We start from the raw sequence: 57,671 nt of genomic DNA on the forward strand, positions 1-57,671 counted from the left end.
TGGTGCTGACCCATGGCCATGAAGATCATTTGGGGGCTGTCGCCTATTTGTGGCCAAGGCTGCGCTGTCCGGTTTATGCGACGCCCTTTACGGCGGCCTTGCTCCGCCGCAAGCTTGCCGAGGCGGGCCTTGAAGGCGAGGTGCCGCTTCACGAAATTTCTCTGAACGGAAACGTGGTCCTGCCTCCCTTCGATGTGACCTACGTGACCCTGACCCACTCGATCCCCGAGCCGAACGCGCTCGCCATCCGCACCCCCCTCGGCCTCGTTTTGCACAGTGGCGATTGGAAGCTGGATCCGGACCCTTTGATCGGCGCACCGACGGACGAAACCGCCTTGCGGCTTTTGGGAGAGGAGGGGGTGCTTGCGATGACGAACGATTCGACGAACGTCTTCGTCGAAGGTACGTCCGGGTCGGAAGGAGAACTTGTAGGGCAGCTTTCGGAATTGATCGGATCTTTTTCCAATCGCGTCGCTGTTGCGTGTTTTGCAACGAATCTGGCGCGTCTGAAATCGATATGTGCCGCAGCAAAGGCAAATGGCCGCGCTGTGGCGCTTGCTGGCCGCTCGCTTTGGCGGGTGAACGATATTGCGCGTGAAACGGGCCTGTTTGAGGACTTGCCGCCCTTTCTTGACGATGAAGCTGCGGCCCACATGCCGAAGGATCAAGTCGTGATTATCTGCACCGGCTCTCAAGGGGAGCCGCGCGCCGCCCTCTCCCGGATCGTGAGAGGCGGGCATCGGCATATCTGCCTTGAGGCGGGCGACGCCGTTATCTTCTCCTCGCGAGTTATTCCGGGAAACGAGAAGGCTATCGCCAGCCTTCAGAACGAATTGGTTCGCAATGGGGTCGAGGTCGTAACGGCAGAGGATCACGATGTGCACGTTTCCGGCCACCCGGCGCGTGACGAGCTTCGGGAAATGTATGGGTGGGTGCGGCCGCGCTTCGCCATTCCGATGCATGGGGAAGCGCGTCATCTGAAAGCCCATGTTGAACTTGCCGAATCCTGTCAGGTGCGAAAAGCATGCTATGTGGAAAATGGCGGGCTTTTGAAAATTACGGCGGAGAGTGCTGAAATTGTCGATACGGTACCGACAGGCCGCCTTGGGCTTGACGGCAAACGACTGGTTTTTCTCCGGACCGCGACAATAAAATCTCGAGAGGCGATGTATCTCGATGGCCTGATTGTGGCGACTGTGGTGCTGGATCGGAGCGGGGCCCTGATCTCGGCGCCGATGGTCACGGCACCGGGGCTTCTGGACCAGGAAACCGACGCAGAAATGCTAAAAGAGGCGGGAATTCGCGTGGGTGAGGCTCTGGACGCGCTTTCGAAGGCGGAGCGAGGGGACGAGGAACTGCTTACGCGCACGGTCTTTCTGGCAGCAAGGCGCTACCTTCGGGATATCAGTGGCAAAAAATCGAAAGTCGAAGTTCATCTGATGCGCCTTGACGAAGCTTTGCGCTAGAATGGCTTTGCTGAAGAAAAGGCCAAACAGAAGGTAAAGAATAACATGATCGAAAAGCTGAACCATGTGGCGATTGTTGTCCCCGATCTGGAGGCTGCCTCCAGGCTGTACCGGGAGATGCTGGGGGCTACGGTCTCCGAGCCCAAGGACATGCCGGCAAACGGGGTTACGACCGTTTTTGTTCGGCTTTCGAACACCGACATTGAGCTTCTGCATCCCCTGGGTGCGAATTCGCCGGTGGCGAGTTTCCTTGAACGCAATCCAGCCGGCGGCATTCACCATCTGTGTTATGAGGTCGAGGATATCCTGGCCGCCCGCGATCGCCTGAAGGCGGAGGGCGCGCGCGTCCTCGGCGATGGCGAACCAAAGGTCGGGGCACATGGGAAACCCACCCTCTTTTTGCATCCAAAAGATTTTTGCGGCACGTTGGTCGAACTCGAAGAGGCATAAAATGACGTGGTTGAGCGGTTTTTTTGTCTATGCGATTGTCTGGTGGCTGGTGCTTTTCATGGTGCTTCCATGGGGCGTGCGTCCGCCGGACGTTCTTGAGAAGGGCCATATGTCGGGCGCACCGGACAAGCCGCATATGTGGAAGAAACTCGGTGCGACGACGGCAATTGCGGCTGCTTTTTGGCTGCTTATTCATTTTTTGATCGAAGCCGATCTTCTGTCCTTCCGCCCACCGGATTGAGATGGCGGCAAGCTATTGCGAAATTGCGAAGGACCATCCCGTCCATGGCCCTTTCCATGACTGCGAACATGGCTTCCCGTTAGGGGAAGATGCGGCTTTTTTCGAGCGCCTCTGCCTTGAGATCAATCAGGCGGGCCTTTCCTGGCTAACGGTTTTAAAGAAACGCGAAGCCTTTCAGAATGCCTATCGGGGCTTTGACATTGATCGGGTGGCCGGATTTGCCTCGGACGACATTGACCGGCTTATGGGCGATGCCGGCATTATCCGCAATCGGCGAAAGATCGAGGCGGCGATCGAAAACGCCCGCCGTCTTCAGGTGCTACGCAAGGCAAATGGCACATTCGCGGTCTGGCTTGATTCCCAAGGTTCGCAATCCCTGGGAGAGTGGATAGGAATTTTTCGTAAGACTTTCGTCTTTACCGGCAAGGAAATCGTCAATGAATTCTTGACCGGCACTGGCTATCTGCCTGGCGCGCATGACCTGTCCTGTCCAGTTTATCGGCTTGTTCTGGAAAAGAAGCCCCCATGGACACGGTGGCATGCCGGTTAAGTGCGAAAGTATGTAGGACCTTTGGATGGTTTAACCCTTTTTTAATTATTGGATTGCAGAATAAGGGCTTCCATGAGGTGGCTTGACGGTACTTGTTTCAAAAGACGCATGGGCTGGCTGGCTTATCTTCTGGACGTTTCCTCCCTGAACTGTGGCCGCGACTTTCCCGTCGCGGCCATTTTTCTTTTAAATCAGGTATAATTTTCAGGAACCCTGAGGATTGGAAAAGATTTGCCATGGAAGGCGTGCGGAAATCCTCTTTTAGTGACGGCGCGGCTATTTTGTTTGTGGCTCTGGCTGGGCTGGCGTTTTTTGGCCTGTCCTTCGCCGCCCGGGCTGCCGAAGAAACCCATAGCCTGGGTGGGCGGACGGTCACGGTCAGCCAGGCGGATTGCCTGAAACTCACCAAGCATGTGCCGTCGGCGGATGTGGCCTATAAGCCCGGGGTGGACGTTCGCGGTCGCGCAGTCACGCCTGCCGAGACTGGGGGCAGCCATTCGATTGTGCCGCCGAATAATTTTACCGTCGATATCACGGTCCGCCTGGACAAGCGCTTTAATATTCCAGTGACGCCGGATTTGTACCAACCGGAAGCCACTATCGGCACGATTACCATCGAAGGGGATAAGGCCTATTTCAATGGTCAGCCTCTGGTTACCGAATCGATTAACAAACTGGCGGAAATTTGCAGCAAACTGGCCCAGGGAAAGTAGACCTTTCATTGCAATAGGTGCGTCCTTTGCCTAAGGTTTTCTGCGGCGGCCATGGTCAGGAAATGTCCTGCATATCCATCGCTGTCGTTTGATTTTTGTACAGGTACGCATGCATTTATCCCGCTATTTTCTTCCGACCCTGAAAGAGACGCCCGCCGAGGCGCAGGTGGTTTCACACCGGCTTAGCCTTCGGGCCGGCCTGGTTCGCCAGACGAGCGCCGGGATCTATGCCTGGCTTCCTCTTGGCCTGCGGGTTCTCAAAAAAGTTGAACAAATCGTGCGGGAAGAACAGGACCGGGCCGGGTGTCAGGAGGTTCTGATGCCGACGGTGCAACCGGCGGAGCTGTGGCGGGAAAGTGGCCGTTACGACGATTACGGCAAGGAAATGCTGCGTTTCTCAGATCGTCATGGGCGCGAGATGCTCTATGGGCCGACGAACGAGGAAATGATTACGGAGATTTTCCGGCACCACGTCAAAAGTTATCGCGATCTGCCGAAGAACCTTTATCAGATTCAATGGAAATTCCGCGACGAAGTGCGCCCACGCTTTGGCATCATGCGTGGCCGCGAATTTCTGATGAAGGACAATTATTCCTTCGATTGTGATTTTGAAGGTGCGAAGCGATCCTATGAAAATATGCACGCCACCTATTTGCGGACATTCGCCAGAATGGGGCTTCAGGCAATTGCCGTGCGCGCCGATCCGGGTGCCATCGGCGGCAGTTTAAGCCAGGAATTCCATGTTTTGGCAGAGACGGGCGAGAGCAAGATTTTCTATGACGTCGCGCTGGATGCCATCGATGCCGGTGACATTGAAGGCGCGCGCGCGCTTTACGCCTGTGCCGAGGAAAAACACAACCCGGCGGCGTGTGATGTGCCGCGCGATCGCCTGCGCGAAGCGCGTGGCATCGAGGTCGGCCATATCTTTTATTTCGGCACGAAATATTCCAAGGCGATGAATGCGACCGTGACCGGAGCAAATGGCGAAGAAATCGTCGTTGAAATGGGTTCCTACGGCATTGGTGTTTCGCGACTGGTCGGCGCCATCATCGAGGCATGTCATGATGAAAAGGGGATCGTTTGGCCGGAAGCGGTGGCCCCATTCAATGTCGGCCTTGTGAACTTACGGGTCGGGGATGAGGCATGTACGTCTGCGGCGGATGGGATTTATGAAAAACTTCGGAACGCCGGTGTCGAGGTTCTTTATGACGACCGTAAAGAAAGACCCGGCGTAAAATTCGCGACGATGGAGCTTATCGGTCTTCCCTGGCAACTCGTCGTAGGGCCGCGCGGGATTGCCGCCGGGGTTGTAGAACTCAAGCGCCGCGACAGTGGCGAAAGCGAAGAACTTTCCATTGATGCGGCGCTTGCGCAGCTCGTGGGTTGAGGATGTTCTCTCCCTTTGAACGGATGGTGGCCGGACGTTATTTGCGGGCACGACGCAAAGAAGGGTTTATTTCGATCATTGCCGGGTTTTCGTTGCTGGGCATCGCCCTGGGCGTGGCGACGTTGATTGTCGTGATGTCCGTTATGGGAGGGTTTCGCGAAGAATTGCTGACCCGGATTCTGGGGCTGAACGGGCATCTCAGCGTTTATGGCATGGGGACGCCGTTAGACGATTTCGACGCGTTGAAAGACAAGCTGCTCACCGTCGAGGGTGTCGAAATGGCGGCACCACTGATCGAAGGCCAGGTCATGGTTACGGCGAACGGCGTTGCCCGTGGTGCCATGGTCCATGGGCTTAGGCGTAATGACCTGCTTGCCCGAAAGATTGTGGCCGAGAACATTCAGGAGGGAAGTTTTGATTCCTATGGCGATGGCGACACGATCGTTCTAGGCAAACGCCTGGCCGACAGGATGGGTTTGAACGTTGGCGATAGCCTCACCCTGATTTCCCCACAAGGGAACACGACTGTTTTCGGCACCGTGCCGCGCACACGCAGCTATATTCTTGGTGCAACCTTCGAAGTTGGCATGTTCGAATATGACAGCGCCTTTATCTTCATGCCGCTTGAAGCCGCGCAGCTGTTTTTCCGCTTAAAAAACAAGGTGTCCGGCATCGAGGTCATGCTCACCGATCCGGACCAGGTTGATGCTATTGGCCGTCGCATTGTCGAGGCGGCGGGCGAGGGCAAGCGCATCTACAATTGGCAGCAGGCAAATGCCAGCTTCTTTAATGCCATTCAGGTTGAACGGAATGTCATGTTTCTCATTCTGACCCTTATCGTTGTGGTCGCCGCCTTTAACATCATTTCCAGTCTGATCATGCTGGTGAAGGACAAGGGCCAGGACATCGCGATCCTGCGTACGATGGGGGCGACGCGTGGCATGATTATGCGGATATTCTTTCTTTGCGGTGCCGGGGTTGGGGTGACGGGGACACTTCTTGGCTTTGCCCTGGGGCTTGCCTTCACGCTGAACATCGAAACGATCCGTGTTTGGCTGGAGGGGCTTACCGGGACCGATCTGTTCGCCGCCGAAATTTATTTTCTTGCGCATTTGCCCGTAAAAATTGATTGGATGGAGGTGATGGCCATCCTGTTGATGGGGCTAGGCCTTTCAGTTTTGGCGACGCTCTATCCATCCTGGCGGGCGGCGCGGCTGGACCCGATTGAGGCGCTTCGCTATGAGTGAGGCGGTCCTTCGTCTGGATGCTGTCATGCGAAGCTACGTTCAGGGGGGCGTGCGCCTCGATGTGCTTTGCGACATGTCCCTGGACGTGAAGCCGGGTGAGATCGTCGCGCTTCTTGGACCTTCTGGTGCGGGGAAATCGACGCTTTTGCACATTGCCGGGCTTCTCGAACGGCCCAATGCCGGCGAGGTGTGGATAAAGGGACGGGCCTGCGGCCGCCTTTCCGATTCAGCCCGGACGGAAGCCAGGCGTCGGGATGTTGGGTTTGTTTATCAATTTCATCATTTGCTTCCGGAATTTTCGGCACTTGAAAACGTCGCCTTGCCGCAGATGATTGCCGGCGTTCACCGTCAAACAGCAATGGATCAGGCGATGGAACTTCTTGAAACCCTTGGCCTTGGCGCGCGCGTTACGCACCGTCCGTCCGAACTTTCCGGCGGCGAGCAGCAACGCGTTGCTATTGCCCGTGCCGTGGCCAATCGTCCGGCCATTCTGTTGGCGGATGAGCCGACCGGAAATCTTGATCAGAAGACGGCGGATGCGGTTTTCGAAGAAATCGTCGCTCTTGCTCGCAAGACGGGTCTGGCGGCGCTGGTGGCGACCCATAATCTGGAACTGGCTGGGCGCATGGACCGCACGCTTTCCATTCAGGATGGCGGCATTGTTGGAAATTGACGCAATTGGAACAATTTTCTGTGGATAACTCGGCATTCTTTTTCTTGAGGCGCTGACAAACGCGGTCGTCTATGGAATTCTTCACGAAGACTTCTTCGCCGGATAAAAATTTATGCCAATTGCCAGCTTCGTTCATCTGCGCGTTCATAGCGCCTATTCGCTTCTCGAAGGCGCGCTTAAAATTCCAGCGCTTGTCAAGCGTTGCCGCGATGAACGGATGCCTGCCGTCGCCGTTACGGATACGAACAACCTTTTTGGGGCCCTTGAATTTGCGACCACCGCTGCGGAATCGGGTATCCAGCCGATTCTCGGCTGCCAAATTTCCCTGGCCGATGAAACGGAGAAGGGTTCAGAAAAACATGGGCAGGCGCGTGACAGCATCGTTCTTCTTGTGCAAAGCAAGGCGGGCTATCGCAGCCTGATGCAGCTGGTAAGCGGGGCGTATCTTCAATCAGCGTCTGAGACGGCCCCCTGTGTGACACTTGAAGATCTTGAAGCCACAAGCGAGGGGTTAATCGCCCTTACCGGTGGTTCGAAAGGTGCCCTTGGGCGTCTTCTTCTCGATGGCCAGGAGACGGCAGCAGAAGCACTCTTGCTTCGCCTGGCAAAAATTTTTCCATCTCGGCTTTATATCGAAATTCAGCGTCACGGCATGGTGGAAGAAGACGCGACGGAAGCCGGTTTTCTTGACCTTGCCTATCGGCACGATCTTCCTCTGGTGGCAACAAACGAGGTCTTTTTTTCGGACAAAACCATGTTTGAGGCCCATGACACGCTTCTCTGCGTGGCCGAAGGCGTTCAGGTTTCGAATGCCAACCGCCGCAGAGTAACGCCCGAGCATCGTTTCAAATCCGCCGACGAAATGCGGACTCTTTTCGCAGACCTTCCCGAAGCGGTCGACAACACCCTGGTCATCGCCAGACGGTGTGCCTTTTTGCTGGAGGCGCGGTCGCCTTTCCTGCCGGCCTTTCCGACGTCGTCTGAAGAAAGCGAGACGGAGGCGCTGCGCACGCAGGCCGAGGCCGGATTGGAAACGCGGCTTGCTACCCAGGTTTTGACGCCGGAAATGGACGCGGAAGAGAAAGCGTATCTGGCTAAGCGTTACCGGGAACGTCTTGATTACGAACTCGATGTTATTAACCGGATGGGTTATCCCGGCTATTTCCTTATCGTTGCCGATTTTATCCAATGGGCGAAACGCGAAGGCATCCCGGTGGGGCCGGGGCGTGGGTCCGGGGCGGGGTCTGTCGTTGCATGGTCTCTTACGATCACGGACATTGACCCGCTGCGCTTTGGGCTGCTTTTCGAGCGATTTCTGAACCCGGAACGCATCTCGATGCCTGACTTTGACATCGATTTCTGTCAGGAGCGGCGCGACGAGGTGATTTCCTATGTTCAAAAAAAATACGGATATGACCGCGTAGCTCAAATCATCACGTTCGGAACCTTGCAGGCGCGGGCCGCGCTGCGTGACGTTGGGCGTGCGCTTGGCATGCCGTATGGGCAGGTGGACCGGCTTTGTAAACTGGTGCCTTTCAACCCGGCCAACCCGGTCCATCTCAAAGAAGCGATTAAAGGGGAGCCCCGCCTGAAGGCGTTGCGCGATGAGGACCCCACAACCGCGCGTTTGCTTGATATCGCCATGAAGCTGGAAGGGCTTTACCGCCATGCTTCGACCCATGCTGCGGGCGTTGTCATCGCCGACCGTCCGCTAGTCGAGCTCATTCCCCTTTATCGGGATCCTCGTTCCGATATGCCGGTGACGCAGTTTTCGATGAAATATGTCGAAAAGGCGGGGCTTGTAAAATTCGATTTTCTTGGCCTGAAGACTCTGACCGTTATCGCGCGCACGCTGGAGCTTCTGAAAAAACGGGATGTGGAGATTGATATCTCCCTGGTGCCGCTTGACGATAAAAAAACCTACGAGATGTTTGCTGTTGGTGACACGATTGGTGTATTCCAGTTGGAAAGTTCGGGTATGCGGGACGTGCTCAAGCGCATGCAGCCGGACTGCTTCGAGGACATTATTGCGCTTGTCGCGCTTTATCGTCCCGGCCCGATGGACAACATCCCCCGTTACATTTCCTGTAAGCACGGACGCGAGAAGCCGGATTACCTGCACCCGCTTCTTGAAGGCATCCTGAAAGAGACCTTTGGTGTCATTATTTATCAGGAACAGGTGATGCAGATTGCCCAGGTGCTTTCGGGCTTCACCTTGGGCTCTGCCGATATTTTGCGCCGGGCCATGGGGAAGAAAATCAAGGCCGAGATGAAAGCCCAACGGCAGCATTTCATCGATGGCGCGGTGGCGAAGGGCGTTGCGGAGAAGAAGGCTGCCGATATTTTTGTTCATGTAGATAAATTTGCCGGCTATGGCTTTAACAAGTCGCATGCGGCGGCTTATGCGTTCGTCGCTTATCAAACAGCGTATCTAAAGGCGAATTACCCCGTTGAGTTTATGGCGGCGCTGATGTCGTTTGACATGAACAACACGGACAAACTAAGTGGGCTTTGGCAGGAGCTGACGCATCTCGATATTGCGTTGCTACCGCCCGACGTTAATCGTTCCGAGGCAGCTTTTGTGGTCGAAACGACAGAAGCGGGGGACGCTGCAATCCGCTATGCGCTGGCGGCGTTGAAAAATGTCGGTGCCCAGGCCATGGAGCATCTTGTCGGTGAGCGCACCAAAAACGGGCCTTTCCGGGATATTTATGATTTCGCTTCCCGGCTGGACCCACGCATGATGCACAAACGTCAGTTTGAAAGCCTGGTCCAGGCTGGGGCTTTCGATGCGCTGTGTGAGAACCGGGCCCAGGTTTTTGCCGGCATCGAGTCATTGACGGGCTATGCAAACGCTATCCAACAGGCGCGCGTCAGCCGGCAAACGAGTCTTTTCCAGGAGAGCAAGGAAGCGCCCCCCAATTTCCTTCCCAACGTCACGGAATGGGAAATGATGGAGCGCCTACGCCGAGAGTACGCTGCCGTCGGCTTTTACCTTTCGGCACATCCTCTGGATGCGTATGCGCGTGTGTTGGAACGGTTGCAGGTGGTCGCAGCAATCGATCTTTCCGACCGTTTGGCGAATGGCACGGTGGTGCGTGTGCTGCTCGCGGGAACGGTGATTGGCAAGCAGGAACGCACTTCTGCCAAGGGAAATCGCTTTGCTTTCGTGCAGCTATCGGATTCGAGCGGTGCTTATGAAATTCTTATTTTTTCGGACTTGCTGGTAAATGCGGGCGAGCTTCTCGAATCCGGCATGCCGCTTCTGATTACGGTGGACGCCAAGATGGAGGGGGAGACCATTCGCCTGGCCGCTCAAAAAATCGAGGCGTTGGACAAAGTGGCCACCGTCACCGGCGGCAAGATCGCGATTTTCCTGCGCGATTCCAGCCCCCTGGATGGGCTTAATGAATTGATTTTAAATGAGAAGTCTGGCCGGGGTGTTGTTTTGCTGGTCTTTCCGCTTGGCGATGAAACCGAGGTTGAGATGCGGATTCCGGGTCACTTCGCCCTCACAGTGAGGACCCGCGAAGCGATCCGGCGCCTTCCGGGCATTGTCGAGGTTCGAGAAAGCTAGGCACTTTCTTCTAAAAGCCCCTGTTTCCAACATTTTTGCTTGAAAATTAGGGTAGGGACGGCTATGTAGCTGCCAATTACAACTTCGCACGCGGGATGCGGTCCCGGGACGTTGGCCATGATGGCTTCGTCTCGACAAGGCCGATCCGGTGTTCGGGGCCAGGTGGCACCGAATGTTTTTCCCGCGGAGGCATAACCGGAGAAGACGAGGAAAAAATGGCACTTCCAACCTTTACGATGCGCCAGCTTCTTAAAGCCGGCGTTCATTTCGGTCATGTCGTTCGGCGGTGGAACCCGCGGATGGCCCCCTACATATACGGGACTCGCAACGGCATCCATATCATCGATCTCGATCAGTCGGTGCCGCTTTTATACCGGGCAATGAAGGAAGTTCGCAGCGTTGTTGCAAACGGCGGTCGCGTACTTTTCGTTGGTACGAAACGCCAGGCATCAGAGAAAATTGCGGAAGAGGCAGCCCGCTGTGGCCAGCACTACGTGAACCACCGTTGGCTTGGCGGCATGTTGACGAATTGGCAGACGATTTCACGGTCGATTCGACGCCTGAAGGAACTCGAAGAACAATTGGCCGCCGAGCAGACCCTGCTCACCAAAAAGGAAACCCTTCAGCTAACTCGTGAGCGGGACAAGCTGGAGCGCGCCCTGGGTGGCATCAAGGACATGGGCGGCCTTCCCGATATTCTCTTTGTTATCGATACCAATCGCGAAGAACTTGCCATCAAGGAAGCCATTAAACTGAATATCCCGATTATTGCCATTCTTGATAGCAACAGCGACCCAGAGGGCATTACCTATCCGATCTCTGGCAATGACGATGCCATTCGGGCAATCGGCATCTATTGCGACCTGATTTCTGGTGCGGTGATTGACGGCTTGCAGGAAGAACGGCGGGTGTCGGGCGACGACGTTGGTGCCGATGTTGAAGCCGGCGAAGCAGATGAGAAAGCTGTTGCTGAGACGCCCCAGAAAGCTGTTGCTGAGCAGGCGGTCGCCACCGAGGCGGAAAAACCAAAACCGTAACGCCGGCACCTGAATTCCAGGATAAATTTTAATAAAAACAGTAAGTTAAATAAATTATCTTAGAGATAGGTTTCGTCATGTCCAATGTTTCAGCCAAGATGGTCAAGACACTTCGCGAGAAGACGGGTGTCGGCATGATGGATTGCAAGCGCGCCCTTTTAGAAACCGATGGCGATGTTGAAGCCGCGGTCGATTGGCTGCGGAAAAAGGGGATTGCTTCTGCTGCCAAAAAGTCAAGCCGGGTTGCCTCGGAAGGGCTCATCGGCATCGCGATCAATGGGGGCAATGGCGCGATTGTTGAAATCAACGCCGAAACGGATTTTGTTGCTCGCAATGAGGTGTTTCAGGGCTTTGTAAGCAAGGTTGCCAAAACGGCGCTTGGCGAAAACGGCGGCGGCATTGAAGCCTTGCAGCAGGCGAGCCTTGGCGAGGGTAAAACCATCGCCGAAACGCTAACGGAGCTTGTGACGACGATCGGCGAAAATCTGGACCTGCGCCGAGAAGGGGTTCTTCGCGTCGAGCCCGGTATCGTTGCATCCTACATTCACAACGCGATTGCTTCGAATCTTGGAAAAATTGGCGTTCTTGTTGCCCTTGAATCGACCGGGGATGCGGAAAAGCTGCGCCGCCTTGGCAAGACGCTTGCGATGCACATTGCCGCTGCCAACCCGCAAGCCATCACTCTTGACGGTCTGGATGCCAACGCGCTGTCGCGGGAAAGGGAGATTCTTTCCGAACAGGCCCGCCAAAGCGGAAAACCGGAAGAAATCATCGCCAAAATGGTCGAAGGCCGCTTGCGGAAATATTACGAGGAAGTGGTGCTTCTTGAGCAGACCTTTGTTGTCGATGGGGAAACGAAGGTGGTCGATCTCATCGAGGAAGCGGCAAAGGACATCGGTGCACCGGTCCGGGTGGCCGGTTTCATCCGTTTTATGCTTGGAGAAGGTGTCGAACGCAAAGAAAGCGATTTTGCCAGCGAAGTCGCGGCCCAGCTTGGGAATTGAGGCCGGCTGGCGTCTTATGGGCGCGTATGCCATCATTGCCGCGGGTCTTTTCCTTCGGCCCTGAAGGCTTGGTCCGCACAAGGCGTGCGTAGGAAAAAGGCATTGGGCATGGAAGCCGCAACCTCCCCCAAAACATCCATTCTTTATCCGCGTGTTTTGCTGAAGGTTTCCGGCGAAGCACTCATGGGGACCTCAAGCTATGGGGTCGATCCAGCCGCTCTCGAACGTATCGCCACGGACATTGCTGATGTTCACCATATGGGGGTCGAGATATGTCTGGTCGTTGGCGGCGGGAATATCTTTCGCGGTATTTCCGGCGCTGCGCAAGGGCTTGAACGGACCAGCGCGGACCATATGGGGATGCTGGCAACCGTGATCAATGCGCTTGCCGTTCAGAACGCCCTGGAACAACTGAACATTCCCACCCGCGTTCAGTCGGCCATTCCAATGGAAAGCATTTGCGAACCCTATATCCGTCGCCGCGCGGCGCGTCATATGGAAAAAGGGCGTGTCGTCATTTTCGCTGCCGGGACGGGGAATCCATTTTTTACGACGGACACGGCGGCAGCGTTGCGGGCGGTGGAAATGGGTTGCAGCGCAATCTTCAAGGGCACCCAGGTGGATGGCGTCTATAGTGACGATCCCCATAAGGTTCCCGATGCCACGCGGTACGATCGTTTGACATATCTCGACGTTATTTCACGCAATCTGGGGGTCATGGATACCTCGGCAATTTCGCTTGCGCGGGACAATGCGGTTCCCATTGTGGTGTTTTCAATTCACGAGCCCAAAAATTTTGCTCGGGTACTTCAGGGCAAGGGCCGTTTTACCCTTATTGGGGACGAGGAAGGAAGGCAGGGTTCATGACCACAGCCGATCTGAGCGATCTTCAACGGCGCATGGAGGGTGCGTTGGCAGCCTTGGAAAAGGAATTTCGGGGGCTGCGTACCGGTCGCGCGTCAATCACGCTGCTGGAGCCGATTGTCGTCGATGCCTATGGTAGCCCAACGCCGATTACGCAGGTTGGCACGATTGGCGTGCCGGAGCTGCGCATGCTTTCGGTCCAGGTTTGGGACAAGGGCAACGTGAAAGCGGTGGAAAAAGCCATCCGCGAATCCGGCCTGGGCCTGAACCCGATCGCGGAGGGGCAGGTTGTGCGGGTTCCGATTCCGGAACTTACAGAAGACCGCCGAATGGAATTTGCGAAGGTTGCTGGAAAATATGCGGAGCAGGCGAAAGTCGCGGTACGCAACGTACGCCGTGATGGCATGGACGCGTTGAAAGACCTGGAAAAAAATGGGGAAATTTCCAAGGACGAACAGCGTGCCCAGTCGCAGAAAATTCAATCATTGACCGATGATTACATTCATAAGCTCGAAAAATCTCTGGAAGCTAAAACCCAAGAAATTTCACACGTCTAGAAGAATGGAAGCCGTTCCGAATTTAAGCGAGCCTATTTCCATGCCAAAGCACATAGCCATTATCATGGATGGCAATGGGCGCTGGGCTGCAGCGCGCCACTTGCCGCGCGCCATTGGACACAAACGTGGTGCCGAGGCCGTGCGACGGACCGTCAAGGCCGCGAAAAATCTTGGAATTTCTTACTTAACGCTTTTTGGGTTTTCTTCGGAAAACTGGAAACGGTCGCACAGTGAGATCCTGGATTTGATGCAGTTGCTGCGCTTTTACCTGCGCAATGAACTTGAAGAAATGATGAAAAACGGCGTTCGATTGCGCATCATTGGGGATCGCGCCAAGCTCGATCCGGACATTGTTACCCTGATTGAGGAAGTCGAAGCCGCGACAGTGAAGAACACAGGTGTTAACCTTACCCTTGCGCTCAGCTATGGCGGCCGTCACGAAATTGTTGAGGCCACGCGTAAAATTGCCAAAGAAATAGTGGCAGGAAAGATCTCTGCCGAAGATATTTCCGAATCTATGTTCGCAAATTATCTGGAAACCGCGACCATTCCGGATCCCGACCTTATTATCCGGACAAGCGGCGAGAAACGCATAAGCAACTTCCTGCTCTGGCAGTCCGCGTATACGGAATTCGTGTTTCTTGATAAATTCTGGCCGGACTTTACACAGAAGGATGTTGAGGATGCCGTCCGTGAATTCGGAAATCGAGAGCGACGATACGGCGCAGCCGATTCCTAAGGGCGGATCGTCGCTTTTGCGTCGGATTGCATCGGCGGTGGTTCTCGCTCCAGCGGTTCTTGCGGTCGTTTATTTCGGTTCACCCTATTTCGAAATCCTCATGACGCTTGTGGCGGTGGGGCTTGCCTATGAATGGGCCAGGCTATGTGGCGGTGGCGGGGTCCATCCGGCGGGCTGGGCGTTGCTGGCGCTGGTGCTGTTGATCGTTTGTGCGGCCATTGCGGGGCCTGACCGGGTGGCAATCAGTTTGTTGGCTATCGGGGCCGTCAGTCTCTATCTTTTAGGCCGTTTCGGCGAGGGCGCGCAGGTCACATGGCTTGCTGGTGGCGTCCTCTATGTTGCCGCACCTTGTATTGCCTGTCTTTGGCTGCGTGCCGATCCGGAAAGTGGAAGGGCAGTTTTTTTCTGGCTTCTTGGCGTGGTCTGGACGACGGACATTGCGGCATATGCGTTTGGGCGTGCAATTGGGGGGCTGAAACTTGCGCCGCGCATCAGCCCCAACAAAACTTGGGCAGGCCTTGCCGGGGGCGTTTTTTGCGCAGGTTTTGCCGGATGGGCAATTGCTTACGGGTTCGGTTTTCCGCGCCCGGAATGGCTTGGCGCTTTTGGCGCCTTGCTTGCAATCGTTGCGCAAGGTGGTGATCTTGTTGAATCCGCTGTGAAGCGGCATTTTGACGTGAAAGATACCGGGCGGCTCATTCCCGGCCATGGCGGATTGATGGATCGCCTTGATGGCGTGCTGGCCGCCGCACCGGTCGCCGCGCTTGTGAAGCTGTTTACAGGAGACTGGATTTTTCCATGACATTGCAGCAAATGCGAAAACCACAGAATAGGCCGAAGCGGGTAACAATCCTGGGTTCGACCGGTTCGATCGGCTGCAACACTGTGGAATTGCTTGCAGCCAATCCCGAAGCTTATGAAGTCGTCGCGCTAACGGCGAATAGCAACGTTTCCCTATTGGCAGCCCAGGCCCGCCAGCTTGGTGCACGGCTTGCTATCGTCGCCGATCCTGATCGCTATGGCGAATTAAAGGCCGCGCTTGCCGGGACGGATGTCGAAGTGGCGGCGGGCAAAGAAGCGCTCGTTGATGCGGCAACGCGGCCGGCGGATTGGATGATGGCAGCCATCGTTGGTGCGGCCGGGCTTGCGCCTACGCTTGCGGCCATTCGCTGCGGTGGCATCGTAGGGCTTGCCAATAAGGAATGTCTCGTTTGTGCCGGGGACCTGATGCTTGCCGAGATTAGCAAAAGTGGCACAACCCTGTTGCCGGTTGATTCAGAACACAATGCGATCTTTCAGGTTTTGGACATGGAGCATGTCGAAGCGGTCGAGAAGATCACGCTGACCGCTTCCGGAGGCCCGTTTCGAAAATTTTCTTACAAGGCGATGTCGGACGTAACGCCGGAGCAGGCGGTCGCGCATCCAAACTGGGACATGGGCGCGAAAATTTCCGTGGATTCAGCAACGATGATGAACAAGGGGCTGGAACTCATTGAGGCCTTTTACCTGTTTCCGGTAAAAAAAGACCAAATTGATATTCTGGTTCACCCGCAATCCGTGATCCACAGTATGGTGTCCTATACCGATGGTTCCGTGCTGGCACAGCTCGGCATGCCAGATATGCGTACGCCGATTGCTTATGCGTTGGGTTGGCCGGAACGAATCTCAGCACCTTCGCCCCGGCTTGACCTTGCTGCGGTCGGCCAGCTTACCTTTGAAGCCCCTGATTCAGATAGATTCCCGGCGATCAAGCTTGCCCGCCAGTCCTTGCAAAGCGGCGGAGGCGCACCTACAATCCTGAACGCTGCAAACGAGGTCGCCGTTGCAGGCTTTCTTGCCGGCAAGATTGGTTTCCTGGAGATTGCGCGCATTGTTGAGGAAACACTGGAGCACATGGCGGCACCAGAGCTCCATACGCTGGAGGATGTCTTTGAAATGGATGCCAGCGCCAGGCGGCATGCTTCGGGATTAATCTAGCCACAAGGCCTTTATCAGCCATCCATCAGAAACCAACTAGGAATCGAATGCCGTGATCGAGTTTTTTATTGGAATATGGGATTATGTGATCCCATTCCTTCTCATTCTCACGGTGCTCGTTTTTGTCCATGAAATGGGGCATTACCTGGTTGCGCGCTATAATGGTGTGCGCATCGAAACCTTTTCCATCGGTTTTGGGCCAGAACTGTTTGGATGGAACGACAAGGTAGGTACGCGCTGGAAGTTCAGCATGCTGCCCTTGGGCGGCTATGTGAAGATGTTTGGCGAGATGGACCTTGATGAGGAAAGCGACAAACCCCCGCTCTCAGACGAGGAAAAGGAGCTTTCCTTCGTTCACAAGCCACTACACCAGCGAGCTGCCATTGTTGCGGCGGGGCCAATCGCCAATTTCTTATTTGCGATTTTGGCGTTTGCCATTCTTTTTTCTACCTTTGGCCAGCCCTACACCGTGCCTGATATCGGGGGCGTTCAGGCCGGCAGCGCGGCCGAAGCGGCAGGCTTGCGCTCTGGCGATGTTGTGCTGCGGATTGACGGTTCTTCGATCAATCGTTTTGAGGACATCAAACAGGTTGTTGGCCTGAATACCGGCTCTCCGCTAGAAATCATTGTCGAGCGGGATGGCGGGGAAGTGACGGTTGTTGCGACGCCCGAACGGGTCGAGATCACGAATCGCTTCGGGCACGTTCAGACGGTTTCCCGTTTGGGAATCCGCAGTGCCGGCATGAACTATCTTCTCCGGGATCCTGGAACGGCACTTTGGGAAGGAACGAAAGAGACGGTGGCTTTTACAGCGCTAACGCTGAAAGCCCTCGGCCAGATGATTTCCGGAACGCGCGGGGCCGATGAATTAAGTGGCCCGATCGGCATTGCACAAATGTCCGGTGAGGCGGCCCGGGGTGGCTTCGCGACGTTGCTTTGGTTTATGGCCATCCTTTCTATCAATTTGGGACTGATTAACATCTTTCCTATTCCTCTGCTGGATGGCGGGCATCTTTTCTTTTATGGGATCGAGGCCATAATCGGCAGAGCGCCAAGCGCGAAATTGAGGGAGATTGGGTTCCGTCTTGGTCTTGCCATGGTGCTGACCTTGATGGTTTTTGCCACCTGGAATGATCTTTCCCGTCTTCCGGTGGCGGATTATTTCCGAGGTCTTTTCTCTTGATGCATTGGCAACAGGCCGTTGGCTGGAAGTCGTGCGTGTACGTGGCAGCGCTGTTTGCGCTGTTGTTCTTTAATGCCCCTGTGTCGGCGCAGGATTTTCAGACCGGCGAGATGATCGAGCAGGTGAGAATCCAGGGTACGCAGCGAATCGAGCCGGAAACCGTCCACTCCTACATGCTTATTCGCGCGGGCGACAGCTACGACGCCACACGGGTGGACCACTCGCTAAAAGCCCTCTTCGCTACGGGATTGTTTGCCGACATCACGATCCAGAGAGAGGGCAATGCGTTAATCGTTCACGTCGTTGAAAACCCGATCATCAGCAATGTCGTCTTTGAGGGTAACGAGGAAATTGAGGACGAAAGCTTTGAGGAAGAGGCGCAGTTAAAGGCGCTTTCCGTTTATTCCCGGACAAAGGTACAAAGCGACGTTCAACGCATTCTTACCCTTTACCGTCGTCGCGGCTATTTTGCGGCAACGGTTGCGCCAAGCATCATCCAACACCAGCAAAACCGCGTAACTCTGGTTTATCAAATCACGGAAGGTCCGGTCGCCGGCATCCGTCGAATTAGTTTCGTCGGCAATAAAATATTCTCGGACAATAAACTGCGCAGCGTTGTAATAAGCCGCATATGGAAATGGTACCGGTTTTGGGCGCAAGACGATACGTATGACCCAGACCGGCTGACATTTGATCGCGAGCTTTTGCGACGGTTTTATATGCAGAACGGTTATGCGGAATTTGTGGTTGTTTCCGCCGTTGCCGAAATCACCCCGGATCGAGAAGCCTTTTTTATCACCTTTACGATTGATGAAGGGAAGCGCTTTCATTTTGGGCAGGTTTCAATTCGCAACGAATTGCAACGGTTTGATGCAAATCTTCTGCGCAATGAAGTCACGACCCTTGAAGATGCCTGGTACAATTCCAACAAGGTAGATGACACGGTCGATAGGATAACCGACGAGTTGGGTGTGCTTGGCTACGCCTTCGTGGACGTTCGACCGATTGTTGATCGCGATTTCAAAAGCAAAAAGGTCAAAATCACCTACCATATCAAGGAAGGGGAACGCGTTTACGTAGACCGCATCAACATTCGTGGAAACGAACGAACCGTTGATCATGTGATTCGAAGAGAAATGCGTTTTGCAGAAGGGGACGCATTCAACGCAGCGAAAATGAACCGTTCCAAACAACGCCTTCAAAACCTGAACTACTTTGAAACCGTTGAAGTGACGAAGGAACCGGGGGATGAGCCGGATAAGACGGATATCAACGTAGATGTGGAAGAAAAATCCACGGGTGATTTCAGCATTGGCGTTGGATTTTCAACATCGGCCGGTGCCCTTCTGGAACTGGGAATTACCGAGCGAAATCTTTTGGGGAAGGGGCAGACCCTGGCCCTCAAGCTCAACGTTGCCGAAAGACAACAGGAGCAAAGCCTGAGTTTCACGGAACCCTATCTTTTTGGTAAGGAACTGAGCGGGGGGGTCGAAATTTTCAGGCGTTCGTTCGATCAAGAAGATTTCAGCTCGTTCAAGCTTGAGCAAGTTGGCTTTACCATTCGCATGGGCTATCCATTGGCAGAGCACCTGCGTGAGAGCTGGAGCTACACATTGCAGAAGGATGACCTTCGCGACGTTCCTTTTTTCGCCTCCCGTTTTGTGCGTGACCAGGAGGGGAATTTTACGGCGTCAGTGCTTGGGCACTCGATTGGTTATGACAAGCGCGACAATGCCCTGAAGCCGACGGAAGGCTATTTTGGGGTTCTGAGGACCGATGTGGCCGGACTAGGCGGCAATGTAAAGTTCTTGCGTAATAATTTGAGTGGCGGCTATTTTTATTCCCTGGATGATGATCGAAAATGGGTTGTCAGCTTGCGTTCCGCTGTGGCCTACGTCGCCCGGCTTGGAAGTGCGGACATACGAATAAGCGATCGGTTTTTCCTGGGAGGGGATAATCTTCGGGGTTTTGAGAATAGCGGCGTTGGTCCGCGCGACATTCTAACGAATGACGCTTTAGGCGGTAACTTCATGTACAATGGCGGCGTCGAGCTGAGGGTGCCGCTTGGGCTAAAATCCAGTGGCATTTCGGCGGCTCTTTTTATCGATTTTGGCACGCTGACAAGCGTGGATGCGACGGGACCGGAGGTGCGCGATAAGTCTAACCTTCGCATGTCCGCGGGGTTCGGAATTTCTTGGGAYTCGCCTTTTGGCCCCATACGGGGAGACTTTGGCATTCCAATCCTCAAAGAAGGTTTTGACGAGCAGGAAATTTTTCGCTTTAGATTCGGAAAAGTCTTTTAGAGAAAAKAAAACCTTAAAAATTCAGGTGTTATGATTATGAAAAATTACATGCGATTCATCCCAGTCCTGCTTGGCACATTTCTATTGTCGGCTGTGGCCGCTATGCCAACTCATGCTCAGACCGCTCCTGCAACAAGCATCGCCGTCGTAGATATGTCCGTCATTATCAGCAAGGCGAAGGCATACGTTCAGCTTCGCGAACAAATGGACAAGCTTACGCAGGATTTGCAGGCGGACGCCAAGAACATGGAAGAAGAGTTCACCAAACAACGCGAAGATCTTGTCCGCCAGAAAACCCTTCTTTCGCCGGACTCCTTCAAGCAGCGTCAGGAAAAATTTCAGAGTAAGTTTATGGCAGAGGCGAAGGGCTTCGATACACGTAAAACAAATTTACGCGCGACTTTCGACAAGGCCGTTGGCCAGATTCAACAGAAACTTGCAGAAATTGCTTCCAATGTCGCCCAGGCTCGCGGGTTTAACATCGTCATAACGGGAGATAGCGTCCTTTATGCTGTCCGTGGCTTTGATGTCAGCGAGGATGTCCTAAAGCAGCTGGACGAAGCCCTTCCCAAGGTGAATTTGGCTAAGTAGGGAGGTTTCTTTTTGCCGGACCCCCGTTTTTTTTCATCTGCTGGCCCCTTTACGCTTGCGCAAATTTTCAAGATTGCTGACGTGCCTGTGCCAAAGGGCGTGGACTCAAAGCGTATTTTTGAGGACATTGCGTCATTGGATCAGGCGGATGCCTGTCACGTAAGCTTTCTGGACAATCGAAAATATTTGCCGCTTTTTGAAAACAGCAAGGCGGGACTTTGTATCGCGCACCCGGATATGGCGGGCCGTGCGCCGGCTGGAATGATTTTGCTGGAGACGGCAAAACCCTATCGAACCTACGCGCGTGTTGCCGCAGCTTTTTATCCACCGGCAACGATTCGGCCCGGGATTTCCGACTTGGCGAGCGTGGATCCAACGGCGAAAATTGGTGTGGGCACGGCTGTCGAGGCGGGGGCCGTTATCGGTGCCCATGCGGAAATCGGCCCGCGTTGCTGGATCGGACCAAATGTTGTGATTGCCGAAAATGTACAGATCGGCGACGATTGTAAAATTGGTGCGTGTGCATCGATAAGCCACGCTATCCTGGAATCACGGGTAACAATCTATCCAGGCGCCAGGATAGGCCAGGACGGGTTTGGGTTTCACCCGGATCAGGAAGGGCATTTGCGGGTTCCCCAATTGGGCCGGGTTCTTGTTCATGATGATGTCGAAATTGGCGCAAATACGACAATTGACCGCGGCGCGAATGCCGACACGGTTATTGGCGCTGGATGCATGATCGACAATCTTGTGCAGATTGCCCATAACGTTCATTTGGGTAAGGGCTGCGTGCTGGTTTCCCAGATAGGTATTTCCGGAAGCACGAAGCTTGGTGATTATGTGTTCATTGGCGGGCAGGTCGGAATGACTGGGCATCTTGCGATAGGCACGGGTGCTCGCATCGGGGCGCAGTCTGGCGTCATGCGGGATGTGGCTCCCGGGGAAACTGTTGGAGGAACCCCCGCCGTGCCCATTAGACAATATCATCGTCAAACGACCACTCTAGCCAAATTGGCGAGGAAAAAGGGAAACTGAGCGGTGGCGAAAGAAATAAAAAATGATAGCGATTTGGACGTTCTGCAGATTATGCAGAAACTACCTCATCGTTACCCATTTTTGTTGATTGACCGATTGACCGAAATTGTTCTTGGCGAGAGTGCGACGGGCATTAAAAATGTCTCGATTAACGAGCCGTTTTTTCATGGGCACTTTCCGAACGAGCCGGTTATGCCGGGGGTTCTGATTATCGAATCCATGGCCCAAACGGCAGGATGCCTCGTGGTTCACACCTTGGGATCCGAGGCGGAAGGTAAGCTCGTTTTTTTCATGTCGATCGAAAATGCGCGTTTTCGCAAGCCGGTCGTTCCCGGCGATCAGATGCGTGTGTATGTCGAAAAAAAGAAACGCAGGGCGAATATCTGGAAATTCACCGGCCTTGCCAAGGTGGGTGAGCAAGTGATGGCGGAAGCGACCTTTACCGCGATGATTATGGATCGCTGATGTCTATAAAAATTCATCCAACGGCCATTGTTGAGTCGGGCGCCAAGCTGGGCGAGGACGTTACGATCGGCCCTTATTGTTGTGTCGGCCCAGAAGTCGAATTGGGGGACGGAGTCTCGCTTGTTTCGCATGTCGTTGTGCATGGACAAACAAAAATAGGCGAGAAAACAAAGATTTATCCCTATGCATCTATCGGGCACCCACCGCAGGATTTGAAATATGCCCGCGAACCATCCAAGCTTATCATCGGCAGCCATAACGTTATTCGCGAGCATGTAACGATGAATCCGGGTACGGAGGGCGGTGGCCTGATTACCCGCGTCGGCAGCCATTGTTTGTTTATGATAGCTTCGCATGTCGCACATGATTGCAACGTCGGCGATCACGTTGTCATGGCGAACAATGGCACCCTTGGCGGTCATGTGAAGGTTGGCGAATACGCCATTATCGGTGGCCTTTCGGCGGTTCATCAGTTCGTCCGCATCGGCAGGCATGCCATGGTTGGCGGCATGTCCGGCGTCGAGAACGACGTCATTCCATACGGTTCGGTTATGGGCAATCGGGCGTATTTATCCGGCTTGAACATTATCGGTCTCAAGCGTCGGGAATTCTCGCGCGATGCGATCCATACGCTTCGCAACGCCTATCGCCTCTTATTCGCTGAGGAAGGGACCCTGGCAGAGCGTCTTACGGATGTTTCCGAACTTTTTGAAAAGAACGAGACGGTTCAGGAAATTGTCACGTTCATTCAAGCGGATTCTTCACGATCTATCTGTCAGCCCAAGGCGGGGCATGCCGAATAAACTTGGAATCATTGCCGGCAATGGCGCGTTGCCGGAAAGGATTGTTGAAGCCTGCCGATCAAAGGGGCGGGAATGTTTTGTTCTGGCCTTGAAAGGGCATACGAACTCGAAAACGGTTGCAAACGTGCCCCATGCCTGGGTTCGCCTGGGCGCGGTTGGCACCGCCATCAAGCTTTTGCATGAAGCCGGAGTCAAAGATCTCGTGCTTGCCGGCCCCGTGGGCCGCCCCACGCTTGCCTCTCTGCGCCCGGACGTAAAGGGGGCCATGCTTTTGGCAAAGGCGGGCGTCGCCTCTTTAAGCGACGATGGGTTGCTTCGCATGGCGATTAAGGCGTTGGAAACGGAGGGGTTTCGTGTGGTGGGAGCCGAAGACGTGTTCGACGAACTGCTGACGCCGGAAGGTGTGCTTGGAAAACTTGCGCCGGATCGTTCCGCCGAGGCGGACATCACCCGTGGCGTTGAAATCGCACGCGCTATCGGTTTCTTCGATGTCGGCCAGGCCGTCATCGTCCAGCAGGGAATTGTCCTCGGCGTAGAAGCGGTGGAAGGAACCGATGCCCTGATCGATCGGGCCGGCCGCCTTCGACGTGAAGGTCCGGGCGGCGTCCTGGTAAAAATTAAAAAACCGATGCAAGAGGCCCGGGCGGATTTGCCGACGATCGGAATGGCCACGGTGCAGGCAGTGGCAAAGGCGGGCCTTTGCGGAATTGCCGTCGAGGCCGGCGGTTCACTCATCATCGACCGTACCCACGTGATTGAAGCCGCCGACCGGGCCGGTCTTTTTCTTGTCGGAATCAAGGTGCCATTATGACCGGTGGGCATGGCCCGGATGCCGGGCCGCTTTTCTTCATCATCGCAGGCGAGCCTTCAGGCGATTTGCTGGGCGCGCGTCTGATGGCGGCGCTTCGTGAGCGTTTGGGCAAAGGCGTCCGTTTTTACGGCATTGGTGGCGAGGGGATGTTGCGGGAAGGGCTTGAAGCCCTCTTTCCAATGCGGGACATTGCCCTTATCGGGATTGCGGAAATCTTGCCCCATCTGCCGTTGCTTCTGCGGCGAATTCGCGAAACGGTTGCGGCGATCAAGACGGCGCGGCCCGTTTCCCTGATTACAATCGATACGCCAACCTTCAGCTATCAGGTTGCGCGCAGGCTAAAGGGTTCGGGGATTCCGGTTGTCCATTACGTGGCGCCTCAGGTCTGGGCCTGGAAACCGCGCCGTGCGAAAAAACTTGCCCGTGTGAATGATTTGTTGCTCACGCTGCTTCCTTTCGAGCCACCAATCTTTAAGAAGGAGGGTCTTCCCAGCATCGCCGTCGGCCACTCGGCCATTGAATCGGGTGCAGGTACAGGGGATGGGCCATATTTTCGGGAACGGCACAACATTCCGCCGCTTTCCCCGGTGATTGCCATGCTACCAGGAAGTCGCCATTCTGAAACTTCACGGCTGCTGCCGGTCTTTGGTGATGCGCTTGCCTTGCTGCGGGTCCGCTATCCACGATTGCATGCGGTTGTACCAACCGTCTCGGTCGTTGAGGAAGAAGTTCGAACGGCAACAGCCAACTGGCCGGTGCCGACGATCGTCATAAAGAACGATGACGAAAAATGGGATGCCCTGTCTGCCAGTGAAATTGCCGTCGTTGCCTCCGGTACGGCGACCGTCGAAGTCGCGCGAGCCGGCCTTCCGATGGTGGTCACCTATCAGGTTAATCCGGTTACCGCCTGGCTCCTTCGTCGCATGTTACGCATTCCCTACGTCGCGCTCGTGAATGTTATTTTGAACCGGGAAGTCTTACCGGAGCTTCTTCAGGAAAACTGCAACCCAAAAATGCTGGCGGACAGCCTGATCCGCCTGCTACAGGATCCGGCGGCCCGCGAGTTGCAAAAACGTGACGTCAAAGAAGCGCTTCTGCAATTGGGGGAAGGGGATGAACTTCCTTCAAGACGCGCTGCGAGTGCGATTCTCGAATTTTTAGAAAAACGGGCAGCTTCTAGCTAGACGGCTGGCCTTTTATGGGGTGAGGCGTCGCCGTTTATTTGCGTTTTTCGACGGGGACAAAGCTGCGTTCCGTGGCACCGGTGTAAAGCTGTCTTGGGCGCCCGATTTTCTGTTCCGGATCCTCGATCATTTCCTGCCATTGCGCAACCCAGCCAACCGTGCGCCCAAGGGCAAACATGACGGTAAACATGGAGGCTGGAATTCCCATCGCTTTGAGAATAATGCCGGAATAGAAATCGACATTTGGAAAGAGTTTTTTCTCAATAAAATAGTCGTCTTCAAGGGCAATGCGCTCAAGCTCCATCGCCAGTTCCAGAAGGGGCTCGTTTTTTACGCCCAGATCGTCAAGCACCTCGTGAGCCGATCCACGAAGGACGGCGGCACGTGGGTCATAGTTTTTGTAAACACGATGGCCAAAACCCATGAGGCGAAACGGGTCGTTTTTATCCTTCGCACGCTTGATAAATTCTGGCACGCGATCTTTCGATCCAATTTCCTGCAACATGTTGAGGACGGCTTCGTTTGCGCCGCCATGCGCAGGTCCCCAAAGTGAGGCAATTCCAGCCGCGATACAGGCATATGGATTGGCGCCGCTCGATCCGGCAAGGCGCACGGTCGAGGTTGAGGCATTTTGCTCGTGATCGGCATGAAGAATGAAAATCTTATCCAAGGCGTTGGCGAGCACCGGGTTTTTCTTATAATCTTCGCAAGGTACCGCAAACATCATACGAAGCGTGTTCTCGCAATAGCTCAGATCGTTTCGTGGATAGATGAATGGTTGTCCAAGCGAATATTTAAAGGCCATTGCTGCAATCGTCGGAAGTTTTGCGATAAGACGATGCGAAGCAACCATCCGTTGGTGAGGATCGTTGATATCGAGGTTGTCGTGATAGAAGGCGGCAAGCGCACTTACGACGCCGCAAATTATGGCCATTGGATGTGCGGCACGTGGAAACCCGCGTAAGAAAAAGCCGATCCGTTCATCCACCATCGTGTGGTAAGTGATGTTGTGTTCGAATTCCTCTTTTTGCGTGGCGTTTGGAAGTTCCCCGTGAAGCAGTAGATAGCAGACTTCCAGATAATCGCTTTTTTCGGCAAGTTCCTGAATGGGATAGCCGCGGTAACGCAAGATGCCTGCTTCACCATCGATGTAGGTGATCTTTGAGCGGCAACTGGCTGTGGACGTGAAGCCAGGGTCGTAGGTGAAGCAGTCAGTCGTGGCGTATATCTTGCGGGCATCAATCACGGATGGCCCGTCCGTACCGTCAAAAACCGGCAGTTCGTATTTATCGCCTGTCCGATTGTCGATGAGGGTAAAAGAAGGCTCGGTCTGCTTTTTATTCATTCCTGTTTGTCCTTGCCTCTAGATAGACAGCCTCTAGATCTGTGTCGTAGCTCACCCTTCATCAAAGGCTTTTTCTGCCTCGTTTTATGCGTGACAAGCCTGTTCGAAGGGAAAAATTTTCAGCCCGTAATCTATCCTAGGGGAGGACATCACGCAAACGATTCAGCACCTCGGCCTTGCCAAGAATAGCCATAACCTCAAAGATTCCAGGCGATGCGTTGCTGCCCGTAAGCCCTGCCCGCAGGGGCTGGGCCAGTTTTCCGAGTTTTATGCTATCGGCTTCAGCCAAATCCTGGATTGCCGCTTCCAGAGCGTCCTCTTTCCAGGAATCAAGTTCGGTAAGTCTTGCGGCGATCTTTGCGAGATATGCCTGCCCTTCCTCATTCAGTAATTTTTCCGCTTTTTTATTCAGCGGGATCGGATGGCTGCGAACATAGAACGTGGCATTTTCGGCAAGTTCGTTCAGGTCTTTTGCGCGTGCTTTCAATCCCGGCATTGCGAGAAGAAGCCGCTTCTCGTTCTCGGTTGTAAGTTTTTTATCAAGAACGCCTTCTATTTTTGGGGCAATCAGCCCAACAAGCCGCGCGTCTTTCTCTTCGCGCAAATAATGGCCGTTCAGATTTTCTAATTTTTTTAGATCGATCCTCGCAGACGAGCGACCGACGGCATCCAGGCCAAACCATTCGATGGCCCGGTCCGTTGGGATAATTTCCTCGTCACCGTGGCTCCACCCAAGGCGAAGAAGATAGTTGCGAAGCGCTTCTGGAAGGAAACCCATTTCCCGATACGCGTCGACCCCGATGGCGCCGTGGCGCTTGGACAGTTTGGAACCATCGGGCCCATGAATGAGGGGCAAATGGGCAAATTTTGGAGTCGGCCACGACAAAGCGCGATAAATCTGGGTCTGGCGAAAGGCGTTTGTCAGATGATCGTCCCCCCGGATGACATCCGTAATTCCCATATCGTGGTCATCAACCACAACGGACAGCATATAGGTTGGGGTGCCGTCGGCACGCAGCAGCACCATATCGTCCAGTTGCGCGTTTTCGACGGTCACATCTTTTTGAACAAGATCGTGGATAAGGGTTGTTCCATCGAGAGGGGACTTGAAACGGATGGTTGGTTTTACGCCCGCTGGCGCTTCCGATGGGCCGCGGTCTCGCCAGCGCCCGTCGTAACGGACAGGCTTTCCTTCCCGTTTTGCCGTTGCCCGCATTTCCGTAAGTTCTTCTGGGGAACAATAGCAATAATACGCCAATCCGTTTTTAAGCAGCTCATTTGCTATTTCGATATGGCGATTCGCTCGCAGGCTTTGATAGACGGGCTCTTCATCGGCGTCCAATCCCAGCCAATGCAGCCCGTCGAAGATCGCATCAACGGCTTCTTTCGTAGAGCGCAAACGGTCCGTGTCCTCAATGCGAAGCAGAAAGGAGCCACCGTGGTGGCGTGCATAAAGCCAGTTAAACAGAGCGGTTCTGGCACCTCCAATATGGAGGTAACCGGTTGGACTTGGGGCAAAACGCGTGATGATAGACATGCTTCTCGACAGGTGTAAGGAATGCGTAAGCTGTGATTTCATATGGGTTTAGCATATTGAAAGCACTTGCAGTAGGGCTGGCATAAATGATTGTGAAGGACAGCGACATATCCTTTGATGTTTCGGCGAAGGGCCGTTCTTTCGGCCAGCGTTTCATGCAAGCGGTCGCCGGGAATTTGCTGGCCGAGCGCGAAAACTGGCAATTGTGGCTGCCGGTTGGCTTGGGCCTTGGGATTGCAATCTATTTTTCCCTGGGCTTTGAGCCATCGCTGTGGGTTGCCCTTCTGCTTGCAGGGGGCCTGTTTCTGGGTATCGTCCTTTTGTGGAATCGCGGTGTCTGGTTCATGCTTTTTCTTGCCATTGCCACCATCGGCATTGGTTTTTCTGCAGCGAAAATACGCACGTTTCTTGTTGCTGCGCCATTTCTCGAGGAAGAAACCGGAATGGTTTCTATCGAAGGGAGAATCGCGCATTTTGATGTTCTCCCCAATGGCTTTCGCGTCACCCTTCACGACGCCCGGATCGAAGGAATTGCTCCGGAAGCCACGCCGGAAAATGTGCGCATTCGTCTTCGCAGGGATCAGCAGCGGGCACCCCTGCGTATTGGTGAATGGGTGCGCGTTCGCGGCATGCTTTTGCCGCCACGTGCACCGACGGCACCAGGGAATTTTGATTTTCAGCGCCACGCTTTCTTCAAAGGTCTAGGGGCCGTTGGCTTTGCCATCGGCCCCCTTGAAGCGGTTGCCGAGAAAAATGTCGCTGAGGCAAATACGGATGATCGCCTCTTTAAAAGCGAAGTTGAAAAATCCCGCCAATGGATTTTTGATCGCGTCGTGGACGTGCTGCCAGGTCAAAGAGGGGCGGTTGCTGCCGCGCTCATGACTGGAAAGCGAGGGGCGATTGCCGAAGATGTGTGGCAGGCGATGCGGAATTCAGGCCTTGCCCATCTGCTCGCCATTTCCGGTCTGCATATCGGCCTTGTTGCCGGTATTCTGTTTGTCGCCATGCGTGCGCTTCTGGCTTTGGTTGAGCCTCTGGCGCTGCGCTACCACATCAAGAAATGGGCTGCGGTCGTCGCACTTTTCGGGGCTTTCGGTTACCTCATTTTATCTGGGGGGACCGTTCCGACCCAACGCGCATTTTTGATGATTGGTTTGGTTCTGCTTGCCGTTCTGTTGGACCGGACGGGGATTTCCATGCGCCTGGTCGCCTGGGCGGCTGTTGTTATTCTTCTGTTGCAGCCAGACACCCTGCTTGGCGCGTCCTTCCAGCTTTCCTTTGCCGCCGTGATCGCTCTGGTTGCTGTCTACGAGGCCATTCGTCGGGTGTGGATCAGGAGAAAAGCGGCAGGTGGAGTGCTTCGCCGCGTCGGCCTTTACCTGGGGGGGGTCGGGCTGACGACCCTGGTTGCCGGCATGGCTACAGCGCCCTTTGCCGTTCAGCATTTCAACCGCTTTGCCGAATACGGGCTGGCGGCCAATCTGGTTGCCGTACCAATCACCGCCCTTTGGATTATGCCGTGGGCCGTTCTGGCGTTTCTCCTGATGCCGTTTGGCCTTGAACCGCTTGCCCTGGTTCCAATGGGGTGGGGCGTTAACGCCGTGATCGAGACGGCGAAGATAGTGGCGGGATGGCCGGGTTCCGTTGCCCTTCTACCATCCATGACGATGGCGGGTCTGGCGACGTTTACCCTTGGGGGGCTGTGGCTTTGTCTTTGGCGGCAGCGGTGGCGTTATTTCGGGCTTGTTGGCATTGCCGCAGGGCTGGCGACGATAGGGTTTTATCGGCCACCGGATATTCTTGTTTCCGAGAATGCGAAACTTTTCGCCGTACGGGCAGACGTGGACGGGTATCGCTTTTCCTCGCGGCGGGCGGCGCGGTTTTCCGGGCGGGACTGGCTGCGTCATGCGGGCGAAACGGATGTCCTGCCGTGGCCGAAGGAAGGGAAGAGCGAGGATGGCCGACTTGCCTGCGATAGTATGGGATGTATCTACCGCGTGCGTGGACAGATGGTTGCGCTCGTTTTCGAGCTTGGCGCCTTGGCCGAAGATTGCACCCTGGCCGACATGGTGATTAGCCGGGTGCCGGTACGTGACGGCGTTTGCCGGGGGGTTGATGTTGTGATTGACCGCTTCGACCTATGGCGAAAGGGCACACACGCAATTTGGCTTGATGAAGAGAAGGTGCGCATTCGCAACGTGCGTGACATGCGTGGGGAGCGACCGTGGGTGGGAGGCCCCAGAAAACGTGCCCGACGACGCGGGGCGACGAAGGCACGCGTCGAAAAAAACTAGAAAACTAGTATTGGCGGTAAAGAGCGACGAGCTTTCCCTGAATACGCACGCGGTCTTTGCCGAAAATACGCGTTTCATAATCTTTGTTTGCGGGTTCCAGCGCGATGGAGGGACCTTTTCGGCGCAGACGTTTGAGGGTGACTTCTTCGTTGTCGATGAAGGCCACAATGATGGCGCCGTTTTCCGCCGTACCGCATTCCTGAATGACCGCCGTATCACCGTCGTGAATGCCAGCGTCAATCATCGAATCGCCCGCCACTTCCAGGGCATAGTGATTGCCGTTTCCAATCAGGTTGCCGGGAATATCGATGGTCGCCGCGGGGTCTCGTAACGCTTCAATCGGCGTGCCGGCGGCGATGCGTCCGAACAATGGCAATTCGACCACCGGGGGGGCTTTCGGCGTCGTGTTGTCGTCGATTGCCTGGAGATGACGAAAATTGCCTCGAATGACTTCGCCGGGTGTGCCGGATGTATCTGACGCATAGGGGCCGGCGGCTGTTTCCGGCAATTTCAACACTTCAAGCGCGCGCGCGCGGTGGGGAAGGCGACGGATAAAACCGCGTTCCTCAAGCGCCGTAATCAGGCGGTGAATTCCGGATTTTGATTTGAGGTTCAGCGCCACCTTCATTTCGTCGAAAGAAGGGGCCACGCCTGTTTCGTTGAGGCGCTGATGGATGAACGTCAGGAGTTCATGCTGTTTCTTCGTCAACATTGGAATCCCCCAATTATCGAAATTTCCCAGGTGCCTGGACGTAAGACGAGTTCACAACGCCAAAACAGAACAAAAGGTAAACTCTACCTATGTTCTAGTTTAGTTCTTTTTATGCGTCAAGGGGTTCGCACACACACGCGCCGGGGGCGTCAGGCGAAGCTTGGCAGGCGCAGGATCGTGACGGTGTCGCCAGCGGCCGCAGCGGCGGCCTGGGGCAGGCGCAGGATCAGGCAATCGGCCACAGCTGTTTGTGCGAGCATGGAACTGTCCTGCTTGGAAAAGGGGGTGACATGGCGGATGCCGTCTTCGTCATGTGTGCTTTTTGCACTCAGATAGGCCTCTCTCGGGCCGTTCTTTGCCATCGCCAGGGTGAGGCGGGCGCTTTCCGGCTGTGGAGGCGTTTCCCTGAGGCCGAGAAGGGCGGCAATTGCCGGGCGCAGGAAAAGCAGGCCACCGACAACTGTGGTGACAGGATTTCCCGGCAGCCCCAAAAGCGGCGTGTCGTTGAGCCGCCCAAAAAGCGTTGGTTTTCCAGGCCGTGCCGCGACACCCCAGAAATCAAGATGAAGACCGGCCTCGCCAAGGACGCTTCGGACAAGGTCGTGGTCGCCTACGGAAGCGCCGCCAGTCGTGACCAGCAAATCGGCCTCCGCCGCCTTTGCGACCAGGGTAAGCAGGGACTGGCGGCTGTCCTTCGCAATGCCGAGATCCACAGGCTCGCCCCCGAAATGACGGATAAGAGCGGAAAGGGTGAAGCTGTTCGAATTCACGCTGTTTTCGGGCGGGAGATCGGCCCCTGGCATGACGAGTTCGTCGCCGGTCGCAAGGATGGCGATCCTGGGCTTTCGCCGCACCGCCAGTTGCGGCAGGTTCATGGCGGCGGCCAGGCCTATTGCCCGTGGGGTGAGCCTGATTCCGGCCTTTAGCAACGTTTTTCCTTTTTGGAAATCCAGGCCGGCCGGACGGACAAACTGCCCTTCAGTGACGCTTTCCTCCATGGTGGCGCTGGCTGCCGCTGCCGTGACTACTTCCTGCATGACGACCGCGTCCGCGCCCTTTGGCAGGGGGGCGCCGGTGAAGATGCGAACCGTCTCACCGTTGGATAGGGTCCCATCAAAACCTTGGCCTGCGCGGCTTTCACCGATAAGGGTCAGAGTTGCTGGTGCAGATGCGACATCGCAGGCACGAACGGCGTAGCCGTCCATCGACGAGACGGCCAGGGCCGGCTGTTCACGCTGGGCGACCAAATCTTCGGCCAGAACACGGCCAAAAGCATCGGAAATGGGGATTGTCTCGACGGAAACCGGTGTCAGAGCCGCTTCAATTGTTGCGATTGCACCCTTAACCGATATCATTAGTTTGCCTCATAAACCCCTGATTTTCCACCTGATTTATGTGTAAGGTGGATATCCGTGATTTGCATGGCACGGTCCACCGCCTTGCACATGTCGTAAATGGTAAGGGCCGCCACCGAGACGGCTGTCAGGGCTTCCATCTCAACCCCGGTTCGGGACTTCACCTTGCAACAGGCGGTGATTTCGACGGTGCTGCATTCCGGGTTGCAGACAAAATCAAGCTCGACCGAGGCCAGAGGCAGAGGGTGGCAGAGAGGGATCAAATAGGCGGTTCGTTTTGCCCCTTGAATGCCGGCAAGCCGGGCGACGCCAAGAACATCGCCTTTTTTCACGCTGCCTTGCTGGATCTTCGCCAGGGTTTCGGCCTGCATGCGAACAGTGCCTTTGGCGATGGCGATCCGGTCCGTCTCGTCCTTTTTCGTGACATCGACCATGACGGCATTGCCGTTGGCGTCGAAATGGGTGAAATCCTTGGCCATAAGTTTTTACATCTCCGCAGTTTTGTTGCTGCCGGGTGGCGCGAGAATTGCCCTTGTGGCGGCGGTCACGTCAGCCTCGCGCATGAGGGCTTCGCCAATAAGAAAGCTTGTTGCGCCCACTTTCGCCATGCGGGCAAGGTCTTTGGATGTTTTAAGGCCGCTTTCGCAGACGACGAGACGGTCCGAAGGCACTTTTTGTGCCAGAAATTCACCCGTTTCAAGGCTGACCTCAAGGGTGTCCAGATCCCGGTTGTTGATGCCGATCAGGCGCGATTTCATGGCCAGGGCACGGGTCAGTTCGCCTTCCGTATGGACTTCGATGAGAACGTCCATGCCAAGAATAAGTGCTGTTTTTTCGAGTATTAAGGCGGTTTCCTCATCCAGCGCAGCAAGTATTAGAAGCACGCAATCTGCACCAAGCGCACGGGATTCGTAAATCTGGTAGGGATCGAGCATGAAATCCTTGCGCAGGGCCGGCAGGGCCGTTGCGTTTCGGGCCTGGGCGAGGTGTTCGTCGCGCCCCTGAAACCAGGGCTCGTCCGTCAGCACGGACAGGCAGGTTGCGCCGCCGGCCTCGTAGGCAGCGGCGAGCGTGGCGGCATCGAAATCCTTACGGATCAGCCCCCGGCTTGGCGAGGCACGCTTGATCTCGGCGATCAGGCCATATTGCCTGGCTTGGCGCGCCGCCATGAGCCGTGCGAGGAAGCCGCGGGTGGGCGCGGCGGCTTCTGCCATCACGATCATCTCGGGCAGGGGCCGCTCTTCCAGACGGCGGGCGGTATGTTTGCGTTTTTCGGCGCAAATGCGGCTTAAAATTCCGGTCACGCGTCTTTTCCAGCGTTCGTGATTTCGACGAGTTTACGAAGGCTTGCCTGTGCCTGCCCACTATCAATGGCTTGTGCGGCAAGGGTCACGCCCTGCTTCAGGTTTCTGGCCTTTTCGGCAACGATCAAGGCGGCGGCGGCGTTGAGGAGGACAATGTCGCGGAAAGGTCCCGTTTTTCCATCCAGCAGCCGTTCGATTGCCCTGGCGTTCGTGCGCGCATTGCCACCTTTCAGCATTTCCGGTCGGGCACGGGGGAGGCCGGCGTCTTCCGGGACCACCTCGAAGCTGCGCACGCGACCAGAAGCAAGGGATGCCACAAAGGACGTCGTTGTTGTCGTCAATTCGTCGAGCCCGTCCTTGCCATGGACGACCCAGGCACGCGTCGTGCCCAGTTTTTTCAGCACACGCGCCATCGGAACGACCCAATCAGGCGAATAAACGCCAAGGAGTTGCCGTCTGGCACCCGCCGGGTTGGCCAACGGCCCCAGAAGGTTAAAAATCGTACGCATGCCGAGTTGTTTTCGGGTTTCCGCCACATGGCGCATCGCCTGATGGTGGTGGGGCGCGAACAGAAAGCCGATCTTCGCCTGACGAAAAGCCTGGCGGATGCGCCCCGGTGTGGTCGTAAGATTGACGCCCAGGGCTTCAAGCACGTCGGCCGAGCCGCATTTCGAGGACAGAGCCCGATTGCCATGCTTGGCGACGGGAACGCCGGCACCCGCGACAACGAGAGCCGCCGCCGTCGAGACGTTCAGGGTGCCCGAGGCATCGCCACCGGTGCCACAGGTATCGATGGCACCCGCCGGAGCCTGGATCGAAAGTGCCCTGGCGCGCAGCACCCGGGCGGCGGCGGTGATTTCCTCGACCGTTTCACCACGCACGCGCAGGCCCATAAGGAAGGCGCCGATTTCAGCCGGCGTGGCCGCGCCGGTCATCAAAGCCCGGAAGGCAGCAGAGGCCTCCTTCGCGTCAAGGGTTTTGCCGGTGGCTATTTTTGCCAGCAAGGGGTGAAGAACGCTTTTTCTTTTCGCCATTTCAGGCTTTCTTTCCAGCAAGGTTCAAGAAGTTCTGAAGCAATTGATGGCCGTTTTCAGAGGCGATGCTTTCCGGGTGAAACTGGACGCCATAAAGGGGCAGTTCCTTATGGGCGATGCCCATGATGAGGCCGTCATCGGCTTCTGCCGTGATGTCCAGGCAATTTGGCAAGGTTTCCCGCGCGACGGTCAGGGAATGGTAACGGGTTGCCGGAAAGGGGTCAGGGAGGCCCTGAAATAAATCCGTCCCCCGGTGATGGATTTCGCTGACTTTGCCATGCATCGGCACTGGCGCGTGAACGATGTCGCCGCCCATGGCCTGGGCGATGGCCTGATGACCAAGGCAGACGCCCAGAATAGGGACTTTTCCGGCGGCAGCCCGGATAAGATCGAGGCAGATGCCGGCTTGGTCCGGGTCACATGGCCCCGGTGAAATGACAATCCCTTCCGGCGCATAGGCCAGCGCTTCATCGACGCTAAGGGCGTCGTTCCGCTTGACCTCCATTTCGGCGCCCAATTCCCCGAAATAGTGATAAAGATTGTAAGCAAAGCTGTCGTAATTATCAATTAATAGAAACATATCAAATAATTATACATACAAACTGAATGTAGTTTCTTGGTTGGTTTCTTGACTTTTCCGCGCATATCGCTCACAAAAACAACATGACATCCAACGCGAAGGCGCAGCTTACGCCGAATGACCCGGCGAATGAAGGCCGGGAATTGTCCCTTGGCGTAAAAGGGATGACTTGCACCAATTGCGCGGGCCATATCGAAAAAGCCCTTGGCCGGCTTGCCGGTGTCCTCAATGCGCGGGTTAATTTCACGATGGAACGTGCCGATATCCGTTTCGACCCAGACCGGGTTGATCCTGTGGCAATCGTGAAGGCCATTCTGGACATGAATTACGAGGTGCCGCTGGTGTCGGTCGTGCTCAGGATTAACGGCATGACATGTGGAAATTGTGCACACACGATCGAAAAAGCGCTGAGGCGCGTTCCCGGCGTTCTTACCGCAAAGATCAATTTGGCGACGGAACAGGCTCTGTTGGAAGTGGCCCAGGGCCAGCTTGACGTAATGGCGTTGCGCAAAGCCGTGACGGCGGTGGGCTATGGCGCGACCTTTATCGACGACCCGGAAAACCGGGCGTCGGAGAACGAAAGCATTGAAGCGCGCCGCCGCCTTCACTGGCAGACCGGTTCTCTTATTGCCGCCATCCTGCTGTCCTTTCCCCTGGTTGCCCAGATGCTCGGCGACTTCGTAGGCCTTGGGTTCCATCTTTCGCCGATGGTGCAGATGGTTCTTGCCAGCTTTGTGCAATTTGGCATCGGCTGGCGTTTTTACCGCGCCGCCTGGGTGGCGCTTCGCTACGGCAATGGCACAATGGACCAGTTGGTCGCGCTTGGAACGTCGGCTGCCTATGGGTTAAGCGTCACCCGGGTCCTTTGGCCGGAGACCGAAGGGGCGGAGGCGCTTTATTTCGAGGCATCGGCCATCATCCTTACCCTCGTTTTGCTCGGCAAATGGCTTGAAAGCCGTGCCAAGCAGGGAACGTCAGCCGCCATCCGGGCCTTGATGAAGCTTCGGCCCTCGGTGGCGAGGCTCTTGCGGAACGGTGAGGAGGTCGAGGTGCCAATCAATGCCGTGGTGGTTGGGGACGTTGTCCTGCTTCGCCCCGGGGAACGCGTGCCCGTCGATGGCGACATTCTTAGTGGTCAAAGCGAGATCGACGAATCGCTGATTACCGGAGAAAGCCAGCCGGTTGAAAAGGGAGAGGGTGCTTTCGTGACGGCGGGTTCCGTAAATGGTTCCGGGCTGCTTCACATCACGACAACGCGTATCGGCGCAGAGACAACCCTTTCGCGGATCATCGCGTTGGTTCAAGGTGCGCAAGCCAGCCGGGCGCCGGTCCAGAAACTCGTTGACCGCGTGAGCGCCATCTTCGTCCCGATGGTGCTGGCCGCCGCCGTCTTTACACTTATGGCGCAATGGCTGTTTACGGGTGCGCCAGACGTTGCCGTGATTGCCGCCGTCTCGGTCCTGGTGATTGCCTGCCCTTGCGCCCTTGGCCTGGCAACGCCGACAGCCATCGTTGCTGGCATGGGGGCGGCAGCGCGCGGCGGTATTTTGATCAAGGACGTGGACGCCCTTGAGCGCATGCGCAAGGTAACGGTGATTGCCCTCGACAAGACCGGAACCTTAACGGAAGGCCACCCGGCGGTTGCGGCCATCGCGCCGGTTGCGGGGGGCGACGAAGATGCACTCCTCTTGCTTGCCGCTTCGGCGCAACAGGGCAGCGAGCATCCCCTGGCGCGCGCGATATTGGATGCGGTGGGCGACAAGCCACTGAAACCCCTTGCGAGCTTTAAAAGCCTCACCGGGCGGGGTCTGGAAGCCGTCGTCGATGGCCAGCGTCTGTGGATTGGCAGTCGCAAACTGATGGCGGACAGCGGCGTTGCAATTGCAAGCCTGGATTCCAAGGCGCAGGAATTGGAAACCCAGGGCGCGACCGTCATGTGGATTGCCCATGGGGAAGGCCGGCTTCTCGGCTTTATCGCCGCCAGCGATCCGATTAAGGCAACGGCGGTAGAAGCTATCGCCCGCCTCAAAAAACTTGGGCTCACAGTCATTATGATGACCGGCGACAATCAACGTACGGCCGCCGCCGTTGCCAGCAAGCTTGGCATCGATCGGGTCATGGCTGAAATTCTTCCAGAACAAAAAATTACCGAAGTTGACAGGCTTCGGCGGGAAGGCGAGGTCGTTGCCATGGTTGGCGACGGCATTAACGATGCGCCGGCGCTGGCGGCTGCCGATGTCGGGATCGCCATGGGGACTGGGACGGACGTTGCGATTGAAGCGGCGGGTGTAACCTTGATGCGCGGCGAGCCGCTTCTGCTTCCGGAAACCGTTCGGATCTCGCGGGCGACGGTTGCAAAAATCTGGCAGAATCTTTTTTGGGCCTTCATCTACAACGTCATCGGAATTCCCCTTGCGGCGTCAGGCATGTTAAGTCCAATCCTTGCCGGTGGTGCGATGGCGTTCAGCAGCGTCAGCGTCGTTTCAAATTCATTGTTGCTGACGCGTTGGCGCCCTGTGAAAAAACAAATATGAGCAAACGAAAAAAGAAGGCCAGGGCCTGGAAAACTTGGAAAGCCAGGGCCTGGAAGCCGGTCCGGATGGCAGTTTTTTTTCTGGGCATTGGTCTTGTAACGGGTGCTGGCCTGGCGCTTTTTTTTGTGGACAGGCCCGCCACACCAAAAATTGCGGCGGTGACGGCTAAACTGGCCGACACGACCGACACAGCTTCCAAAAAAACGAAGCCCCGACCGCAATGGGTGCGTGAAGCCGTTCTCGAACCGGCCATTAAAGGGCGGCCAATGATCGCCATCATTCTGGATGATCTTGGGATGAGCCGTGCGCGCACTACGGACGCGATCAAGCTTTCCGCGCCTCTCACTTTGGCCTTCCTGCCTTACGCAAACGGGCTTTGGGAACAAACCGCAGCGGCCCGCGCCGCCGGGCATGAACTGCTGATCCACGTTCCCATGGAGCCCCAGGGGAAGAACGGCGATCCCGGGCCGCATGCGCTGATGGTTCATATGACCCAGGATGAAATTCTGGAGAATCTTTCCTGGGACTTTGACCGCTTCGAACACTATGTCGGCATCAACAACCACATGGGCAGCAAATTCACGAAAGACCCGGATAGGCTGGCGATGGTTTTTCGGGAATTAAAGGCGCGCGGTCTTCTTTTCATCGATTCCCGGACGACCGCCGATACCGTCGCAAAGAAACTAGCGCAGGAAATTGGCGTCCCCTTCGCCGAGCGACAGGTTTTTCTCGACAATTTCAGGTCTGCGGAAAATGTGAGGGAACGCCTGGAAAAACTGGAATCGATTGCCAGAAGGGACGGGGCGGCAATCGGGATTGGGCACCCTCACAAGGTAACGCTGGCGGCGTTACGGGAATGGCTGCCGACGCTTTTGGAAAAAGGATTCGTTCTGGTTCCGGCAAGCACGGTTGTACGCCGGCAGCTTAAAGACGCGGCGGGTCGTTAGGAGCTTTTTTTCCGGCCACCGCCTGCATAGTGGATGGCTTCCTCGGCGGCGCGCAAAAGCGCCATCGCCTTGTTGCGGCTTTCCTGATATTCGGCTTCCGGATCGCTGTCTGCAACAACCCCGCCGCCGGCCTGCACATACATGGTCCCATCTTTCACGATGGCCGTGCGCAGAGCGATGCAACTGTCCATGGTGCCATTGGCCGCAAAATAACCAACGCAGCCGCCATAGATGCTTCTGCGGTCCGGTTCCAGCTCTTCGATCAAATCTAATTTTTGGTATTCGCGGCATTATATCGTCCTCTTATGGCAACCTTCAAACCCACAGCAAAAAGCGGCAACAGTCCCAACACGGAGACCATTGTTGAGCCGACGGGCAAGTCTGCGTCAAACGACAGCCATAGGCCTGCTATGCTGCCCAATATTCCCAACCCCCATCCCAGAAATAGGCGGTGTAGCAAAGATTCGGCAAGGATAGAGGCGCTGAATACTGGAATGATCAGGAAGGCAAAGACCAGCAAGACGCCGGCGACATTAACCGCAAGCGTAATGACAGCAGCGAATGAGGCGAAAAACAGAAATTCCCATAAAAATTTTGGTTGACCCGAGCCCTTTGCATCAAACGAGAGGGCGTAGAAGCGCTTGCGATAAACCAGGTGCAGCAAGCTGAGTAGGGCGTACGCCCCTGCCACCATCAAGATTTCGTCCCAGCGGACCCAAAGGATATTGCCGTTAAACAAGGAGTTGAGTTCTTCCATGCCTTGCGTTGTGCGGCTCAGGATAACGATGGATAGTGCGGTGGTTAGCACATAGACGCAACCGATGATGACTTCGCGTGTCGTCTTGCCGCGAACTCGGCGCAAGCCTGCGAAGGCGAACGCCGCCGCCAAGGTTGCGGCAAACGCATATAGCTGAGCGCGGTTTCCGTGGGCTTCTTCGCCAAGCAGGAAAGCAACGGAAATCCCAAGTGCGGCAACTTGGGCCAGTGCAAGATCGACAAAGATTATGCCGCGCGCCAACACATGCAGGCCAAGATAGGTGTGGGTGAAAACCATCAAGGCGCTTAAAGTGAAGGCCGGGAGCAGAATTTGCCAAGCTTCCATATCACTCTCCCACTGCGTCTTCAAGCGCTTCGACAATGCGGTCAAACAGCACAAAATAAGTGGTGATATCATCTGCAGACCCGACCGATTGTGGCAACACGGCAACATTGATGCCTGTCTGTTCGCTCAAGTATCGCGCCGAACGGCGCTCGTAATAGGGCTCCATAATAAGTACGCGGGTTTGCTCTTGCTTGATGCGCGTTATCAGCCTGCTCAAGGACGCAGCACTGGGGGCTATGCCCGGTTTTGGTTCCACCTCACCAACAATCCTAAAGCCGAAAAAGTCAGCTAGATAATCGAAAGATTTGTGATAGGCGATCACCGGCCTGCCCTCTAAATACGCCAATCGCACGCGCCATTCGGACTGCTTAACTTCCATTGCTTTTGCAAAATGCTCAAACCGGCGTTGGTAATCAACTGCGTGCGAAGGATCCAACTCGCCGAGGCGGGTGGCAATCGCTTGCGCCATGCGCACGCCATTGCGCGGGTCCAGCCAGTAATGGGGGTTGCCTTTGGCGTGAACATCCCCCAAGGCTCGCGAGACGGATACCGCTTGTTTGCCGAGAAGCGGTACTGTCGTCGATAAATCTAAATATCCCGGGTTCCCAGGCAATGTATTAGAGTTCCGCGACGACTGTAGTAGTGGTGGCAGCCAGCCGATCTCCATGTCGGCACCGACGATTAACAACAGATCGGCGCGAAAGACCTTGCGGATCATACTAGGTTTGGCAACCGCAAAATGGGGGTCACGCGTGCCAGGTGTCAGGCTCTCCACAGTTACTTGGTTGCCGCCCACTGCTTCTGTTAAGGCGGCCAGGTCCTGGGTCGTTGTCACGACGCGTAACGCGGCGTGACTTATCGACGGTGCAGTCAAAAACAGCACACTGAACAACGTGCCTAAAATTTGTCTCATGACAGGCTCCTAAAATATGTGTGCGGCATGTCTGCCCAGACTGAACTCAAATTGCAGCCATATGCTGTCTGCCGTTCTGTCTTGCAAATGCGTAGCCCAATCACGGTTATATTGCAGTCGCACTTTGCTGAATTCTGTTGGATACCAAGTGAGATTGGGCGACAAGCGGTTGCGGGTGTCGCGCAGCGGATCAAGGGACGTCTGTCCTTGCGCTGTGGCATAGTCCCACCTCAATCCAGCTACCCAGCCCGGTTTGAAGCCCCATAAAACCTGAGTGAATAGTCCCCAATCTTTTAGCACTTCGCGTATAGGATTGCTTGCATCGCCCGCCTCATACCGCCGGTGCAAAGCCTCCGTGTGCCATGAGACGAACGGGGATCCACGGTGTGTCCGCCTGGCCTGCCATTTCAGAAAAATATCCGCACCGAGTATTCTGGTGTTAGTGCTGGTGCCGCTGGCGTTGGGGCCGAGCACACTTGAAAGACCCAGATTGGCGCTCACTGTATCTGACAAATCGATGCCGTTTAACCAGCGCGCGCTGTATAGGAGGTCGCCGAAACCGCGCGCATTGCGGTCAATGAGAGTATGGCCCCCCACCTCTTCAGCTAGCTCACTAAGGAAACTGGTGACAGTTTCGCCTTTGGCGTTTTGCACACCGACATATAGTTCCGAGTACCAATCCGTGGGCATCAACCAAGCGACGCGCGCGCCTTGGCTGCGCAAGCCATCACCACCAAAAAAGCGCGAAAGGACGACCGGCTGATCAACAAAACTCCAGGTGTGAGGGTGTTGCGGATTCTGACGACCGAATTCGGTATAAAACTGGCCGCCTTTGACCTGTAATCCCCAAGGCAGGCTTCTGGTGGTGAAGAAGGCCTCTTCCAGTTCGACGACTGTTTCGCCGTCGGCGTCGATTTGGAAAATGATGTTAGCCTGAGCGTTAAAGTAGGGATCGACTGCAGCGCCAATTGTGAGTTCCACATTCTGTACCGTGAAACCGTTCTGATTGGGATCGTGAGCGCCCGCCTGAAGACCTTTCAGCGCGGCGTTGTCAACGCTGGAACCACCACTTGCAAACAGGCTGGATAGACCCAACTGCAAGTCTCCGTTGCCGGGGGGTGTTGTGCTAGGCAGCGTTGTGACTGGGGGTGGTGAAGCTGCAGCAGGCCGGGCTTCCGATACTTGGACAGGTTTTTTGCTGGCCGATGATTCCAGCTCCTTAAGACGCTGTGCCAACGCCGCGATCTGGTTTTCATAAGCTTGCTTCATATTGTGAAATTGTTGCCTGATTTCGGATATTTGCGCGCCAAGTATGTCTACCTCTTCATTGGCCATCGCCATCGGCGCATGGAGAGCCTGCGCGCCTATGATGGCTGCTCCGAACATGGAGCGAAAATACGGACAAGGCATGGCTAGTCCCCTCTTTTGATTGGAATATGCAGAACCACTGATACGGAGTCTCGAAAACGAGACATGGTTCAGTTGTCAGCAGATTGGAGGAAAATCAATCAAAGTAGGGGAGGTGCGCGTGCGCGCAGAAGGCTTTTAGGGAGTTGCCTATGTGGTTGTGTAGTGGGCGGAGGTTCAACAGAAGCAATTTTTTGAATCGGGGCGGTTAGCGATAGAATGGGTGGCAGGTCCACAGACAGTTGGCCGAGCCGGCAGATTTGACATCCATCAACTAGGCTTGAATGATCGGTAACATCACTTAGATCGTGGGATGCAACGTGCAATGCTGCAAAGAGCAGCGTAAACACCATCACCAGCCGGAGGCGGCGGAGCACGTTTATGTTAGGGCTAAACACGTTTCTCAATTCAAACCAAATAATAATGGTAACTTTTGCAGGAATCAAAGCCTAACCTAACGGCAGAACTCTAATGCTTGGCACCCTCTTTTGAGGGCAGTGATGATTTACATCAAGATCGGCGGTCCAGAGGAAAAGTTTAGGGGCTTGTTCTGGTTCCGGCAAGCACGGTTGTACGCCGGCAGCTTAAAGACGCGGCGGGTCGTTAAGAGCTTTTTTTCCGGTTCCCGCCGGCATAGTGGATGGCTTCCTCGGCGGCGCGTAGAAGTGCCATCGCCTTGTTGCGGCTTTCCTGGTATTCGGCTTCCGGATTGCTGTCTGCAACAACCCCGCCGCCGGCCTGCACATACATGGTTTCATCTTTCACGATAGCCGTGCGCAGAGCGATGCAACTATCCATGGTGCCATTGGCCGCAAAATAACCAACGCAGCCGCCATAGATGCTTCTGCGGTCCGGTTCCAGCTCTTCGATGATTTCCATTGCGCGTACCTTTGGCGCACCCGAGACGGTGCCGGCGGGAAAGCCTGCAATGAGCGCGTCAATCGCATCGAATTTCGGATCAAGCCGGCCTTCAACGTTCGAAACAATGTGCATAACGTGAGAATAATATTCGATGATCATTTCTTCAGTTACATGAACGCTGCCAATCTCGGCGACGCGGCCAACGTCGTTCCGGCCAAGGTCAAGCAACATCAGATGTTCAGCCCGCTCTTTCGGGTCGGCGAGCAGGTCTTCCGAGAGCTGCCGGTCTTCTTCGGCATTTTTTCCACGCCGCCGCGTTCCGGCGATCGGACGGATTGTTACCACGCCGTCGCGAACCCGGACCAGAATTTCAGGGCTTGAGCCGACGACGGCGAAGTCCTGGAAGTCGAGAAGAAACAGGAAAGGTGAGGGGTTCAGCCGTCGCAGCGACCGGTAGAGCGCAATGGGCGGTAGCGGGAAGGGAACCTGAAAACGCTGCGAGGGGACCACCTGGAAAACGTCACCAGCCCGAATGTAGGCCTTCGCCCGTTCGACCATTCCGTGATACGCCTCGCGGGTCTGATTCGAAACCGGAACTGGTGTCTCGGTGGATGGCGGCGCGCTCATCTTTTCATGGGAAAGGCTTTCGTCAAGGGTCACAATGCATTGCTGAAGACGTGCTTCTGCCTTCGCATAGGCGGCCTTCGCATCGAGTTCTTTTTTTGGGCGAACCGGCGTGACCAGGATCGCCGTGTCTTCAATGTTGTCGAAGATCACCATTACCGTCGGACGAACGAACATGCCATCGGGCAAGCCGGAAATGCCTGCCGGGTTTGTGGCGGGCAGGTCCTCCATTAATCGGACCATGTCATAGCCCATATAGCCGACGAGGCCTGCGGCCATTGGCGGCATCGCGTCAGGCAGGTCGATGGCAGACTTTGCAAGCAAGTCGCGGAAGGAAGCGAACACGTCGCCTTCAATGGGGCGAAAGGCGGTGGCATCGACATCGGCATTTTCGTTAATCTCTGCCCGACCACCGAAGCAACGCCAAATGACATCTGGACGGGTGCCGATAAAAGAATAACGTCCGCGCGTGGCACCACCTTCAACGGATTCGAGTAGAAAACCGTTCGGCGAATGTCCGGCAAGTTTCTGCATGGCCGAAACGGGGGTTTCCAGATCGGCAATCAACTTCGTCCACACGACCTGTGGCCGGTTGGCGGTGTAGTTTTCTGAAAAATCTCCGAAGGAGGGATGGACGGACATCGCCCTGGTCTAGTACGTAGCTTCGATGGCCGAACGATTGGTCTCGACCGGATGTTTCTTTTCGAGAGCCGCGATATATTGGTCGAGAATGTCGTTTGCCAGAGACTGCAGCAGGTTTGCGCGCACGCTTTCAAGCGCTTTGATGTCTTTGTCGATGTCCGCTTTCCGAATTTCCTTTATCAGGGCCACGGTGTAACCGTTTTCAGATGGCGCCTGCACCACCTCTCCGACCTTTGCGGCGAAAATTTTTCGGGTCAGTTCATGGGAAATTCCAGAATTCAAATCTTGCGCATCGCGCGTTAAGGGGTCGGAGGTTCTTATTTGAAAACGTCGATTGCCGGCAAGTTTTTTTAGGCTTGTCCCGGTTTTTGTCTTTTCGACAATTTCCGTTGCCATTTTTTCAGCCTTGCGGTTCCGTTCTTCCGCCTGCCAATCCGCAATGACCTGTTTGCGGATGTCATCAAGTGGCTGCAAGGCCGCTGGCGTAATAGCATCGACCCGCAGAATGAAAAGCCGGCCGTCCTTCGTTTCAACCAACGTGCTTTCCTCACCATCGGCCGTGTTAAAAGCGGTCGAAAGGAATGCATCGATATCCGGGAGAGTCGCGACCGCCTTTCCGTCGGGGGTTTTCCCCTCGGCGCTTACATTTTCGAAGTGAAGCGTGGGAAGGTTCAATACCTTTCCGGCTTCTTCAAAGGTCGCACCACTGGCAAGACGGTCTTCAATCTGTGTCGAAATGGCATAAAGGCTGTCGATCGCACGATTGTGTGCGATGTCCTCCGCTATCTTGTCGCGAACGGCCTCAAATTTAGGGGTCGCGCCAGGCGCAATCGTTTTCACGCGCAGAATATGCCAGCCGAACGGACTTTTTATTGCCTTGCTGACCGCGCCCTTTTCCAGACGGAAGGCCGGTTCGGAAAGTTCCGGGATAAGGTCTTTGCGGGCGTGGCTTCCAAGGGAAAGGTTGGCACCCTGTTCAACTTTTCCGACCTCTATGGCAACGATCTCGAACGATTTGCCTTCCTCCAGCAACGTTTCTGCGCGTGTTGCGCTTTCTTCATCCGAGAGAAGGATTTGTTCGATTTCACGGCGTTCCGGGGTGGAGATTTCGCCAAGGCGCGCTTCGTATTCTTCCCGAAGTTCCGTTTCCGTAATTTCGACTTCGCTACGGAAGTCGTCGGGCGAGACGACGATCGCCGTTATTTTGCGGTATTCCGGCGACACGTACTGTTCCGCATGCTCGCTGTGATAGGCAGCAAGAGTTTCCGGCTTCGGTCTTCCGACGCCCTTCATCTTGTGAGCGGGGACCGACAATGTCGCGACGACCCGCTCTTCTTTCCGGAAATCAAAGAGAAGAGTCCCCAGGCGTTCCGGCACGACGGTTCCGTGGGTAATTGCTTGCATTAATTGATTGCGTTTGATGCCCCGGCGAATAAGGCTCGCAAATTGCTCTTCGGTGTAACCGTTGCTTCGAAGCAGGTCGTAAAAAACCTGCTTGTCGAATTCACCAAAGCGATTGCGAAAGGCGGGCGTCTCCTTAATCCGTGCGGCAACCAGCCCATCACTGGGGAAAATGCCAAGATCTCTGGACTCCAGATCAAAAATAACTTCAGAGATCAAGCGCTCAAGAGCACGATCAAGAAGCCCCAGCCCGCGGGCCTGTTCCGCAGTGAGAGAGTTCTCGAAAAGATGCTGAATGCGGTCCATCTCGCGCCGAAATTCTCGGGAAAGCTGGTCGCTGGTAATTTTGACGTCACCGACCTTGGCAATGGTCGCCTCGCGTCCACCGCGAAAAACGTCGCCTATTCCCCACACTGCGAAACTCAGGACAAGGAGAAGCAGCAACCCTTTGACGACCCAAGAGGTCGTGCGTTTGCGGATCGTTTCAAGCATACAAAATCGCAGATCGATAAATTGAAGCGGATTGAAGAAAGGCTAAAATTCAAGTTGTTGACCAGCGCAGTGTAATAGGGGGCTCTAGGGCTCGCAAGCCCAGAATGGGCCATTGTGTGCAATCAGGGGGTCTGGAAAATAGCCATGTCCTATGTTAGCAAATCCCATGAACGACCTAGGAATTAGGATGCCACACGCAAAAAATCCGTTAATTATCGGCAACTGGAAGATGAACGGGCTGCGCAAAGCAGGCCAGGCGCTGGCTCGGGGGATTGTTCAATCGCGTAAACAAGGCCGTGCCGCTGTCGATCTTGTCCTTTGTCCGCCGGCGACCCTTCTGGGGACGATCGGCGAAATTCTGGCGGGAAGCGGAATTTTTCTGGGCGCGCAGGATTGCCATCAGAAAAAAACAGGCGCCCATACCGGCGATGTTTCCGCAGACATGTTGGCCGATATTGGCTGCCGCTTCGTTATCCTTGGCCATTCCGAACGCCGGGAAGGGCATGGCGAAAGCGATCGTGATGTTGCCGCAAAGGTCGTCGCTGCCCATGCGGCGGGGCTGATTGCTATCGTCTGTGTTGGTGAAAGCGCTGCCGAACGGGATGCCGGCGCGGCCCTGGACGTCATTGAGGCGCAGCTTATGGCTTCCTTACCGGAAGGGTCGAAAGCGGAAAAAACGGTCATCGCCTATGAGCCGTTGTGGGCCATTGGCAGTGGCCGGACACCGACTGCCGACGAAATTAAGGTTGTTCATGAGCGGATTCGCGCGAATTTGGGTAAATCTTTTGGACCTGCCCAGGCTTTTCGCATTCTCTATGGCGGGTCCGTAATGGCGGCAAACGCGGCGGCAATCCTGTCTATCCCCGGGGTCAATGGTGCCTTGATTGGCGGGGCCAGCCTGAATGTCGAGGCCTTTTGTGAGATTGCCGAAAGTTGTGGCTAGCATCGCATGATGGAATTCAGTAAAAGGCGGGGGTCGCAAAGGGTGGCGATGTTCAGTAAAAACGGCGAAAAAAAGCAAAGATGACGACGATCCTTCTTGTCATTCACTTGATCCTCGCAGTCGCGCTGGTCGGTATCATCCTTCTACAGCGAAGCGAGGGTGGCGGCCTTGGTATCGGCGGCAGTAGCGGTGGCGGCGGCCTTTTCACGACAAAGGAAACGGCCAATCTGCTCACCCGGACAACGGCGATCCTGGCGACCTGTTTCATGGTGAGCAGCCTGACCCTGGCTATTCTTGCCAACCGGTCCTCTGAATCTGTCTCGATTCTCGATGCCGAGGAACCCGTCAGCACGCCCTTTGAGGCAACGGTGCCGGAAGCCCCTCTCGAAGCAATGCCGCCAGCCGCGCCAAGCGCGCCTTTGGGGGAATGATGGTTCCATATCCGTCAGATTTGGAAATTGGGATCGAAGGCGGCGTTTTTGCCGCCTCTTTTACTTTTACACTCGAAATTGGATTGTTTTCAGGTAGATTGTAGGCCCATGACGCGGTTTATCTTTATCACCGGTGGTGTGGTCTCCTCACTTGGGAAGGGCATTGCCTCTGCGGCGCTTGGGGCCTTGCTTCAGGCGCGCGGGTTTAAGGTGCGGCTTCGCAAGCTGGACCCCTATCTGAATGTCGATCCGGGCACGATGAGCCCCTATCAGCATGGGGAGGTCTTCGTTACGGATGATGGTGCCGAAACGGACCTCGATTTGGGCCATTATGAACGCTTCACCGGCGTTTCTTCCCGCGCTTCCGACAACGTCACCACCGGAAAAATCTACTCAACCGTAATTGCGAAAGAGCGGCGCGGGGATTATCTCGGTGCGACCGTCCAGGTCATTCCCCATGTCACGGACGCCATCAAGGAATTTATCCTGGCCGACCTTGAGGACGAGGATTTTGTTCTCTGCGAGATTGGCGGCACGGTCGGCGATATCGAGGGGTTGCCTTTCCTGGAAGCCATTCGCCAACTTCGAAATGAGCTTGGAAGAGAGCGCACGATGTACGTGCACCTTACTCTTCTTCCTTATATTCCATCTGCCGGTGAGCTGAAGACGAAGCCGACGCAGCATTCCGTGAAAGAACTTTTAAGCGTTGGTATTCAGCCAGATCTGTTGTTGTGCCGGAGCGACCGGCAGATTCCTGTGTCCGAACGCAAAAAGATCTCTTTGTTTTGTAATGTGCGCGAAGAGGCTGTGATTCCGGCAATGGATGTAACATCGATTTACGGTGTTCCGGCGGGTTACCACATGGAAGGTTTTGATGATCAGGTCTGCTGTCATTTCGGCGTTGCCAGGGAGCAGCAACCGGATTTAAGTCGCTGGAACGAAATCTTTGATGGCATTCATTCGCCCGAGGGCGAGGTAAGAATTGCTGTCGTTGGCAAATACATCAATTTGCTGGATAGCTATAAATCCCTGATCGAGGCGCTTGCCCATGGCGGCATCGCCAACCATGTGCGGGTAAAGCTGGACTGGATCGATTCGGAGATTTTCGAAAAGCCTGACGCCGTTCAGAAACTTGAGGATGTCCACGGCATTCTGGTGCCTGGAGGTTTTGGCGAACGCGGCGCCGAAGGAAAAATCGCCGCCGTTCAATTTGCCCGCGAACACCGTGTTCCATATTTCGGCATCTGCTTTGGCATGCAAATGGCGGTGGTCGAAATCGCGCGGAATCTTGCCGGCCTTCCAAATGCGAACTCAACCGAATTTGGGCCAATGAAGGACCCGGTGGTTGGCTTGATGACCGAGTGGACGCGCGGTGAGACAACTGAACTTCGAAACGAAGAAGGCGAACTTGGCGGTACGATGCGGCTCGGCGCCTATCCGTGTAATCTTGAACCGGGAAGCCGGATTTTTGACATCTATGGCGGCAAAAAGAAGATCAATGAGCGCCATCGCCATCGTTACGAAGTAAACATCAATTACGTCAAGCAACTGGCAGCCGTCGGCCTTCGTTTTTCCGGCCTGTCCCCGGACGGAAAATTACCGGAAATTATCGAAATGGCCGACCATCCCTGGTTTGTTGGCGTTCAGTTCCATCCGGAATTGAAATCGCGCCCCTTTGAACCGCACCCTCTGTTCACGTCCTTTATCGAAGCAGCCGTGAAACAGTCACGGCTGGTGTGAGGAATTTTCATATGACAAAACCTCATCACATAGCGATTGGAAAAATTACGGTCGGGAACGACTTGCCACTGACCGTGATTGCCGGGCCTTGCGCCATCGAAAGCAGGGCCCACGCCATGGAAACCGCCGAAGCCCTTGTAAAGTTGACGGACAAGCTTGGTATCGGCCTGATCTACAAATCTTCCTATGACAAGGCAAACCGGACCAGTGGGAAAAGCGTGCGCGGGATTGGCATGGCGAAGGGGCTTCCCATTCTGGCTGAAGTGCGAGAGCGCCTGGGCTGCGCCGTGCTGACAGATGTCCACACGGCTGAACAATGTGCGCCGGTTGCCGACGCCGTCGATGTTTTGCAAATTCCGGCCTTCCTTTGCCGCCAAACCGACCTGTTGATCGCCGCCGCCGTGACCGGGAAGGCGATTAACGTCAAGAAAGGTCAATTTCTGGCACCATGGGACATGGCGAATGTCGTAAAAAAGATCGTCGGTGCCGGAAACTCAAACGTCTTGCTGTGTGAGCGTGGCGCCAGTTTTGGCTACAACACGCTTGTTTCAGACATGCGCGCGCTTCCCGTTCTGGCCCGCGGTGGCTTTCCGGTTGTCTTCGATGCCACCCATTCCGTCCAGCAACCGGGCGGCCAGGGGGAAACCAGTGGCGGCCAGCGCGAATTTGTACCGGTTCTTGCCCGTGCGGCCGTCGCTGTTGGGGTTGCCGCCGTCTTTCTAGAAACGCACCCCGACCCGGATAAGGCACCGTCCGATGGCCCGAACATGGTGCCAATGGCCGAGCTTCCGGCATTGCTAGAGACATTGCTGGCATTTGACCGGGTGGCAAAAGCGTTTCCTTGTTCCTGATTGTCTTTGGGAGGAATTCAGCATGATGGCGATTACCGATATCCGCGCCCGTGAAATTCTGGACAGCCGTGGCAACCCCACCGTCGAAGTGGATGTTTTTCTGGAAAACGGCGCGCATGGGCGGGCCGCCGTTCCTTCTGGCGCTTCAACCGGTGCCCATGAGGCGGTTGAACTTCGCGATGGCGACGCGCAGCGCTATGGCGGCAAGGGGGTGCGCAAAGCCGTTGACGCCGTGAACGGTGAAATCTTCGACGCGCTTTCTGGCATGGATGGGGAAGATCAGATCGCCATCGATCGCATTCTTATTGAACTGGATGGCACGCCGAACAAATCGCGCCTTGGGGCGAACGCCCTTCTTGGTGTGAGCCTGGCGGTTGCCAAGGCTGCCGCTATCAGCGCCGGACTGCCGCTTTACCGCTATATCGGTGGCGTCCATGCCCGAACCTTGCCGGTGCCGCTGATGAACATCATCAACGGTGGTGCCCATGCGGACAACCCGATCGACTTTCAGGAATTCATGATTATGCCGGTTGGCGCGCCGACGATGGCCGAGGCCGTGCGGGTTGGGGCAGAAATCTTCCAGGCCCTGAAAACGCAATTAAAGAAGGCCGGCCATAACACGAATGTCGGCGACGAGGGTGGGTTCGCACCCAATCTGGAAAGCCCGGACGTGGCGCTTGGCTTTATTATGCAGGCGATTGAAAAAGCCGGTTACGAGCCGGGAAAGGACGTCATGCTGGCGCTTGATGTAGCGGCCAGCGAGTTTTTCAAAGACGGCGTCTACGATCTGTCGGGCCAAGGGGAAAAGCTGAATGCCAGCGAGTTGATCGCCCTTTATCAGGATTTGGTGGATCGCTATCCGATTGTCTCCATTGAGGACGGCATGGCGGAAGACGACTGGGACGGCTGGGACGCACTTACGAAAGCGCTTGGCAGTCGGGTTCAGCTTGTTGGCGATGATCTTTTTGTTACCAATCCGGTGCGGTTGCGGGAAGGCATCGCGCGCAGCGTGGCAAATTCCATTCTCGTCAAGGTCAACCAGATCGGCACGCTCTCCGAGACTCTGGAAACGGTGGAAATCGCCCATAAGGCTGGCTATACGGTCGTGATGTCGCATCGTTCCGGCGAAACCGAGGATGTCACAATCGCCGATTTAGCGGTGGCTACGAATTGCGGTCAGATCAAGACCGGTTCCCTTTCGCGTTCGGACCGACTGGCCAAATACAATCAGCTTCTCCGTATCGAAGAAGAACTGATGCCCAATGGCCGCTACGCTGGAGAGGCTGTTCTGCGCACAAAGCGCTAAAATACGCGCAAAAAAAGTTGACGCCTTGCACCCATCGTGATTCCATTCGCTTATGTTGATTTTCAACGAACTTCGTGCGCGTGCGAAACAAATTATCGCGCCCGTTATCGGCATTGCGGCCATGACCTATTTTGGCCATCACACCATTCAGGGTGAGCATGGGATTTTGACCTGGCTGCAGCTTTCAAGCCAGGTGGAGCAGGCGAACGCAACCCTCCACGCGCTTGAAACGAAACGCAGCCAGCTTGCCAACCGGGTTCGGCTCTTGCACCCGGATCATCTCGACCTCGACATGTTGGACGAACAGGCGCGCCGCTTGCTGAATCTGGGCCGTATGGACGAGATTCTCATTCTCATGCCGACGAATGCCGACGTGACGGTCTCCCCAATAGCTTTCGACGAAAATAATTAACCTAAATTCAGTTTATCTTAATATTTCATAGGAATACTAAGGTGTTGCAACATTTTTTCTTGTTGCAATTCGCCAGTCATGCGCGTAGGTCTGGCAACATATGCACCCGACCTACCGAAGGACAGGCGCGGCATGGCGGTACAGAAATCTCGAGAAAAATCCCCAAAAAAACCTGGGAAAAACGCGGCAAAAAAGGCGCGGCGGCGCCCGGTGCCAAAGAAGGCGGCAGTCTCAGAACTTGCGCGGCTTTTTGAGTTTTACCGGCGCATGTTGCATATTCGCCGCTTCGAGGAAAAAGCCGGTCAGCTTTATGGCATGGGCCTCATCGGCGGCTTTTGCCATCTCTATATCGGTCAGGAGGCGGTGGTTGTCGGCGCACTTTCGGCAATCGAAGCGCCAAAGGACTCGTTCATTACAGCCTATCGCTGCCACGGCCATGTGTTGGAAGCAGGGATCGAGCCGAAAACGGCGATGGCCGAGCTGCTTGGCCGCAGCAACGGCGTTTGCAAGGGCAAGGGCGGTTCCATGCACTTCTTTGCGCCCGAAAAAGGATTTTACGGCGGCCACGGCATCGTTGGCGCTACGGCGCCTCTCGGTACAGGGCTGGCCTTCGCCCACAAATATCGCAAAGACGGCGGCGTCGTCCTTGCTTTCTTTGGCGAGGGGGCTGCCAATCAGGGGCAGGTCTATGAGGCCTTCAACATGGCGTCGCTCTGGAAACTCCCCATCGTCTACATCATCGAGAACAACCGCTATGGCATGGGAACCGCCGTTGAACGCGCCTCGGCCATTACCGATATGTACAAACATGGCGAGAGCGTCGGCATTCCGGGCCGGCGTGTCGACGGCATGGATGTCGAGGCCGTTCAAAAATCCGTGAAAACGGCAGCCGATGAGGCGCGCGCGGGCAAGGGGCCGGTGCTTCTTGAAATGCGGACGTACCGTTATCGAGGCCATTCGATGTCGGACCCGGCGAAATACCGGAGTCGCGAGGAAGTCGCGAAGATTCGCGAAAAACGCGACCCGATCGACCATTTGGGCAGGCTGCTTCTGAAACACGCCAAGGTAAAGGAAGAAGACCTGAAAGAGATCGACCGTGAAATAAAGGCCGTCATTTCCAAAGCCGCCGATTTTGCCCAGAAAAGTCCTGAGCCGGAGCCAGCCGAGCTTCTGACAGACATACAGATCGAGGCATAGGCGCATGGCGAAAAAACTTCTGATGCAGGCCTTAAGCCCGACGATGGAAGAGGGAACCCTTGCCCGCTGGGTAAAAAAGGAAGGCGAGAAGATTGCCATTGGCGATGTGCTGGCAGAAGTCGAAACGGACAAGGCAACGGTCGAAATGGAAGCCCCGGAAGAAGGCGTTTTGGGAAAAATTCTGGTGCCGGAAGGTACCGAAAACGTCAAGGTGAACACGCCCATCGCCTGGCTTCTGGAAGAGGACGAGGATGCCCTGAAAGAAACCGACGTTCAGGAACATGCTTCGGAACCCGAAGACGTTCCTGTGCCGACGACGCCGGCGTTGGTGGCAAAACCGGCACCTGTCGCAGAACCCATATCCGCCACAGGCGCTACCGATATGGGCGAGACGATAACCCAAACTGTCCGCGATGCCCTGCGCGACGCGATGGCCGAAGAAATGCGCCGGGATAAAGATGTTTTCCTGATGGGCGAAGAGGTCGCCGAATATCAGGGGGCCTATAAAATAAGCCAGGGCCTGCTTGAGGAATTCGGGGCGATGCGGGTCGTCGACACGCCGATCACCGAGATGGGATTTGCCGGTCTTGGTGTGGGTGCCGCCTTCGCAGGGCTTCGCCCGATCATCGAGTTTATGACGTTCAACTTTGCCATGCAGGCGATTGACCATCTCGTCAATTCCGCTGCCAAGACGCTCTACATGACGGGGGGGGCGGTATCGGTTCCCATTGTTTTTCGTGGGCCAAACGGTCCGGCAGCCCGTGTCGCCGCCCAGCATTCCCAATGCTATGCCAGCTGGTATGCCCATGTGCCGGGGTTAAAAGTCGTAGCCCCGTATTCCGCTGCTGACGCAAAGGGCTTGCTGAAATCGGCCATCCGCGATCCCAACCCGGTTGTCTTTCTGGAGAACGAAATTCTCTATGGACAGAGCATGGCGGTTCCCATCGATACGGATTTTCTTGTGCCCATCGGCAAAGCGCATGTGGTGCGCGAGGGGCGGGACGTAACGATCACCGCCTTTTCGCGAATGGTGGGGTTGGCCCTTGACGCGGCGGAGGAATTGCAAAAAGAAGGCATCGACGCCGAAGTCATCGATTTACGCACGATCCGCCCTCTGGATTTTCCAGCCATCGTCCAATCTGTGCAAAAGACGAACCGTCTGGTCAATGTCGAGGAGGGCTGGGCCTATTCCGGCATCGGCTCTGAAATTTCCGCCCGCGCCATGGAGGAACTTTTTGATTACCTGGACGCCCCCGTTGGGCGTATCGCCGGTGCTGACGTGCCCATGCCCTATGCCGCCAATCTTGAAGCGCTGGCGCTGCCGAGTGCCGAAAAAATCGTCACGGCGGTAAAAGCCGTCTGTTACCAGGACTGACGCGATGCCAAAACCGGTTCTAATGCCAGCCCTTAGCCCAACGATGGAAGAGGGGACTCTTGCCCGCTGGCTAAAGAAGGAAGGCGAAAAAGTTGCGTCCGGCGATTTGCTGGCCGAGATTGAGACGGACAAGGCGACAATGGAGCTTGAAGCTGTGGACGAAGGGGTTTTGGCAAAAATCCTAATCCCGGAAGGAACCGAGGGCGTGAAGGTCAACACGCCGATGGCGTGGATTTTGGAAGAGGGCGAGGACGCAAGCGTTCTTGACACCATCGCCACTGATACACGCATTCCTGAACCGGTCGAAGCCACCGCGCCAAAGCCAACCAAAGCTGCGCCGCGCCCGAAATCACAATCTGCCTCGCAACCGGCCATTGCCTCAGGCACGCGGATTTTTGCAAGCCCACTTGCACGGCGGCTCGCCGAACAGGGTGGCATCGACTTAAGCCGGGTTACCGGAACCGGCCCCAGGGGCCGTATCGTCAAGCGCGATGTCGAGGGCGCGCCAGACGCTTCCCGACGCGAACGCCGGGGGCAGGTTCCCTCGCGTCCGCCGGTGGAAATGCCACCATTTAAGGAAATTCCGAACACGAATATTCGCAAGGTCATTGCCGAGCGTCTGACCCAGGTGCATCAGGACGTGCCGACCTTCTTCCTTTCCATCGATTGCACGATTGATGCGTTGCTGGACGTTCGCAAGCAGGCAAATTCGATGCGCGAAGGCCCAAAGCTTTCCGTGAACGATTTTCTTATTCGCGCGGCGGCCTTGGCGCTGATGGACGTACCAGCGGTGAATGCAAGCTGGCAGGAAAAGGCCATCCGTCAATATGAAGCCGCCGATATTGCAATGGCTGTTACGACCGATCGCGGTTTGATTACTCCGGTCATTCGCAATGCGGAAACAAAAACAATCGGCGACATTGCCAAAGAATCAAAAATGCTTGCAGAAAAGGCGCGGGCTGGAAAGCTTCAGCCGGAAGAATTCCAAGGCGGCACGTTTACGATTTCAAATCTTGGCATGTTCGCCATTCGCCAGTTCGATGCGATCCTCAACCCGCCACAGGCCTGCATTCTGGCCGTTGGTGCCGGCGAAATGCAACCCGTCGTAAAAGATAGTCGGATTTCCACGGCGACGCGGATGCGTTGCACACTTACTTGCGATCATCGGGTGGTGGATGGCGCCGTCGGTGCCGAATTTCTTGCCGCCTTTCGCTCTTACGTCGAGGAACCGGCCCGAATTCTGTTGAAGGAAGCGGGATATGGCTGAGCAAAAATACGACCTTGCTGTCGTAGGCGGCGGGCCAGGCGGCTATGTCGCGGCAATTCGGGCAAGTCAGCTTGGCTTGAAAACGTCCCTTGTCGAGGAAAAGCATTTAGGTGGCATCTGCCTGAATTGGGGCTGCATTCCAACAAAAGCGCTGCTGCATTGTTCGGAAATCCAGCACACCTTGAACAACCTTGATGCTTATGGCTTCTCGGCAAAGGACATCCATTTTGATATTCAAAAGATCGTGGCGCGATCACGCGCCGTCGCCGACCAGCTCTCAAAAGGAGTCGCCTATCTTCTGAAAAAAAACAAGATAGATGTGATTGATGGCCGCGCCCGGCTTGCCGGCAAGGGCAGGCTTGTGATTGAAAAGGCGAACAAGAAAACCAGCGAGATTGCGGCGGCGCATATCCTTCTTGCGACCGGGGCGCGGGCAAAAACGCTTCCCGGCTTGGAACCAGATGGCAAGCGGGTCTGGACCTATATGGAAGCGATGGTGCCGAAAGAATTTCCAAAATCCATTCTGGTGATCGGGTCGGGTGCCATCGGGATTGAATTTGCCAGTTTCTACCGGAATCTTGGGGCAGAGGTCACGGTGGTGGAAATTCTCGACCGCATTCTTCCCGTCGAGGATGAAGAAATTTCAAAATTTGCGAAAAAGGCCTTCGAAAAACAGGGCATTCGCATCCTGACAAAGACCACAATTGAAAAGCTTAATCGGGGGAAAGGCGGCCTTTCTGCAACCTTGTGCGTGGATGGGAAGCGCGAACGGATTGAGGCGGATCGCGCAATCGTGGCGGTCGGTATCACCGGCAATGTCGAGGATTTAGGGATCGAAGGAACAAAAATAAAGGTGGCGAAGGGGCATGTCGTCGTCAACGAATGGCTGGAAACGGGCGAGGCGGGTGTCTATGCCATCGGCGATCTTGTCGGGCCGCCATGGCTTGCCCATAAGGCGAGCCATGAAGGCGTTATCTGCGTAGAACATATCGCAAGAGTGAAGGGCGCACGCCCGCTTGACGTTTTACGGGTTCCGGGCTGCACCTATTCGATGCCACAAATAGCCAGCATCGGCATGACCGAAAAAGCGGCAAAGGCGGCCGGTTTTGAGCTTCGAATCGGGCGTTTTCCCTATCATGGCAATGGCAAAGCCATCGCGCTTGGTGCCGCAGAGGGATTTGTAAAAACACTGTTCGACAAGAAAAGCGGCGAATTGTTGGGTGCGCATATCATTGGCGCCGATGCGACGGAGCTGATCCAGGGCTATATCGTCGCGCGCAGTCTTGAGGCGACGGAGGCAGATTTAATCGAAACGATTTTCCCCCATCCGACGCTTTCGGAAATGCTGCACGAATCGGTTCTGGACGCCTATGATCGGGCCATCCATTCCTGAGAGGATCCGGAAACGACCCATGACGAACGTCAACAACCTTCACCGGCAGGAAAGACTGCGCAAGCCTTCCTGGATTCGCGTGAAAGCCCCAACCTCGCCGGCGTACGCAGAAACGCACAAGCTCATGCGTCGCCTGAAACTCAACACGGTCTGCGAGGAGGCTGCCTGTCCGAACATTGGCGAATGTTGGGAGCAAAAGCATGCAACCGTCATGATCCTGGGCAGCGTTTGTACACGCGCCTGCGCCTTTTGCAACGTCGCGACAGGCAAACCCGATCTTCTTGATCCCCATGAGCCTTCGAACATCGCCGCGCTGGTTGTGGAAACGGGTCTCAAGCATATCGTTATCACATCGGTTGACCGGGACGATCTTGCCGATGGTGGCGCTAGCCATTTTGTCCGTTGTATCGAAGCGATCCGCGAACGCAGTGCGGCAACAACGATCGAGGTGTTAACCCCGGACTTTCTTAGAAAAGAAGGCGCGATTGCGGTTGTTGCCGCTGCCCGTCCGGACGTTTTCAACCACAATCTTGAAACCGTGCCGAGGCTTTATCCAAAAATTCGCCCAGGCGCCCGCTATTACCATTCCCTTCGCCTGCTGGATCAGGTGGGGCGGCTTGAGACTTCGGTCTTTACGAAATCCGGAATCATGGTTGGGCTAGGCGAAACGAAGGGCGAGGTGTTGCAGGTCATGGACGATTTGCGCTCGGCCGACGTTGATTTTCTGACCATTGGCCAATATTTACAGCCGACTCCGCGCCATGTGCCCGTGGCCGAATATGTGACGCCTGAGACGTTTAAGAAATATCGCCGCA

At 55.5% G+C, this 57,671-nt stretch carries 52 protein-coding genes (2 of these 52 cut by a window edge); 38 read left to right on the forward strand and 14 right to left on the reverse strand.

The genetic code is table 11. From position 1 onward, the window contains the following. The 24 genes from COA65_04000 to lpxB all read left to right on the forward strand — a co-directional run. A protein-coding gene (locus COA65_04000; protein PCJ60390.1) for an MBL fold hydrolase crosses the window boundary here: on the forward strand, nt 1-1,466 show its 3' portion. It extends 214 nt beyond the left edge of the window; only the last 1,466 of its 1,680 coding nucleotides appear in the window; its start codon lies off the left edge, out of view; it ends in the stop codon at nt 1,464-1,466. Nucleotides 1,467-1,511: 45 nt separating this feature from the next. Beyond that, entirely contained in the window at nt 1,512-1,916 is a 405-nt protein-coding gene (gene mce, locus COA65_04005; GenBank protein PCJ60391.1) for a methylmalonyl-CoA epimerase, read from the forward strand. A gap of 1 nt (nt 1,917) precedes the next feature. Beyond that, the gene (locus COA65_04010; protein PCJ60392.1) at nt 1,918-2,157 is read left to right on the forward strand and encodes a hypothetical protein; all 240 of its coding nucleotides are present in this window, start codon (nt 1,918-1,920) and stop codon (nt 2,155-2,157) included. Between the two features lies 1 nt (nt 2,158). Next, on the forward strand, nt 2,159-2,707 hold the full coding sequence (locus tag COA65_04015) for a DNA-3-methyladenine glycosylase (protein PCJ60393.1): 549 nt from the start codon (nt 2,159-2,161) through the stop codon (nt 2,705-2,707). A gap of 236 nt (nt 2,708-2,943) precedes the next feature. Then, the gene (locus COA65_04020) at nt 2,944-3,420 is read left to right on the forward strand and encodes a hypothetical protein (GenBank protein PCJ60394.1); all 477 of its coding nucleotides are present in this window, start codon (nt 2,944-2,946) and stop codon (nt 3,418-3,420) included. A gap of 109 nt (nt 3,421-3,529) precedes the next feature. Beyond that, nucleotides 3,530-4,807 (forward strand): proline--tRNA ligase, encoded by a 1,278-nt coding sequence (locus COA65_04025; protein PCJ60395.1) that lies wholly within the window; start codon nt 3,530-3,532, stop codon nt 4,805-4,807. A gap of 2 nt (nt 4,808-4,809) precedes the next feature. After that, complete coding sequence (locus COA65_04030; GenBank protein ID PCJ60396.1) at nt 4,810-6,054, forward strand: lipoprotein-releasing system transmembrane subunit LolC; 1,245 nt, start codon at nt 4,810-4,812, stop codon at nt 6,052-6,054. After that, nucleotides 6,047-6,727, forward strand: coding sequence for an ABC transporter (locus COA65_04035; GenBank protein PCJ60397.1), 681 nt, complete (start codon nt 6,047-6,049; stop codon nt 6,725-6,727). Before COA65_04030 ends, COA65_04035 begins: the two co-directional genes overlap by 8 nt. Before the next feature lie 112 nt (nt 6,728-6,839). Beyond that, a complete protein-coding gene (locus tag COA65_04040; protein PCJ60398.1) occupies nt 6,840-10,304 on the forward strand; it encodes a DNA polymerase III subunit alpha in 3,465 nt (1,154 codons plus the stop codon). A gap of 215 nt (nt 10,305-10,519) precedes the next feature. Beyond that, nucleotides 10,520-11,341, forward strand: a complete 822-nt coding sequence (gene rpsB, locus COA65_04045) for a 30S ribosomal protein S2 (GenBank protein PCJ60471.1) — start codon at nt 10,520-10,522, stop codon at nt 11,339-11,341. A 77-nt stretch (nt 11,342-11,418) separates the two neighbouring features. Further along, nucleotides 11,419-12,345, forward strand: a complete 927-nt coding sequence (locus COA65_04050; GenBank protein PCJ60399.1) for an elongation factor Ts — start codon at nt 11,419-11,421, stop codon at nt 12,343-12,345. Nucleotides 12,346-12,453: 108 nt separating this feature from the next. Further along, the gene (locus COA65_04055; GenBank protein PCJ60400.1) at nt 12,454-13,212 is read left to right on the forward strand and encodes a UMP kinase; all 759 of its coding nucleotides are present in this window, start codon (nt 12,454-12,456) and stop codon (nt 13,210-13,212) included. After that, nucleotides 13,209-13,766: a ribosome recycling factor gene (locus tag COA65_04060; GenBank protein PCJ60401.1), complete on the forward strand. Its 558-nt coding sequence runs from the start codon at nt 13,209-13,211 to the stop codon at nt 13,764-13,766. Before COA65_04055 ends, COA65_04060 begins: the two co-directional genes overlap by 4 nt. A 4-nt stretch (nt 13,767-13,770) precedes the next feature. Continuing rightward, nucleotides 13,771-14,505: a di-trans,poly-cis-decaprenylcistransferase gene (locus tag COA65_04065; protein ID PCJ60402.1), complete on the forward strand. Its 735-nt coding sequence runs from the start codon at nt 13,771-13,773 to the stop codon at nt 14,503-14,505. Further along, nucleotides 14,450-15,307 (forward strand): phosphatidate cytidylyltransferase, encoded by an 858-nt coding sequence (locus tag COA65_04070; GenBank protein PCJ60403.1) that lies wholly within the window; start codon nt 14,450-14,452, stop codon nt 15,305-15,307. The genes COA65_04065 and COA65_04070 overlap by 56 nt, the downstream gene beginning before the upstream one ends. An 11-nt stretch (nt 15,308-15,318) precedes the next feature. After that, nucleotides 15,319-16,482: a 1-deoxy-D-xylulose-5-phosphate reductoisomerase gene (locus COA65_04075; GenBank protein ID PCJ60404.1), complete on the forward strand. Its 1,164-nt coding sequence runs from the start codon at nt 15,319-15,321 to the stop codon at nt 16,480-16,482. Between the two features lie 133 nt (nt 16,483-16,615). Next, complete coding sequence (gene rseP / locus COA65_04080) at nt 16,616-17,665, forward strand: RIP metalloprotease RseP (protein ID PCJ60472.1); 1,050 nt, start codon at nt 16,616-16,618, stop codon at nt 17,663-17,665. Further along, nucleotides 17,665-19,968 (forward strand): outer membrane protein assembly factor BamA, encoded by a 2,304-nt coding sequence (bamA, locus tag COA65_04085; GenBank protein ID PCJ60405.1) that lies wholly within the window; start codon nt 17,665-17,667, stop codon nt 19,966-19,968. Before rseP ends, bamA begins: the two co-directional genes overlap by 1 nt. A 30-nt stretch (nt 19,969-19,998) precedes the next feature. Then, entirely contained in the window at nt 19,999-20,559 is a 561-nt protein-coding gene (locus COA65_04090; GenBank protein ID PCJ60406.1) for a hypothetical protein, read from the forward strand. 12 nt (nt 20,560-20,571) lie between these two features. Continuing rightward, nucleotides 20,572-21,594, forward strand: coding sequence for a UDP-3-O-(3-hydroxymyristoyl)glucosamine N-acyltransferase (lpxD, locus tag COA65_04095; protein ID PCJ60407.1), 1,023 nt, complete (start codon nt 20,572-20,574; stop codon nt 21,592-21,594). A 51-nt stretch (nt 21,595-21,645) separates the two neighbouring features. Further along, nucleotides 21,646-22,059, forward strand: coding sequence for a 3-hydroxyacyl-[acyl-carrier-protein] dehydratase FabZ (gene fabZ / locus COA65_04100; GenBank protein PCJ60473.1), 414 nt, complete (start codon nt 21,646-21,648; stop codon nt 22,057-22,059). Further along, nucleotides 22,059-22,862, forward strand: coding sequence for an acyl-[acyl-carrier-protein]--UDP-N-acetylglucosamine O-acyltransferase (locus COA65_04105; protein ID PCJ60408.1), 804 nt, complete (start codon nt 22,059-22,061; stop codon nt 22,860-22,862). The genes fabZ and COA65_04105 overlap by 1 nt, the downstream gene beginning before the upstream one ends. After that, nucleotides 22,852-23,673: a UDP-2,3-diacylglucosamine pyrophosphatase gene (locus COA65_04110; protein ID PCJ60409.1), complete on the forward strand. Its 822-nt coding sequence runs from the start codon at nt 22,852-22,854 to the stop codon at nt 23,671-23,673. Before COA65_04105 ends, COA65_04110 begins: the two co-directional genes overlap by 11 nt. Then, nucleotides 23,670-24,857 carry a lipid-A-disaccharide synthase gene (lpxB, locus tag COA65_04115; protein ID PCJ60410.1) on the forward strand — a complete coding sequence of 396 codons (1,188 nt, stop codon included), beginning with the start codon at nt 23,670-23,672 and terminating at the stop codon, nt 24,855-24,857. The genes COA65_04110 and lpxB overlap by 4 nt, the downstream gene beginning before the upstream one ends. 34 nt (nt 24,858-24,891) lie before the next feature. On the opposite strand, the gene gltA is transcribed toward lpxB, so the two are convergent. Further along, a complete protein-coding gene (gene gltA / locus COA65_04120) occupies nt 24,892-26,202 on the reverse strand; it encodes a citrate (Si)-synthase (GenBank protein PCJ60411.1) in 1,311 nt (436 codons plus the stop codon). A 136-nt stretch (nt 26,203-26,338) separates the two neighbouring features. After that, nucleotides 26,339-27,739, reverse strand: a complete 1,401-nt coding sequence (locus COA65_04125) for a glutamate--tRNA ligase (protein ID PCJ60412.1) — start codon at nt 27,737-27,739, stop codon at nt 26,339-26,341. Nucleotides 27,740-27,825: 86 nt separating this feature from the next. Here COA65_04125 and COA65_04130 point away from each other — a divergent pair, with 86 nt between their 5' ends. Continuing rightward, the gene (locus tag COA65_04130) at nt 27,826-30,033 is read left to right on the forward strand and encodes a metal-binding protein (protein ID PCJ60413.1); all 2,208 of its coding nucleotides are present in this window, start codon (nt 27,826-27,828) and stop codon (nt 30,031-30,033) included. A gap of 4 nt (nt 30,034-30,037) precedes the next feature. Here COA65_04130 and COA65_04135 read toward each other — a convergent pair whose 3' ends face one another. The 6 genes from COA65_04135 to COA65_04160 all read right to left on the reverse strand — a co-directional run bounded on the left by COA65_04135 (nt 30,038) and on the right by COA65_04160 (nt 35,018). Continuing rightward, the gene (locus COA65_04135) at nt 30,038-30,745 is read right to left on the reverse strand and encodes a repressor LexA (GenBank protein ID PCJ60414.1); all 708 of its coding nucleotides are present in this window, start codon (nt 30,743-30,745) and stop codon (nt 30,038-30,040) included. A 149-nt stretch (nt 30,746-30,894) separates the two neighbouring features. After that, entirely contained in the window at nt 30,895-32,100 is a 1,206-nt protein-coding gene (locus tag COA65_04140) for a molybdopterin molybdenumtransferase MoeA (protein ID PCJ60415.1), read from the reverse strand. Continuing rightward, nucleotides 32,100-32,579, reverse strand: coding sequence for a cyclic pyranopterin monophosphate synthase MoaC (gene moaC / locus COA65_04145; GenBank protein PCJ60416.1), 480 nt, complete (start codon nt 32,577-32,579; stop codon nt 32,100-32,102). Before moaC ends, COA65_04140 begins: the two co-directional genes overlap by 1 nt. Before the next feature lie 6 nt (nt 32,580-32,585). Next, nucleotides 32,586-33,404, reverse strand: coding sequence for an indole-3-glycerol-phosphate synthase (locus COA65_04150; protein PCJ60417.1), 819 nt, complete (start codon nt 33,402-33,404; stop codon nt 32,586-32,588). After that, nucleotides 33,401-34,438, reverse strand: coding sequence for an anthranilate phosphoribosyltransferase (gene trpD / locus COA65_04155; protein ID PCJ60418.1), 1,038 nt, complete (start codon nt 34,436-34,438; stop codon nt 33,401-33,403). The genes COA65_04150 and trpD overlap by 4 nt, the downstream gene beginning before the upstream one ends. A gap of 1 nt (nt 34,439) precedes the next feature. Continuing rightward, on the reverse strand, nt 34,440-35,018 hold the full coding sequence (locus tag COA65_04160; protein ID PCJ60419.1) for an aminodeoxychorismate/anthranilate synthase component II: 579 nt from the start codon (nt 35,016-35,018) through the stop codon (nt 34,440-34,442). A gap of 83 nt (nt 35,019-35,101) precedes the next feature. Here COA65_04160 and COA65_04165 point away from each other — a divergent pair, with 83 nt between their 5' ends. Both COA65_04165 and COA65_04170 read left to right on the forward strand, forming a co-directional pair. Further along, the gene (locus COA65_04165) at nt 35,102-37,552 is read left to right on the forward strand and encodes a copper-translocating P-type ATPase (GenBank protein PCJ60420.1); all 2,451 of its coding nucleotides are present in this window, start codon (nt 35,102-35,104) and stop codon (nt 37,550-37,552) included. After that, nucleotides 37,549-38,499 carry a hypothetical protein gene (locus tag COA65_04170; GenBank protein ID PCJ60421.1) on the forward strand — a complete coding sequence of 317 codons (951 nt, stop codon included), beginning with the start codon at nt 37,549-37,551 and terminating at the stop codon, nt 38,497-38,499. The genes COA65_04165 and COA65_04170 overlap by 4 nt, the downstream gene beginning before the upstream one ends. Here COA65_04170 and COA65_04175 read toward each other — a convergent pair. The 6 genes from COA65_04175 to COA65_04200 all read right to left on the reverse strand — a co-directional run bounded on the left by COA65_04175 (nt 38,496) and on the right by COA65_04200 (nt 45,941). Continuing rightward, nucleotides 38,496-38,765, reverse strand: a complete 270-nt coding sequence (locus COA65_04175; protein PCJ60422.1) for a hypothetical protein — start codon at nt 38,763-38,765, stop codon at nt 38,496-38,498. The two genes, COA65_04170 and COA65_04175, sit on opposite strands and share 4 nt — an antisense overlap. A gap of 2 nt (nt 38,766-38,767) precedes the next feature. Then, a complete protein-coding gene (locus tag COA65_04180; GenBank protein ID PCJ60423.1) occupies nt 38,768-39,709 on the reverse strand; it encodes a hypothetical protein in 942 nt (313 codons plus the stop codon). Next, the gene (locus tag COA65_04185; protein PCJ60424.1) at nt 39,603-40,514 is read right to left on the reverse strand and encodes a hypothetical protein; all 912 of its coding nucleotides are present in this window, start codon (nt 40,512-40,514) and stop codon (nt 39,603-39,605) included. The genes COA65_04180 and COA65_04185 overlap by 107 nt, the downstream gene beginning before the upstream one ends. A 9-nt stretch (nt 40,515-40,523) precedes the next feature. Continuing rightward, on the reverse strand, nt 40,524-41,900 hold the full coding sequence (locus tag COA65_04190; GenBank protein ID PCJ60425.1) for a hypothetical protein: 1,377 nt from the start codon (nt 41,898-41,900) through the stop codon (nt 40,524-40,526). Between the two features lie 624 nt (nt 41,901-42,524). Then, nucleotides 42,525-44,048: an anthranilate synthase component I gene (gene trpE, locus COA65_04195; GenBank protein PCJ60426.1), complete on the reverse strand. Its 1,524-nt coding sequence runs from the start codon at nt 44,046-44,048 to the stop codon at nt 42,525-42,527. A gap of 9 nt (nt 44,049-44,057) precedes the next feature. Then, a complete protein-coding gene (locus COA65_04200; GenBank protein ID PCJ60427.1) occupies nt 44,058-45,941 on the reverse strand; it encodes a hypothetical protein in 1,884 nt (627 codons plus the stop codon). Nucleotides 45,942-46,128: 187 nt separating this feature from the next. Here COA65_04200 and COA65_04205 point away from each other — a divergent pair, with 187 nt between their 5' ends. The 11 genes from COA65_04205 to lipA form a co-directional block, all read left to right on the forward strand. After that, a complete protein-coding gene (locus COA65_04205; protein PCJ60428.1) occupies nt 46,129-46,884 on the forward strand; it encodes a triose-phosphate isomerase in 756 nt (251 codons plus the stop codon). Between the two features lie 80 nt (nt 46,885-46,964). Then, on the forward strand, nt 46,965-47,315 hold the full coding sequence (locus COA65_04210; GenBank protein PCJ60429.1) for a preprotein translocase subunit SecG: 351 nt from the start codon (nt 46,965-46,967) through the stop codon (nt 47,313-47,315). A gap of 108 nt (nt 47,316-47,423) precedes the next feature. Further along, nucleotides 47,424-49,055, forward strand: a complete 1,632-nt coding sequence (locus COA65_04215) for a CTP synthetase (GenBank protein ID PCJ60430.1) — start codon at nt 47,424-47,426, stop codon at nt 49,053-49,055. A gap of 11 nt (nt 49,056-49,066) precedes the next feature. Continuing rightward, entirely contained in the window at nt 49,067-49,906 is an 840-nt protein-coding gene (locus tag COA65_04220; GenBank protein PCJ60431.1) for a 3-deoxy-8-phosphooctulonate synthase, read from the forward strand. Between the two features lie 22 nt (nt 49,907-49,928). Further along, entirely contained in the window at nt 49,929-51,212 is a 1,284-nt protein-coding gene (locus COA65_04225; protein PCJ60432.1) for a phosphopyruvate hydratase, read from the forward strand. Nucleotides 51,213-51,264: 52 nt separating this feature from the next. Beyond that, the gene (locus COA65_04230; protein ID PCJ60433.1) at nt 51,265-51,624 is read left to right on the forward strand and encodes a hypothetical protein; all 360 of its coding nucleotides are present in this window, start codon (nt 51,265-51,267) and stop codon (nt 51,622-51,624) included. 132 nt (nt 51,625-51,756) lie between these two features. Then, complete coding sequence (gene pdhA, locus COA65_04235) at nt 51,757-52,821, forward strand: pyruvate dehydrogenase (acetyl-transferring) E1 component subunit alpha (protein ID PCJ60474.1); 1,065 nt, start codon at nt 51,757-51,759, stop codon at nt 52,819-52,821. A gap of 4 nt (nt 52,822-52,825) precedes the next feature. Next, nucleotides 52,826-54,196 carry a pyruvate dehydrogenase complex E1 component subunit beta gene (locus tag COA65_04240; protein PCJ60434.1) on the forward strand — a complete coding sequence of 457 codons (1,371 nt, stop codon included), beginning with the start codon at nt 52,826-52,828 and terminating at the stop codon, nt 54,194-54,196. Between the two features lie 4 nt (nt 54,197-54,200). Next, complete coding sequence (locus COA65_04245) at nt 54,201-55,463, forward strand: pyruvate dehydrogenase complex dihydrolipoamide acetyltransferase (protein ID PCJ60435.1); 1,263 nt, start codon at nt 54,201-54,203, stop codon at nt 55,461-55,463. Beyond that, nucleotides 55,456-56,856, forward strand: a complete 1,401-nt coding sequence (gene lpdA / locus COA65_04250) for a dihydrolipoyl dehydrogenase (GenBank protein ID PCJ60436.1) — start codon at nt 55,456-55,458, stop codon at nt 56,854-56,856. Before COA65_04245 ends, lpdA begins: the two co-directional genes overlap by 8 nt. Next, nucleotides 56,834-57,671, forward strand: the 5' portion of a protein-coding gene (lipA, locus tag COA65_04255) for a lipoyl synthase (GenBank protein PCJ60437.1). The gene runs 122 nt beyond the window's last position; the window shows 838 of its 960 coding nt (coding positions 1-838); it begins with the start codon at nt 56,834-56,836; the stop codon falls past the right edge of the window. The genes lpdA and lipA overlap by 23 nt, the downstream gene beginning before the upstream one ends.

It is taken from the genome of Rhodospirillaceae bacterium (genome assembly GCA_002746255.1).
GTDB lineage: Bacteria > Pseudomonadota > Alphaproteobacteria.

What these genes read in the sequence shown, in the direction of transcription:
- mce (PCJ60391.1), top strand. Translation starts at nt 1,512, where the DNA reads ATGATCGAAAAGCTGAACCATGTGGCGATTGTTGTCCCCGATCTGGAG.
- COA65_04010 (PCJ60392.1), top strand. Translation starts at nt 1,918, where the DNA reads ATGACGTGGTTGAGCGGTTTTTTTGTCTATGCGATTGTCTGGTGGCTG.
- COA65_04015 (PCJ60393.1), top strand. Translation starts at nt 2,159, where the DNA reads ATGGCGGCAAGCTATTGCGAAATTGCGAAGGACCATCCCGTCCATGGC.
- COA65_04020 (PCJ60394.1), top strand. Translation starts at nt 2,944, where the DNA reads ATGGAAGGCGTGCGGAAATCCTCTTTTAGTGACGGCGCGGCTATTTTG.
- COA65_04025 (PCJ60395.1), top strand. Translation starts at nt 3,530, where the DNA reads ATGCATTTATCCCGCTATTTTCTTCCGACCCTGAAAGAGACGCCCGCC.
- COA65_04030 (PCJ60396.1), top strand. Translation starts at nt 4,810, where the DNA reads ATGTTCTCTCCCTTTGAACGGATGGTGGCCGGACGTTATTTGCGGGCA.
- COA65_04035 (PCJ60397.1), top strand. Translation starts at nt 6,047, where the DNA reads ATGAGTGAGGCGGTCCTTCGTCTGGATGCTGTCATGCGAAGCTACGTT.
- COA65_04040 (PCJ60398.1), top strand. Translation starts at nt 6,840, where the DNA reads ATGCCAATTGCCAGCTTCGTTCATCTGCGCGTTCATAGCGCCTATTCG.
- rpsB (PCJ60471.1), top strand. Translation starts at nt 10,520, where the DNA reads ATGGCACTTCCAACCTTTACGATGCGCCAGCTTCTTAAAGCCGGCGTT.
- COA65_04050 (PCJ60399.1), top strand. Translation starts at nt 11,419, where the DNA reads ATGTCCAATGTTTCAGCCAAGATGGTCAAGACACTTCGCGAGAAGACG.
- COA65_04055 (PCJ60400.1), top strand. Translation starts at nt 12,454, where the DNA reads ATGGAAGCCGCAACCTCCCCCAAAACATCCATTCTTTATCCGCGTGTT.
- COA65_04060 (PCJ60401.1), top strand. Translation starts at nt 13,209, where the DNA reads ATGACCACAGCCGATCTGAGCGATCTTCAACGGCGCATGGAGGGTGCG.
- COA65_04065 (PCJ60402.1), top strand. Translation starts at nt 13,771, where the DNA reads ATGGAAGCCGTTCCGAATTTAAGCGAGCCTATTTCCATGCCAAAGCAC.
- COA65_04070 (PCJ60403.1), top strand. Translation starts at nt 14,450, where the DNA reads ATGCCGTCCGTGAATTCGGAAATCGAGAGCGACGATACGGCGCAGCCG.
- COA65_04075 (PCJ60404.1), top strand. Translation starts at nt 15,319, where the DNA reads ATGCGAAAACCACAGAATAGGCCGAAGCGGGTAACAATCCTGGGTTCG.
- rseP (PCJ60472.1), top strand. Translation starts at nt 16,616, where the DNA reads ATGGGGCATTACCTGGTTGCGCGCTATAATGGTGTGCGCATCGAAACC.
- COA65_04090 (PCJ60406.1), top strand. Translation starts at nt 19,999, where the DNA reads ATGATTATGAAAAATTACATGCGATTCATCCCAGTCCTGCTTGGCACA.
- fabZ (PCJ60473.1), top strand. Translation starts at nt 21,646, where the DNA reads ATGCAGAAACTACCTCATCGTTACCCATTTTTGTTGATTGACCGATTG.
- COA65_04105 (PCJ60408.1), top strand. Translation starts at nt 22,059, where the DNA reads ATGTCTATAAAAATTCATCCAACGGCCATTGTTGAGTCGGGCGCCAAG.
- COA65_04110 (PCJ60409.1), top strand. Translation starts at nt 22,852, where the DNA reads ATGCCGAATAAACTTGGAATCATTGCCGGCAATGGCGCGTTGCCGGAA.
- lpxB (PCJ60410.1), top strand. Translation starts at nt 23,670, where the DNA reads ATGACCGGTGGGCATGGCCCGGATGCCGGGCCGCTTTTCTTCATCATC.
- gltA (PCJ60411.1), bottom strand. Translation starts at nt 26,202, where the DNA reads ATGAATAAAAAGCAGACCGAGCCTTCTTTTACCCTCATCGACAATCGG.
- COA65_04125 (PCJ60412.1), bottom strand. Translation starts at nt 27,739, where the DNA reads ATGTCTATCATCACGCGTTTTGCCCCAAGTCCAACCGGTTACCTCCAT.
- COA65_04130 (PCJ60413.1), top strand. Translation starts at nt 27,826, where the DNA reads ATGATTGTGAAGGACAGCGACATATCCTTTGATGTTTCGGCGAAGGGC.
- COA65_04135 (PCJ60414.1), bottom strand. Translation starts at nt 30,745, where the DNA reads ATGTTGACGAAGAAACAGCATGAACTCCTGACGTTCATCCATCAGCGC.
- COA65_04140 (PCJ60415.1), bottom strand. Translation starts at nt 32,100, where the DNA reads ATGATATCGGTTAAGGGTGCAATCGCAACAATTGAAGCGGCTCTGACA.
- moaC (PCJ60416.1), bottom strand. Translation starts at nt 32,579, where the DNA reads ATGGCCAAGGATTTCACCCATTTCGACGCCAACGGCAATGCCGTCATG.
- trpD (PCJ60418.1), bottom strand. Translation starts at nt 34,438, where the DNA reads ATGGCGAAAAGAAAAAGCGTTCTTCACCCCTTGCTGGCAAAAATAGCC.
- COA65_04160 (PCJ60419.1), bottom strand. Translation starts at nt 35,018, where the DNA reads ATGTTTCTATTAATTGATAATTACGACAGCTTTGCTTACAATCTTTAT.
- COA65_04165 (PCJ60420.1), top strand. Translation starts at nt 35,102, where the DNA reads ATGACATCCAACGCGAAGGCGCAGCTTACGCCGAATGACCCGGCGAAT.
- COA65_04170 (PCJ60421.1), top strand. Translation starts at nt 37,549, where the DNA reads ATGAGCAAACGAAAAAAGAAGGCCAGGGCCTGGAAAACTTGGAAAGCC.
- COA65_04180 (PCJ60423.1), bottom strand. Translation starts at nt 39,709, where the DNA reads ATGTTGCCGTGTTGCCACAATCGGTCGGGTCTGCAGATGATATCACCA.
- COA65_04185 (PCJ60424.1), bottom strand. Translation starts at nt 40,514, where the DNA reads ATGAGACAAATTTTAGGCACGTTGTTCAGTGTGCTGTTTTTGACTGCA.
- COA65_04190 (PCJ60425.1), bottom strand. Translation starts at nt 41,900, where the DNA reads ATGTTCGGAGCAGCCATCATAGGCGCGCAGGCTCTCCATGCGCCGATG.
- trpE (PCJ60426.1), bottom strand. Translation starts at nt 44,048, where the DNA reads ATGTCCGTCCATCCCTCCTTCGGAGATTTTTCAGAAAACTACACCGCC.
- COA65_04200 (PCJ60427.1), bottom strand. Translation starts at nt 45,941, where the DNA reads ATGCTTGAAACGATCCGCAAACGCACGACCTCTTGGGTCGTCAAAGGG.
- COA65_04205 (PCJ60428.1), top strand. Translation starts at nt 46,129, where the DNA reads ATGCCACACGCAAAAAATCCGTTAATTATCGGCAACTGGAAGATGAAC.
- COA65_04210 (PCJ60429.1), top strand. Translation starts at nt 46,965, where the DNA reads ATGACGACGATCCTTCTTGTCATTCACTTGATCCTCGCAGTCGCGCTG.
- COA65_04215 (PCJ60430.1), top strand. Translation starts at nt 47,424, where the DNA reads ATGACGCGGTTTATCTTTATCACCGGTGGTGTGGTCTCCTCACTTGGG.
- COA65_04220 (PCJ60431.1), top strand. Translation starts at nt 49,067, where the DNA reads ATGACAAAACCTCATCACATAGCGATTGGAAAAATTACGGTCGGGAAC.
- COA65_04225 (PCJ60432.1), top strand. Translation starts at nt 49,929, where the DNA reads ATGATGGCGATTACCGATATCCGCGCCCGTGAAATTCTGGACAGCCGT.
- COA65_04230 (PCJ60433.1), top strand. Translation starts at nt 51,265, where the DNA reads ATGTTGATTTTCAACGAACTTCGTGCGCGTGCGAAACAAATTATCGCG.
- pdhA (PCJ60474.1), top strand. Translation starts at nt 51,757, where the DNA reads ATGGCGGTACAGAAATCTCGAGAAAAATCCCCAAAAAAACCTGGGAAA.
- COA65_04240 (PCJ60434.1), top strand. Translation starts at nt 52,826, where the DNA reads ATGGCGAAAAAACTTCTGATGCAGGCCTTAAGCCCGACGATGGAAGAG.
- COA65_04245 (PCJ60435.1), top strand. Translation starts at nt 54,201, where the DNA reads ATGCCAAAACCGGTTCTAATGCCAGCCCTTAGCCCAACGATGGAAGAG.
- lpdA (PCJ60436.1), top strand. Translation starts at nt 55,456, where the DNA reads ATGGCTGAGCAAAAATACGACCTTGCTGTCGTAGGCGGCGGGCCAGGC.